This window comes from Pannus brasiliensis CCIBt3594, from assembly GCF_036688125.1.
GTDB classification, from domain to species: domain Bacteria; phylum Cyanobacteriota; class Cyanobacteriia; order Cyanobacteriales; family Microcystaceae; genus Pannus; species Pannus brasiliensis.
Window position 1 is genome coordinate 1 of sequence record NZ_JBAFSM010000035.1, and the last position, 56,023, is coordinate 56,023.

Sequence of the window (56,023 nt, forward strand, 5' to 3'; positions counted from 1 at the left end):
TCGTTCAATTTAGCTATCGATCACAGTATACCTCATCTTTGTGAGAAAGGCTGTATCGTTTCTTTGTAGTCTCTAGTTAGTGCCATAATCTGTCAGGGTTTTTATTTAGATTTTCGCTGGTTTCGAGTTGATTTTTGTCCCCGTCTGCCTTCTGACTTCTGCCTTCTTGGAAGCTATACCTGTGGCGATTCCCAGGGCGAGATCAAGCCGTCTCCCTCGACGCGTAACCAGCGGCCGCGCCAGTATACCCGTTGTCCGAAAGCGCCGGCAAACCAGACGATCGGACTGAGGAGATCCCGGATGGGTAAAGCCCATAGCCATTTCAACAAACCGAAGGCTTTGAGATAATAAATCGAAATTAATACTTGAGCGAATCGGACGACGATCGCAACCCCCACCAGACCGATCGCCCACGACGCGAAACCGGACACCAATAAAAGGGGCAAACCGAAAACGATCCCGTGACAGAAGATGATCGTGTAGTATTGCGCTCCCCGATTAAAGCGGATCGTTCGCGCCCAGCGTAGTTCGCGACGGAATACCTCGCCGATTCCCTCGCTCCCCGTCCGCGCGTCCAGCACGTAGGGAGAGAGTTCCACCCGATAGCCCGCCTCGGCCGCCCGTTTGCCGATATTGTAATCGGAACCGATGCGGTTGAAGTGTAGGCCGCCGTAGTCCGCTAAAGTCGATCGACGGGTGGCGATCGTCGCTCCCACCGCGAAACGTAATTCCCCATCGATCGATCTCGCGATCAATAAACTGGGAATAAAATCGAAACAACGACCGAAAGAAGCGATCGCCGCGCCCGTCGATCGGGGTTCGTAACCGATAAAAGTACACGTCACCATCCCCACCCGACTATCCGCTAAAGGACGCGTCACCGTGTCGATATAACTTGGATGTACCCGAATATCACTATCCGCGAAAATTAACGTATCGTAGCGGGATTCTTCCAGTAAATAACTAAGACTACTATCCTTATAATTCGTGCCGCGGGGAACGAGACCGATGAAAAGGCGGACTCGATCGCTATAGGTTTCGGCCAACTCTCTCACCACGGGAACCGCGGGATCGTCAGGGGAAACGATGCCGAATAGTACCTCGTAAACCGGATAATCTTGATTACACAAAGATGACCAATTCTCGCGCGCTTCCGCGTCCAGACCGCAGACGGGAACGAGAATCGATACGGGGGGTCGATCGAGCGGGCGATCGGGTAACGATGGCGCGGTGGTGAAAAAACGGTAGACAGCCAGCGCGCAGGCTAGATAAAACCCGATCGAGACGAGAATAAAAACGCTCAATAAGATTTCTATCGGTAAAATCATAGAGCCTCCCGTTTATCATCCTCGATTTGACCGTAGTTCAATTTAATCTGACGATCGCAGAAAGAAAAGTATCGATCGTCGTGACTGATGACGAAAATGGTTTTCCCCCGCGCTTTCAATTGCGGCAGGAATTCCAGGTAGAACCAATCTTTAAAACCCGGATCTTGATCGGCCGCCCATTCATCGAACACGTAGATCGGCCGGTCTTCTAAATGCGCGCCCAGTAATGCCAAACGTTTCCGCTGTCCGGTCGAGAGCGCGGTCGTCGAGAGTTTGCCCTCGGAAACCGTTACTTTTTTGTCAAGTTTTAATTGTTTTAAATATTTATCGATCGAACCCCCGTCGGTCACGCCTAAAAGACGCTCGAACAGGTAAAAATCCGCAAAGACCGCCGAGAAATGTTGTCGGTACCATTCCCGATTTCCCGCGTCGATCGGCTGTCCGTCGAAAATAATCTCGCCCTCCTCCGGCGCGTACAATCCGGTTAAAAGTTTGGCCAGCGTTGATTTGCCGCTCCCGTTACCGCCGGTGATAAAAACTAATTCTCCCGGTCGCCAATCGAGATCGATCGGGCCGACAACGAACGGGGTTTCTTCTCCCTCCACCGGATAGGAATAAGTAACCCCTTTAAAATGCCACGTTTGCCAATCTTGGTGGATCGAGTCGGGTGGAGTCCCGTTTTCGGCGCGTTCTTGTAGGGAGAGATTTAACGACTCGATTTTACGGAGCGCCACTTTCACCCGGCCGAACACGGGGAGCGATCGGAAGATATTATCCATCGGTAGCATCAGGTACGTGAACGTGATCACGTATCCCGCCATCGTTTGTAGGTTAAAACTCATCCACTTCGGTAGGGCGAAAAGGACGAAACCGATCGAGAAGAAAAAGATCAGTTTCCCCCAACTAGAGGTAGCCGTGAATAGCATCAACCCGTGACTACTATGGCGACGGAAAGCGTCCGCGCTCGATCGCAGATCTTTTTCTAAAAAATCCTGTCGCCGTCGGTAATTAAGCTTTAATTCCTTCGTTCCCTCGGTCAAAGCGCGGAAATCGCGGAACAGTCGATCGCCGTCCTCGCGCGCCATCGCCAGAAATTTCTGCCCCCGTCGTAAAAGCCACTGACAGCTACCCATCGCCACCACCATCAACAAACTGACGACGACAAATACCTGCCAGGATAACCAGATGATATAGATTAAACAACCGATGACGATCGCCAGATCGATGCACAAAAAAGGCACGAACTTCACCGCGTCCGCGACCGATTGGATATCCTCCGTCAGCGTCGCCAACAGACGGGGCGCGCCCAATTTTTCCAGATGGGTTAAATCCGAGGCGAGAATCTGACGGCCGAGGTTGAGCCGGAGCCGGAAAATCACGTCCTGAGCGAGATGGATTAGGGTGATCTGCGAAACGATACTGGTAACGAGAGCCACGATCGCCAGACCGACAAAACTTCCCGCCAGCGTATCCAGCGAGGTCGTCGTTCCTTTCGCGACCCCCCGACCGATCAGCGAGATCAGTCCCGCGGTCGTTCCCCCGCTAAGAAAGCCCGTCAAGATAGCGATCGCCATCAAGCGCCAGGAAGATCGTATCAGGAAGGCAATGAGACTCATGAATTCTGTCGGGGAATCGGAAATATATCCCGCGAGGGGGTTGACAGGAGAATTCGGGGAATTGTTCGAGGGCTATCGCGAACCGAATCGATCGATTCTTCCCTAGAGATGACCGAAAGAAAGGCAAAGGCGAGAATTCGGGGGAAAAGACCCGTTTCCCTGCCGATCCTAGCAAAGTATACCGGAAATTGGCGAACCCCCCGCGAGAGAGACCTTCGCTCGATCGATCCCGATGGGAGCGATTCCCCCGCCGATCGTCTACACTGAACAACGTGGGAAAAGAGCGATCGTTCCCCGATCCGGGAGAAATCTTCGGAGAATTCCCCGAACCCTCGATCGACAGGAAGTTACATCATGTCTACAGAAAGCCTAGAAGGATTGCCGAGTTTCTCGATCGTCTTGGAAACCGAAAATTTAGCCAACGCGGACATCGAGGGATTATCGCGCTCTTTACACTCTCTTTTAGAGCAGGATCTTTCCCCCAAGTTAGCTAGAGAGGTTTTCTTGATCGAGAGTGGCGATATTCCGGCGCCCGTTCTCGATCGCTTACGCGAGGAATTTCCCTGGATCTCGGTACACCCCGCGCCTCCCGACACCGGCTATTACGGCGCGAAAATGCTCGGCGCGAAGATAGCCACGGGAGAGGTAATCGTCTATTGTGACTCGGATTGCGTGTACGAACCGCGCTGGTTACGCGCTCTGTTAACCCCCTTCGCGAGCGATCCCGAAATTCAGGTAGTCGCCGGAGAAACCAGCACCGGCGGCGCGGGAATTTACGGGACGGCGATGGCGTTAACCTATATTTTCCCGCAGTATTCCAGGGAAAACTCGATCGCTCCCGCGTCCGGTTATTTTCTCAATAACGTGGCGTTCCGTCGCGATTTTCTCCTCCGCTATCCCATTCCCGACGATCTGCCCCTATATCGCGGAAATTGCGTCATTCACGCGAGAGAATTGTGCCGGGCGGGACAAACGATCTGGCGACAACCGATCGCCAGGGCGAAACACGCGCCGCCTAACGGATTCCATCATTTTTTCTGGCGTTTCCTACTAATCGGTAACGATTATTACTGGCAGAAATGTCTATTACAAAAATACGAGAAAGATTCCTCGCCGAAACGGGAATACAAGTCGGACGCGACCCCGACGGCGAATCAAATGACCGGGATCTTTTCGAGCAGAATCGGGGGAATGTTTCGGAACGATCCCCGTCATATTTTCTTTTTTCCTCTCGCGTTACCGATCGTTTTATCGTCGGCTTTTTTGATTTTTATCGGGTATTGGATCACGGCGATCGCTCCCGAATATTTACGGGCGAAGTACGATGAGGTATTGTAATATCCAGCTACGGGTTTGTTAATAAAAATTGATCAATAAAAAGGTGGATTACGCTTCGCTAATCCACCCTACGGGAGCTTGTTTTTAAAATTGTAAAAAGTGCATTAAATGGGAGAGGGTTTGACTATCGAGGGAGAGACGGTTTTTTAAATCGATCAGATCTCGAAAGGGGGCTTGTTCGCGTTCTCGAACGATTCTATCCACGAGATCGGGGGTGAAAAAAGCGATCGAGGCGAACTGTTCGAGCGAGGCGGTATTCGGATTGATTTTCGGCGGCGCGAGGAGACTTTCGGGGTTATAATAGGCGAACTCTAGAATCGGGGCGATCGCTCCCAGACGGGAAACGGGAACGCATAACGCGGCGGCGAGATCCTCGATCGAGAGGATTTCTACGCCCATTCCCACCAATTCCACCAATCTACGCGCCTGATGGATGGATATTCCGGGTAATCTCAGCCAATCATCGATTCCCGCCTGACTAACGTTGATTTTAATCCCCAATCGCGCGGCCGTGGCGATTTCTTCGGCGGACTGAAAACGATAGTAGGGATCGTTGAGTATTTTCTTTTTCAGGGGATTAAAGACGTTTCCTAACCAGTTCGGCGATTTCATCCTAATAATTGTCGGCGTTTCTGTTCAAACTCGTACTCGGAGATCAACCCCTCTCCCCGCAGACGTTCCAACTCCCGGAGCGCGGTGCCGATCGCGTTCACCCGATCGGGATCTAACGTCGGGATTCGGGGCGCCGGAGTGCCGAAACCCGGTAAATAGGCGGCGAGGCGATCGTTATCCTGGACTAAATACCATACCGCGTCGATGGCGCAGGCGATCCGGGCGATCGGCGTTTGCCACAGCAGTAGGTAAATAATTCCCCAGAGCGGTTGTCCGAGATAGAACTTATGAACTCCAGCGATCGGGAAGGGTAGGGCGAGGATACTGCCGATCAAGGCTAGAAAAATAGCGATTTTTCGATTTTTCGGTCGATTGGCGAACTGTTCTAAAACCATCGTCGGGATTTTTTTAATTTTATTGTAATGCAAGCTGTCCGCCGTCCGCGTGACCTCAAGCGTAGGATAATATTTTAGAGACGATTTTTCCACGATCGACGCTTCGGGCGATAACACGGGTGAAGAAACTAGAATCCTATTATCGGCGAGAGGGAGAAACGTATTTAATCGAGATAAAACTCAAGCGTTTGGATCAACTCTTCAATTCCCTCGATCCCTCGCCATTTTTAGCCAGAGATCTCGACGAGAACGCGCGCGGCTATATCGTCGATGCGGTTAGTGAGTTTTCCCTCTCCACCCCCCTGAAACTCGTGTTCTATCTACCCGACACGGAGCGATCGACCGCGGATAGCATCTTCCCTCAAGCCCTACATCACTATTTTAACTATTGCCAACGGGGGGAACAGAGACGTTTGCGGGTCATTCTCAGACAGGGACGGATCGCCCTATTCGTCGGGCTTTTGTTTCTTTTCGTCTGTTTGAGTCTGAGCGAGTTAGTCGTCACGAAACTCGGTAAGGACACTTTCGCCCACTTTGTAGAGGAAGGATTAATTATTATCGGTTGGGTCGCCCTCTGGCAACCGGCGGAGATTTTTCTGTACAGGTGGTGGCCGGTACGTTATCGGCAGAGAGTGTTTGAAAAACTCTCCCGTATCCCGATCGAGATCCGTCCGTTCCGGGAGCATCCCGAGCGGGAAGCGTTCGATTTCTAAAAAAATAGACGGGAATATCCCGTCTATCGGTAAATTTAGCCACAGAATTAGGAAGATTGGCCTTCCCGGCTCATCTGACGCTCGATCGTCTCGATGGCGGCATTCAGTCCCGCTAATCTAGCTTCGAGATCGTCGCGCATCCATTTGAGGAATTTCAATTTACGCTCTTGATAATCGTCGCGGGAGGTGGAGCTACCACAACCGCTTGAAGGACAGAAAAAAGGAAACATAGAAAGATACCTCTGACAGCCTTACTTTTTCTATTCTGCCGAAAATTTCCCCGGATGGCTAACCGTTGACCCGCCAGGCCAACCAACCCCCGACGAGTAACCCGAAGAAATTGGGAATCCACGCGGCGAGAAACGGGGGAAGGACACCGCTCACCCCCAAACTACCGATGAGGAAATTGATCAGATAATAGGTGAAGATGATCGCCACGCTCAGGCCGAAACCGGTTCCCCGATCGATCTGCCGCGGGAGCGATCCCAGCGTCGCCCCGATCAGGCCGAAAACGACGCAAACGAAGGGAAAAGCGATTTTCTGGTGGATACGGACTTTAAACATTCTCACCCTTTTTTCATCGCCCCCGAGTTTGAGCAGTTTCAGATAGTCGATCGCCTGAACGAGATTCATCTCGTACGGATCTCGACTCTGGACGGCGAAATCGAAGGCCGCGCGGGAAAGAGGGATTTTTCGCGTCTGGAAATTGACCGCCTCCCCGTAGGAAGCGTCGGGGGGCGAGAGTTGGTAGATCGTCCCGTTCGTAAAGTCCCAGAGGTTATCGATCGGGTTCCAGGTCGCCGATTCCGCGATGATAATTTGTTGTAATTTCTGTTTCGACCAGCGCAAAACCGTGACGGATTTCATGTTTTTTCCGTCAAAAGTTTCCGCGTACAATAAACTTTTCAGTTTCCGCTCTCTCTTGCCGTTAGATTGAACGATCGTGTCATAGTTGGGATAATAAATATCGCGATCTTGCCAGGAATCTCTTTCCTCTTGAATCGTTCGCACCAAAATTTCCGTCGCTCGAAAATTGGAGGCGGGGACGACATATTCATTGAGAACTAAGGTGATTCCCGTGACGAAAAAACTCAGGCAAAGAGTCGGCACGAGCAGACGGTAAAGACTGCAACCGCAACTCCGAAAAGCGGTCAATTCACTATCGCTTCCCAAGCGTCCGTAGGTGAGGAGAGTGGCTAATAAAAGCGAGACGGGCAGGGAATAGGTGACGAACTCGGGAACTTTGAGCAGGAGGATCTCGATCGCCGCCATCAGGGGAAGATTGGAATCGGCGATCTTGTTGGCGAGATCCGAGAGATTGCCGATCGCCACACCGAGCGAGGCGAACAAACCGACACCGAAGAGAAAAGGAGGCAATAATTGAGCGATTAAATAGCGATCGAGAAGCGAGATCCCCCCGTTCCCCGATCGCGCGAACTTGTATTTCCCCGTGAATTTCCGTCGGTTTTCCCCCATCCGCTCACCGCTCTCGATTTTTCTTTTTGTACTCGATCGACCTCGTTTAGTCTATCAAGTTAGCGTTACACTTTGTCATAGAACCGCTCGAACGGGATTTAACGTTATGACAACAGCCCTAATCACCGGCGCGTCTTCCGGAATCGGCGAGAAATTCGCCAGGGCGCTCGCCGGGCGCTCGATGAATCTGGTACTGGTCGCCCGCGGTACGGAAAAGTTAGAACGGTTGGCGACGGAACTGGAAACCGGGTACAACATCGCGACCGAGATCGTGGTTCAAGATCTTACTGTCCCTCACGCGGGCCGGCTAGTGTTCGATACGGTAGCCTCGAAAGGGATAACCGTCGATTTATTGGTGAATAACGCTGGATTCGGAGATTACGGACTGTTTAGCGATCGGGACGTGAACCGTCAATTGGAAATGATCCAACTGAATATCGCGGTTCTCGTCGAGCTAACCCATCTATTTATCAGACCCATGCTCGAGCGGCGATCGGGAGGAATTATCAATGTCGCCTCGATCGCGGCGTTTCAACCCCTTCCCTATCTTTCCGTCTACGCGGCCACGAAAGCTTTCGTTTTGAGCTTTAGCGAGGCTATCTGGGCGGAAAACAAGGATAAGGGAGTGAAAATTCTCGCCCTCTGTCCGGGGCCGACGGAATCGGAATTTTTTCGGATCGCCCGATTTCCCGCCGCGATGAACGAGAAAAACGGCCGGTTATTCCCCGCGGAAAAAGTGGTCGAGAAAGCGTTAATCGCTCTAGAAAACCATCGATCGAACGTCGTCACCGGAGGGTTCACCAATCAGGCGATCGTCAATCTATCGCGCTTTTTCCCCCGCGAGGCGCTCGTCTCCCTGATCGAGAAACAGTTTAAAGTCTAGGCGGGATTTCTCTTTTTTATCGGGAAAAGATCGCCGGATACGCTTTTCCCTTTTTCCGGTTCCCGATCGTATCTATAACTAACGTCAGTTCGGACTCGGGTAACTTTTCCGCCCTCTCTTTCCCTCCTAAAACCCCTTACTAATCCGACTCGGATCGCCGAGGAAAGCCGTTTCCGGAACCGATCCCCGCGTTTGTTCCGGTAAGAACTCCCAGTGTCGATCGAGCGCCTGTAAAACCTCGTCCTGCCGGTGGCGTAACCCCTCGATATCCGAACTCCCCGAATTCATGATCGCGAACCAAACCGGACCGCGTTCTTTCGTCGGGATCACCCCGGCTAACGCGCTCACTTGTGCCAGCGTTCCCGTTTTAATCATCACCCCTTCGGGAATGGCTCGCCACTTCATCGTTCCTTTCGTATCGCGTCCCCCCACGGGAAAAAGATCCGCCAATTTAACCGGCCCGTCCGCCAATTTTTTATCTAAAACCTTCAACATCTCGATCACCGCGCGCGGGGAAATCCGATTCTCTACCCCCAACCCGGAACCGTTGATCAGTTGAATCTCGTCCTCCCTGACTCCCGTGTACTTCGTGGCGATCGAATCCACCGCGGACGGCCCCCCCGCTAAATCCGCTAACATCTCCGCCATCACGTTATTACTGTAAATATTCATCTGGCGCAGGAGTTCGGTTAACGTCAGCGATCGATGACGGAACAGCGCGGTCGCGCTCGCCGGAACTTCCCCCGAGGCTCGAACCCCTCCCGAAATCTTCACCGAAGGAGCTTTCGTGCCTTTCGGCAGGGTCTCGAACGCTTTTTTGGTTTCCGGAGACCATTGCGAGCGCTCGATCCCCCGCTTGAAGAATTCGCCCGCTTTCAGGGAATCGGTCTGGAAATTCATCGCGAAAGTCCCCGTAACCACCAGATCGCCCTCGATCTCGCGGATTCCCATCTCCTCCAACGCGTTGCCGACGGCGATCGCCTCCTCCCAGACGAACAGGGGATCGCCCCCTCCCTCGATAACGAGATCCCCGGTTAACACCCCGTCGCGGATCTCCCCGACGGTGTAAAACTTCGTCTCGAAGCGGTGATCGAGCGGCCACGTCTCGATCGCGGCCAGGGTCGTGGCGATTTTCGTCAGAGAAGCGGCCGAAGCGGCGGTATCGCTGTTATGCTCCGCGAGATCCGCCCACTCCGTCTCGATCGCCACCCTCTGCCCGTCCGGTTTCAGTCCCCGTTTCGAGAGATTTTGTAGGTACTCCCCGACGATCGAGGTCACTTCCGGATCGGGATCGGTCGGTAGGGCGAAAATCGGCTCGTTTTGCCAGGAAACGATAGGAACGCTCGTTATCGGCTCGGTTCCGCCCCCGAGCAGGTTCAAGAGAAAACCGAAAAATGCCAGATGAAAAACCTTGACCATCTTTCCCCTAATCGCGATGATGCTTTATTGTATATAGATGATCGGTAATTTTTTAACAATCGCTCGATCGCACAACACTAATCCCCGATCGGTAAGTTCCTGTCAAGGGCTTCCGGTACACTTTTTTAAGCTTTTATCCCACTGACTCAATGGCTGAAACGGCATCAAATCGGGCAAGAATCGCGGTGGACGCGATGGGAGGTGACCACGCTCCCAACGAGATCATCGCCGGATCGATACGCGCTTCGGAAGAACTGGACGTGGACGTGTTACTGGTAGGCGACGAACGGCAGATCGAAGCCTATTTCCAACACCATCCCCGCCCGAAAAATGTAGAGATCGTTCACGCGGAAGACGTGATCACGATGGAAGAGGAACCCCTGGTCGGTATCCGGCGCAAACCCAAAGCCTCGATTAACGTGGCGATGGATATGGTGAAACAGAACCGCGCGGACGCGGTCGTGTCGGCGGGACATTCCGGCGCGGCGATGGCCTCGGCCCTCCTGCGTTTGGGCCGTCTCAAGGGGATCGATCGACCGGCGATCGGCGCGGTTCTCCCGACCATGTTAGCCGGTAAATCGGTGATCGTTCTCGATGTCGGGGCGAACGTGGATTGTAAGCCCAAATATTTGGAACAATTCGCCATCATGGGAACGATTTACAGTAAATACGTGATGGGCGTGGAAGATCCGAAAGTCGGCCTGCTCAATATCGGCGAAGAATCGACCAAAGGCGACGATCTCGCCCTGAAAACCCACGAACTGCTGTCGGCGAACGAGCGGATTCCCTTTATCGGCAACGCCGAGGGACGGGACGTGTTATCGGGACAGTTCGACGTGATCGTCTGCGATGGCTTCGTCGGCAACGTCCTGTTGAAATTCGCCGAAGCGGTCGGGGGAATTATCCTGCAAATCCTCAAAGAAGAACTCCCCCGCGGCATTCACGGCCAGATCGGTTCCGCCCTACTCAAGCCGAACCTGAAACGGCTCAAACAACGGATGGATCACGCCGAACACGGCGGCGCGTTACTGTTCGGGGTCGATGGGATCTGTGTTATCAGCCACGGCAGTTCTCAGGCTCCCTCGATTTTTAGCGCCATCCGGCAGGCGAAAAACGCGGTCGATAATCGAGTTTCGGAACGCATTCAAGCCTATAATGACCACCATCACCCATCCCCCAAAGTATCCGCGGTCGCCGAACCGTGATCGCCACTCGCGGGCGGGTGATTTCGGGAAGTTTCAAGAGGAAGGATGACTTTGAACGGATTAGGGGCGGGAGTTGCCATCACCGGTTGTGGATCTGCCACGCCGACACAGTTCCTGAGCAACGAGGATCTTAGCTCGATCGTCGAGACCTCCGATGAATGGATTAAAAGCCGCACCGGGATCGGTCAACGATATCTCGCCGATCCTTCGGTTTCCTTGAGTCAGTTAGCGGCGAACGCGGCGAAAAACGCGCTCTCGATGGCGGCGGTTCGCCCCGAAGACATCGATCTGATCCTTCTGGCCACTTCGACCCCCGACGATCTCTTCGGGAGTGCGGCGCGGGTACAGGCGGAACTAGGGGCGAAAAAGGCGATCGCCTTCGATCTGACCGCCGCCTGTTCCGGTTTCGTGATCGGCCTGGTGACGGCGGCGCAGTTTATCCGAACCGGCGCGTACCGAAACGTTCTCGTCATCGGCGCGGATATGCTGTCGCGCTGGGTGGATTGGGACGATCGGGCCACCTGCGTTCTCTTCGGGGATGGGGCGGGAGCGGTCGTCTGTCAAGCGATCGATACAAAAGATAACCTGCTCGCCTTTGAACTGTGTAGCGATGGCGATCGCAATCATTGCCTGAATCTCGGCTACGAGGGTTCGGAACGTCCCCTCAAAGACGGGGCGAGCGTTCAACAAGGAACCTATCGACCTCTAACCATGAACGGGCGCGAGGTCTACCGTTTCGCCGTGGACAAGGTTCCGGAAGTGATCGAGAAAGCCCTCTACCGGGCCGATCTGAAAGCGGACGAGATCGATTGGCTGGTTCTCCACCAGGCCAACCAACGGATTATCGACGCGGTGGCCGCTCGATTGGGCATCCCGAGCGAGAAAGTGATCGCCAACCTCGATCGCCACGGCAACACCTCCGCGGCCTCGATTCCCCTCGCGCTCGACGAGGCCGTTCGATCGGGCCGGATCAAACCGGGAGACTCGATCGCCACGTCCGGTTTCGGTGCCGGCTTAACCTGGGGCGCCGCGATCTTCCGGTGGGGATCGTAGGGAGACAGGAGGCGGGACTCCGTCTTAAAATCCTCAATGGCTCTATTTCGCGCGGATCTGTAGATCGTGGGGTGGATTACGCTTCGCTAATCCACCGGGAAACAGAAGCTTAACCCGCCGATAAACGGCAAATTTTACGGTATTTTTCCAAAAATTATTAATATTGAACGAGTAACGAGATGACAACAGCGTGGGTATTTCCCGGACAGGGATCGCAATCGGTAGGGATGGAAGGCAATCTATTCGACACGTCGCTCGGCAGAGAGCGATCGAGAGCGGCCGAAAAGATTCTCGGTTGGTCGGTGAGCGAGAAATGCCGTTCCGACGAGGAAACGCTATCCCGGACGCTGTACACCCAGCCCTGTCTGTTCGTGATCGAGAGTATCCTGACCGATTTATGTTTAGAAAAAGGATTATCGCCCGATTTCGTCGCGGGGCATAGTTTAGGCGAGTATTCCGCCCTCTACGCCGCTCGCGTGTTCGATTTCGAGTCCGGCTTACATCTGGTACAGAACCGCGCCCGCTTGATGGACTCCGCGGCCGGGGGAAAAATGGCGGCCCTGATGAAGTTCGATCGCTCTCAACTAGAAAGCGTCGTCCAAGAGACCGGTAACGTGGTGATCGCCAACGATAACAGCCCGGAACAGGTGGTCATCTCCGGGACTCCGGACGCGGTAGACGAGGTATTAGGTCGGGTGAAGGCGAAACGCGCCGTCCCGTTGAAAGTATCGGGCGCTTTTCACTCCCCCCTGATGGAAAACGCCGCGCGGGAATTTCAAAGAATTCTCGACTTGGTGACGTTTGACAACGCGACCGTTCCCGTCCTCTCCAACGTCGATCCCGATCGCCCGACCCAAGACGCGGAGGAGATAAAAGATTATCTCGTTAGACAGATGACAAATTCGGTACGCTGGCGCGAGATCGCGGGAAAACTTTCGGACATCGGCGTGAAGAAAGCGATCGAGATCGGGCCGGGTAAAGTGTTAACCGGTTTGATCAAGAGAACCTGCCCGGATATGGAGTTGGAGAATATCGATCCCGCGACGATCGGGGAATAGAGAGCGGATCGATCGCCGTCCATTGATACCGTTCCTCTTACGCGGTATCATGCACGAGAAGCGATCGACCTCTCGTAAATTATCCCCGATGAGTTTTCAAGAATTGTGTCTCCTACTTGTCGCGGTCGCCACCAGCGTCGCGGGACAGGTATTTTTAAAAATCGGTGCCGGGAAATTAGGGAAAGTAACCTTTGATAATGTTTTTAGCCATATTCTCAACATTATTACCATTCCCGAGTTGATTTTCGGTTTATTCTGCTACGGACTCGGGGCGATCGCCTATATTCTCCTCCTAACCCGCGTGAATCTCAGCGTCGCCGGGCCGTCCGCCTCTCTGATCTATGTTTTCTCCGTTTTATTCGGATATTTTTTCTTTCGGGAATCGATCCCCGTTTACCGGTTCTTCGGTTTGGGCTTTATTATCTGCGGGGTCGTGTTGGTCGCCTGGCAGAAAAAGCCGTAATTTTCGAGAATTGAGAATAACAATAATCACGGCAAACCTAGCGATTGTAAGGTTTTAATGTCCGCTTGAAAATCTTCTACATCGTAATTTATCGTAAGTCCCCGTTTCGCCGGTTCCGTCTCCGGCAACTGTAGAAACTCTTCTAGAGTTAGAGGTTTTGTAGGAGTTCGTACCATTGTCAGACTCCCGAAGCGATCGATCTGTACGGTCATTCTACAACGACAGAACGGGGAAGCGATCGATCGAAATCCTCGCTCCCCCGCTCCCTACTCTACTGAATCACACCGGTACTTTCCCGTTGGTTTCTTGCAGGAGGCTCGTGTATTCCTCCTGGAAGTAATGTAGGGTACTTAAAATCGGGTTCGGCGCGCTCTGTCCGAGACCGCAAAGACTGGTCTCTTTAACCATCTTGCACAGTTGTTCGAGCTTTTCGAGGTCGTGACTCGTGGCTTGTTTATTAATAATTTTCGCCAACAACTCAAACATCTGCACCGTTCCCGCGCGGCAGGGAACACACTTCCCGCAGGACTCCTCGCGACAGAATTCCATGTAGAATTTCGCCACCTCTACCATGCTGGTACTGTCGTCCATGACCACCATACCGCCGGAACCCATCATCGAACCGAGTTTCGCGAGCGATTCGTAATCGACCGGGGTATCGAGGAAGGAGGCTGGAATACAACCGCCGGAGGGGCCGCCGGTCTGTACCGCTTTCACCTCGCCGTCCGGGACACCGCCACCCATTTCCTCGACGATTTCCCGTAAGGAAATCCCCATCGGTACTTCTATCAGCCCGTTATTGCGGATTTTTCCGGTCAGGGCGAAGATTTTCGTGCCTTTACTCGTGGCCGTGCCGATATTCGCGTACCAGGCGGAACCCTCGCGGATAATCGCGGCGATATTGGCGTAGGTTTCCACGTTATTGATTAAGGTCGGGCATTCCCAGAGACCGGACTGGGCGGGATAGGGGGGACGGGTGCGCGGGGTTCCCCGGCCGCCTTCCACGGAATGGATCAGGGCGGTTTCTTCGCCGCAGACGAACGCGCCGGCGCCGATGCGGATATCGACTTTGAAATCGAAGGGGGACTCGAACACGTTGGAACCCATCAAGCCGTATTTTTTCGCCTGGTTGATGGCTTTTTGGAGACGCTCGATCGCCAGGGGATATTCGGCTCTAACGTAAATATAGCCGTGATTCGCGCCGACCGCGTAGGCGGCGATCGCCATGCCCTCGATAACCAAGTGGGGATCGCTTTCTAACACGCTTCGGTCCATGAACGCGCCGGGATCTCCCTCGTCCGCGTTACAGATGACGTATTTCTGTTTTCCCGGTTGTTTGGCGACGGTAGCCCATTTTAAGCCGGTGGGATAACCCGCGCCGCCGCGTCCTCTCAGGCCGCTTTTGGTGATCTCCTCGATCACTTCCGGCGGGGTCATCTCGTAGATGGCTTTGTGCAGGGATTGATAGCCGCCGACGGCGATATATTCCTCGATGCGATCGGGATCGATTTTCCCGCTATTTTCCCGGACGATTTTGAATTGGTGGGAGAAAAACGGGTGTTTCGAGTCGCCTAGCGTGACATCGCTCGTCCCCCCGTTCAACGCCTCGATAATACTCGCCGCGCTCTCGGGCGTGACTTCCTCGTATAACAGGTCTTGCGGGTCGATTTCCACCAACGGGCCGCGACCGCAGAAGCCCATACAACCGACCCCGACCACTTCCACCGTCTCCTCTAGACCGGCTTCCTTCACCTTGGCGGCGAGATTCTTTTTAATGTCGAGGGAGTTGGCCGCCTGGCATCCGGTGGAGGTGCAACAGTGAACGCGGACGCTTTTCTGTCTGGCTTTCTCTTTCTCGGCGACTTCGAGTAATTCTGGTAGATCCATAGCGTTTTTCAGTCTTTATAGCTGTGCAGTTTGGCGAGGACGGCCTCGGTTTCCTGTTTGCCGGCGACGGTTCCATCGAAGACGACCGCGGGGGCGATGCCGCACGCGCCGATACAACGGGCGGCCACGAGGGAGATCTCGCCGTCGGCGGTAGTTTCCCCGACTTTGACCTCGAATTCCTTCTCGATGTCCTCGATTAGTTTGCCGCTACCTTTGACGTAACAGGCGGTTCCGAGGCAGACGATGCAGGTATGTTTTCCGGCGGGTTTGAGGGAAAAGAGGTGGTAGAAGGTGGCCACGCCGTAAACGTGACTCAGGGGGAGTTTCAGGGCGCGGGCGATATAGAGAAGCACGTCTTCTTCGAGGTAGCCGAAGGCTTCTTGAGCTTTGTGCAGGACTTCGATCAGGGCGGATCGATCGTATCCCGCGCGTTTCATGGTGATATCGAGGACTTTAAAGCGTTTATCGCCACTGGGATGCTCGTTTTTGTTGGCTTTCGCTTTCGGGGGGTCGGTGTGAGTTTGCATACGGTATCGCGGTGTAGAATTCGGCTCGCGCGATCGGGAAGGGATGAAGGGTTCGATAAAGGGGCAATTTCCCGAAATCGTGTCTCTACCGCTATTGTGGCACCGCCGGCCGGGGGGCGATCGATAACTTTAGGTTTCCTCAAGAAAGGGGAGGGGAGGCGATCGATCGAGCGGACAAAACTTCACGAATCGTCACGTTCGATCGAGAGGGGTATTTTTGCGGAAGATCTAAAATATTGACGATCGCCTTACGGGGTTAAGAGGGCCGCGCTCGAATCGCTACCCCTCCCCTAAATCGATCGCTCGGGAATCGACGCGCTCGTTATAATAAACATTACTAGAAAAGAATTCTTTGTTCCCCGATCCTGTTCGTTATCACTCTCGCTCGTCCGGGCGAGCTAAAGGAGTTGGAAAAATGATCGCTAAAGCGTGGATACCTCTAGTCACGATCGGGCTATCTTTGTTGGCCTTCCAACCGGCGAGGGGCGAAACCCCCACCGAGCGCCCGTCGAAACCCGATCCTTCCGGTTCCGGCACTCGCTTTCCACCGGACTCGAACACGCCGTCCCCCGATCGAGCGATCGGGGCCGGAACGCGGGGGGGGGCGGCTCCGATCGTTGCCGATAACCCTCGGAAAACCGCTCGTTCTAGTCCCCGTATCCTCTTTCAACCTCCCTCGACCTCGCGGGTTCCGCCTAACACGCGAGGGGCCGGATCGCGGCAGGGAGGACAATGCGCTCTCGATACCGATCACCCCGAACTCTCTTCTTTAGCGGTCTTGGTGCCGCCGGGAGCGAGCGGGCTGACCGTGGCGGAACGTCCCGCCCTCTGGGTTTACGTCCCGCCGGATTCGTCCCGGGAAATCCTCTTGGACGTTTCCGAAACAGACGGCACCAACCACTCGAAAACCTTGATTCCCCTCGCGGGACGGTCGGGAATCATCCGCGTCGAACCTCCCGCCGATTCTCCCGCCCTAGAAGTGGGCAAAACCTACGAATGGGCGGTTGTCCTGATCTGCGGTAAACGTCCGAGTCCGAACGATCCCGTCGTGACCGGCCTCGTGACCCGAACCGCCGAAAATCTCGCGCCCGCTCATTTAACGAACTCGGAAAAGGCCGCTTGGTATAGCGAGCGGGGAATCTGGTACGATGCCCTAGAATCGGTCATTCTCGCCTGGCAGGAAAATCCCGATCGCCAAGATTTTCGCGCCACCTGGACGGAATTCCTGCGATCGGCGGGGCTAGAATCGATGGCCACGCGACCGATCCGGTTTTAGGGGAGATGGGGAAGAAACGCCGGACGCTCGCTCATTACCTCCCGGCCTCTCTATCTTTCGCTCTCGGGATCTTTCTCGGATCGCCCGGCGAGTTGTCGCTCGATCTCGGCCCGGTTTTCCGCGCTCTCCGATCGCTTGAGATACTCGATCGCCAGTCTACCCGCGAACGGTTCCTCGCCGGCGATCGCCAGAAGGTCGTTCAGAACGCGGCGGAAGATCTGTTTTTCCCGGACGCGCCAGGTGATGATCGGCACGAGAGCGGACGTGAAACCGAGCGCGAGCGCGGCGGGAACGAGGGGCAACCACCAACCGTGAAGAAAGGCGAGATAACATCCTCCCACCAATCCCCCGGTCAGCGAGAGAAGCGCCACGGGAAAAAATTTTCGGTAACGACCGATGACGGACCCGGCCCCGGCCCAGAGTAAGATCCAGAGATTCTCGATCGCCTCCGGCAGAGAACGCGGTAACGGTCGTCCGTCGAGGGCGGCGCTCAAGATCTGGCTGACGATATTGGCGTGGAGAAATACGCCGGGCAGGGGCCGCCCGGAATCGAACCGATCGCTATTGTAGGGAGTTTGGAAAAAATCATTACTACTTTCCGCGGTCATACCGATGAGAACGATACGATCTTCGAGCAGATCCGGCGAGACCTGTCCGTCGAGTAGCTGTCGCAGGGAGAAAGTCGGGAACTTTTCCGCCGTTCCCCGATAATCCAGCCAGATCTGGTAGCCCCCCATGTTGTTCGCCCGGATATATCCCCCGTCGTTTTTCTCGAACCGATCGAAGACCGCCTTTCCCAAACGGTAACGGTTCGCGTCGATCGGCTCCAGGGTAAGGTTCGCCGTCTGAAGATAGTGCAGGGCTAGTTCTACCGCCAGACTCGTCCGCACTTCCCCCGCCTCCCCGATCGTCAGGAGGGCGCGACGGACTTTTCCATCCGCGTCCACGATCTGATCGGCGAACCCGACCCGCTGTTTCTCGCGCAGGACGGGAGGGGGCGCGACTTTCGGCTCGACCGCCTTCTCGATCCCGAACAGGCGATCGGAGGCGGAAAATTGCCGGATTAACTCGCGATGGCCCGGTTCGACCGGGAGATCCCGGTAGAGATCCAGCCCGATCGCCCGGGGGTTGGCGGCCTCGATCGTGGCGAGCGCGTCGGCGAGTTGTCGATCGGGAATCGGCCAGCGACCGATCCGTTGAATATCCGTCTCGTCGATGGTCACGACGGCGACGCGGTTTTCCGGGGGTTGCCCCGCGCTCCGCCACCGGGTAAATCGATCGATCGCGTCCCATTCCCACGCCTGTAGGAATCCCGCGAAACGGAGCGAGAGGATCGCGCCGGTCACGCCGAGGGCGATCGCCGCTAACCGTCGCGGCCGTAGCGGCTGTCGGGCGATCTCCCGGCGGGCCCGGTGGACGGTCGAGGCGAGCAGTTGTCCCGCCCGCTCGGTCGCGTCGAGGGAATCCTGTAGTTGTCGTCGGGCGAGGTCTTGACTGGCGACCAGATAGCGATAGTCGGTGTCGCCGAGACTTTTTCCCAGCGACCAGGTGAACGTGTCCAGTAGTTCCTGTCCCCGCAGGAGAAACGATTCATCTTTCGAGTCCAACCAGGCCGCGAGTCGATCGTGGTAGGGGCGTAACCCGGCCAGTTGTCGATCGACCCAGGCGGCGTTAAAAACCGTCTCGTAGACGCGGTTATAGACCCGCAGTCGTCCGGAGCGCTCGACCACCAATCCCGATAGTCGGAGTTCCTTCTGTTCGGGACTATCTTCGGCGGCGATCGAATCGTGTTGGAGAATCCGGCCGTAGATTTCTAGCAACCGTCCCGCGGTGCGGGGATCGCGCAAGATCCGGTCGCGGATCGTCCGCAGGTGTTCCGGTTCGTCGCGCGCCTCCCAGTTGTCGAGGATGTTCTCCCGAACGATCCGCTCGATCGAGAGGGGGTGGGAATCGTTCTCGCTCTCCCGGAGAACTTGTTGGCAGAGCTTCTGGGTCAGAAAAGGCTGTCCTCCCGTCCATTCGAGAATTTCCGCGAGAATTCGGGCCGGATCGCTCACCTTGCCTTGCAATCCCGCGGCCAGGGGCGCGATCTCGTCCGGCCCGAACCCGCGCAGTTCGATCGCCATGCCGATGTTCGCGGGATTCCAGGAACGATCGCGGATTAACTGCCAGGGGGCGGCCACTCCCAGCAGGGCGAAGGTTAACCGTCGGTACACCGGCTCGATCGCCCGACTCTCCTCGAAAAAGCGGAGTAAGGTGAAAAAATCGTCTAGAGAAAAAGTCTGGCTGAGAACCCGATCGATCTCGTCCACGAAAATCACGATATCCCCGCCGATCTCCACCAGGAGAACCTCCTCGATAAAGCGGCGGAGTCGCTGTACCGGGGTGAGAAGATCCCTCTGTTCGCGCCACCACATCTGCCAGGAAAAGGTATCGGCGAGATGGCAACCGCTCACCAAAGAATAGACGAACCCGGCGTACCATTTTTCCGGGGTCATTTCCGAGGCGCCGATTCCCGTTAGATCGACAAAAATACAGGTTTTCCCCGCGGTTTGCAGGCGGCGCATCGTTCGCGCCCGCAAGCTCGATTTCCCCATCTGTCGGGAGTTGAGAACGTAGCAGGATCGACCCGCGTGCAGGGCCTCGTAAAAAATCGAGTCCGCGGGTCGGGTCACGTAACTCGGCGCGTCACCGTCGAGGCTCCCCCCCACCTGATACTCGAACCGCGATCGAAACAATACCATATCCAGCTTGTCTGACGAACTCTAGCTCGATTTTAGCTCTCGATCGACCGATCGGGACTTTCCGAGACCGTTTATCGGTAAGTTCGGACAAGACCATACTTTTCCCTACTTTTCTAGACTTTTTTGGACGGGGCGACCGGCAAACCCGGACAAGACCATACTTTTCCCTACTTTTCCCTACTTTTCCCGGCCCGCGAACCAGACGACGCGCCCGTTCGGGGTCTCGAAACCTGACTTTTTCCGCTCGCGCTCGGGATAAGTTTCCGGGACGATGATCTCTAGAAACATCCGCGACTTTATCCGGCAAGGCATTCGGTCCCCGGCGATCGGCTCCCGCCGGGAACGGATGTCACCACCGGCCCGAATCGCTCCCCCGGGGGCCGAGAACCCGCGAAAAATCCTGGCCATCCCGCGTAAAAGAAAGCGTTTTTTAACCAATCACCCGTTGTTATCTTCCCGAATATCGATTCCCTTCGAGGCCATCATGACGTACACGCTCTCTATTCCCACTATCGAAGGATATTCCTGGCGCGATCCCGCGGATAAATTGACCCGATTGGCCGATTCCGTGGACCGATACCTGAAACATTGCGGCGACGAACTCCCGAGCGCGCAGAAAGATAAATTGCGCTTTCTCATCGAGGGAATCCGCGGCAATGGGCGCGCCCTGGCTACCCTCGCCGAGATCGGATTGATTTCCGGTCTGGAACGGGAGATCCACCGTTTACGGGAATCGATCGAGCGGGTGAAAAATTGTCTCGATGAAGCGAAAGGACCGCGGGAACTGATCTCCCATCTCTCGCTCGTGTTCAATCTCGCCACCACCATCTCCCGCGTGGTTTTACCGTTACTCGGCTAACCCCTCCCGAAAGGACAGCGCTAAAACCCGCTCGAAATATTCGCGGTACAACCGACATCCCGGCCGAACCCGATTATCCTCCTGTTGAATCAGTCCCATGCTGTGTAATTTATACGTCTGCATGGGACTTAACTCGATCGGTTCCGCGGACGCGACCACCCGGTAAAAGGCCCGGGCGAGTTCCGGCGCCTGTTGGAGAATTTCTAACTGCCGGCGGAGATGGTCGCTGTAAATGCTGACTTCCGTGGGCGCTTCCCTGAGTAATCGTTCCAGGGTGATTTTCCCGGTACCGATCGCGTGGAAGGCGAGAGCGAGGAGATAGGGACGCGTTCCCACCATCGCCGTTACCGCGTCGATCGCCTCCTCGTTCCAGGGCAATCGGTAGAAGCTGACGAGGGTTCGCAGGCGGGATCGATCGAATTCTCCCAGGGCGATCGGGATACCCGCGTTAAACGGCGATTGATTCAGGTCTAGAGGAACGTAACACTCGGTCGAGTGTACCAGGACTAACCGGAGTTGTTTCCAGGACGGGCGAATTTTCCCTTTCTCGTGCCAGCTTCTCAGCATCCCGAAAAAATCTTCCACCACCTCGCTATAGGGAAACACCCGATCGACGTTATCGATCCCCAGGACAAGGGGACAATCGAGCGCTTTTAAGAGATATTCCTCGAAATAGAGGGTACAGTTATCGTTACTCCCTAAAATATCCGTATCCCACATCTCGGGACAGCGATTTTTCAGCCCTAACCGGTTCCCGACCGTCACGCAGAACCAACGCAGGAACATATCCAGATTGGCGAGTTTCGATCGCTCGACATCCCGTAAATTGATATAGGCCGTCCGATAGTCTTCCGCCTCGCCGCGCGCGAGAATCCGGAGCAATAACGAGGTTTTTCCCGTGAGATTCGGGGCTTTCACCCGCACGAGCGCGCCCGGTTTGCCGATCGCCTCGTAAGCGATCGTCTCGACCCCCTCCCGCTCGATGTAGTACGGGGATTCTAACGGGATCGGATCTCCCGGATAGGGCGGGTAATCGTCCGGGGGAGCCGGCGGGGGGTCCGGCGGCCCGGGCTGTCCGGAAGACTCCCCGGCCCTGCGGAGCGCCGCTTTAAAATTATTTTTCGTGACCTCTTCCCCGAGGGCTTTCGATAGCTTGCTCCAGAGCTTCGGCCCCACGTCTCCCCGGAGGTAATTGACCGATAGATAGAGGTTTTCGGCCATCTGTTCGTAGGTAGTCCCTTTCCAGGATTCCTCTAAGACCGCGAGTTCGGTATCTTTTAAATATTCTCCATAACGTTGGAAAACCACTCGATCGGCAATAGTCCTGGCGATTTCCCAAGTGAACACGGATTCGGATTGCATGGCGTATATCCAGCTTGAAGCTCGTTCGATCGATTCTTCCGTATTCAATCTACCCCATTTTCTCGACGGGAAGAACACAATTTCCGGCCGATCGACCCGATAAGTAAGAAAAGCAAGTAAGGAAAGCCGGATTTTCTCCCCCGCCGATCGCTTTTTTCCGGGTGTCGGGCGAACGGATCGTCCCCGGTAGCGGGGATATCCGGCGGGATTTTCGCGCGATCGGGAAATCGAAGCGATTTTTCCCACAAGAATCGATCCCGATTTTCCGGGGGGCCGCGAGCGGGTCGGTGGAAGCCGCCCGAACTTTTTTTCCGGCGGGACTTACCGTCCGGAAAATCTCGCCCGCGTCTCCGGGAAACGGGATCTCCCGGAAACCGGGGGGACGATCGGGCGCTCGCTCCGGATTGGATTTTCTCCCGATCGGGCCGCTCGATTCTCGAAGGTTTCGATTCTTTTTTGCCCTCGATTTTTATAAGGTTGAATCGGCTAAATTCCCCTCCTCCCGATTATTCTTGAACCCGAAAAGATCCCTCCCCCGATAACCTCATCTTTACAGGAGAGCCGATCGAATCCTGTCCAAGTTTGTCCAACTAGAGGTGATACTCTATACAGGCTGTTGGACACTCGTTTACAACGCTAGGTATATTTGGGCAAGATCGGGGGCGCTATCCGACAGGGTACTGCTAGAATGATTGCCGTTAGTTAATCTCTAGCAATTTCTGGTTTTATTTATGAGAGATAACGAGCGCCATAACCGTCGATTATCGGGGATTAATTATCTAGATAGCGCGTGAATAGATCGTCGGTTCGGAGGGCGTTTCGATCGCTCGCGAGATCGCTATCTTCAAGAAGAACGGAAAGGGATCGATCGACCCGTTACCCTTTTTCTGAAATTCAGGATCTAGCTTGAATTTCGGAAAATTCGCCCGCGAATAAATCGATTCTTGTTCAATAGCGATGACCGTTCCGATGTCGATCGGGAGGAGGAGCTATCGACCCCGATAGAATCCTCGTGTTTTCCAGTCGAGATCGAGAAACCGAAAATCGAGGCTCGGTGAATACACGGTCACGGGAAACCGACGGGTTACAAGCCTAGCTTTTTACAGAAAAAGTGTTTCGTTGGAGTCCGGACTTCCTCTTCAAAAAACGCCTCTTACCGAACGCTTTTTCTCCCGAATAAATCACTCGACAAAAGGATATTTTCCATGCCGAATAAGCGATCGAGACGGAAAAAATACCATTTTCTCTGCCCGCACTGTCAACGGAGACTGTGGCGGAACGGTTCTCCCAAGTATTATATCTTTCACGCGGGAAAGTCGGAGATCCAACAGGGATTTAATCTAACCGCCAAAAAAGCCGGTTTTCTGGTTAATCAGAACTTCACCCAACTCGATCGGGACATTTGGTTAGAAGAATTTTTCTGCGAGCTAGACGGACGTATCTGGTTATATATCAGTCAGAAAGAAGAGAAGATCGCCACTCGATTAGCGGTGGCCGAAGACTGGACTCGCTCCACGAAAACCATCAATCCAGATGGTTCTAACGGTACGATCAGTGAATTTACCAATAAAATTAGTAAAGGTTGCCACATCGCTTTATTAAATCAATTTAAGTCTTGATATTTCCCGGTATGAGGGGTAAAATTTTCGATAATTTTCGACAATTTTCCCCATCCCGATCGGGAAGAAGAGGCGAACGCGACAGAACGCGACCACGGCGACGACAGAATTTGAATTCATCGATCGAAGGTAAACCACCCCGCGTTTAAATTTCGGAGAAAATTCAAGCTCTAAAAGATTTTCGGGGTCTTTAGCCAGAAATTCAGGGCGCGACAGTTTACCGATTCGAGAAACGCTATCGGATGAATTCTGACCAAAAAAATCTGCCATTATGACCTTGTAATTTTTTTCAAACAAGTACAATAGGAAAAATACGCTAAAACAACTTAGGTGCTTCAAAAAAAGCGATCCAACTTTATTCAATATTCTATGAAAATCCTTCATCCTATTACCTCGCTCGCCCGTGACCCGCGCCCCTACATCGGCCGAAGGATTACCGGTAGGACGCGCGGAACACGCCTTTTCTCCCATCAGATTAGTGCATCACTATAATCGCGAGACATATTTAATCCTCGAAAGGTTCGCATTGACAAAAAACGGGTGAGAGATGGTTGATATTCTCTTGATTGGATTTGGTAGAACGAGTTTCAGCGCGTTAGAATCTTTAGTATCGAAAGGCCGCGTTCGCGGGATCGTTCGGGATCTGGTCTCCGCGACGAACGAGGACGAGGCGATCGTCCGATTGGCGCGACTCGCTAATATTCCGATTTTTTCCTATCTCTCGCTCGCGGAAATCAAATCCCTGATCGAAAAAATGCAACCCGATTGCGTGGTGGTCTCTTCCTACGAGAAAGTTTTGCCTCCCTCGCTCCTGAAGTTGTCGAAATTTATTAACGTTCATTATTCTCCTTTACCCCGCTATCGCGGTCAATCTAGCCTGACCTGGGCGATGATCAACGATGAATCTCACGCCGCGATCACGATCCATCAGATCTCTCCCGAACCCCACGCGGGAAACATTCTCTTTCAACAAGCTATCCCCATCGCTCTCGATGATACGATCGCCGATCTGTACGAGCGATTAAACGAACTTCAACGCCAGCATCTAGGCGAAACGATGATCCAGTTTCTCAAGGGTTACACGGGCAGACGGCAGGAGCGAGAGTGGGCGACTTACGGGTGCGCGCGTCTAGCGGAAGATGACGAGATCCGGTGGTCGGATTCTACCCGCGCGATCGACTGTTTTATCCGCGCGTTAACGTGTCCTTCTACCGGGGCTTATACCTATTATCGATCGAGAAAATTATTTATCCGGGAGGCGATACCGGTCAGCGAGCCTCCCTGTTATGTCGGGAGAATTCCCGGTCGGATCGTGAAACTATCGCGCTCGGATGGTTATATTGACGTGTTAACCGGTGACGGGATCTTGAGAATCCGGAAAGTTCAATTAGAAGGAGGGGAAATTACCGACGCGGCCCGAATTATCCCCTCGGTGAAAGATACCCTCGGATTACAAAAGTCCGAGCTTTTACAGCGTATTCACGAACTAGAACAAGAAATTAGCGAACTCAAAAAAAACGCCGAGTAAGTAGACCTTCCCCGACAATTCAAGGCTCTCCTGTCGATCGCGCGCTCGGTTTTCCCGACCCGATCGGTAGTTATACCATTTTCTAAAAAACAAGACAGACTTCCCGGTTCGGGGCAAAGGTGGACGGATCGGCCTTTCCCCTTTTTTCTCACCCGTATCGGGGCTAGGAATACGGAAATTCGGGATTATCCCCCGTTTAGGGGAGGGACAAAACACCCGCCGGGAGATTGACACTTCGCCGACTCGCTTGGTACAATTGTATTAATACAGTGAGGCGGAGCGGTTATGACCATCCAACACTTACAAACGGGCATCATCATCGCGACGGTTCTCGTCTGGGGACGTTTAGCGATCGGTACTATCGAGCATCTCATCTCGTCCCGATCGCCGGGAACGACCCCTACCATCTTAGTCGAGGCCGACAATCCCGACGGATGTAGGAACGGTCTCGATCGAGCTACCCGCGCCTCGGTTTCCCGTTAATCGTTATTCCCCCGCGCTCGCGGCAACGAACCGAATATGACAGCCACGCTACTCGAACCGGTAGTGACGGGGTTTCCCCTCTCGATCGCTCCCCCTACCGCGCCTTTCGGCCAGATCTGCACCTACACGATCGCTTTACAGTCGCGAGCGTCGATCGATCCCCACCTCGTCGCCGCGGGAATCGCGACCGGGATCGAGACTTTCCCCGTCGCGTTCGATCATCCGATCGACTCGCGGGAGTTGGCGGAATGGTTAGCCCCCTGGACGGCGATCGGGTACGATTTAATCGAGGTCAGCCCTTTAGAATGGCGGGTACGGAACCCGCTAACGGGCGATTACGAAACCGTCTGGGAGAGAGAAACCGAATAAGATCTCTTAAATTCAGAGATAGAACCGAAAATTTCTTGAATAACCGGACTTTTAATAGAAAAATCGATTCGATCGAGAGTCAAACTTTTTTACTCCTTAAGGGGGATGACCTTCCCGCCTAGCTCCTCGACGATCGCGCGGGTATTAGCGGCGAGCATTTTCCTGTAACTGTCGCCCTCGCTACCTTCCGCCCCGATCGAATCGGAATATAATCGCCGTGGCGAGACCTTTACCCCCGCTTCCCCCGCCACGGTGGTGATTAAGGCGGGATTGAGCGTCGTTTCGGCGAAAATAGCGGGAACCCCCGTTTTTTTTATCGCTAACGCCAGATCTTTCACGGTGCGGGCGCTCGGTTGTTCCTCGGTACTGATGCCGATCAGCGTTCCCGTCACCGTTAACCCGTAGGCGCGCGCGTAGTATTGAAACGCGTCGTGGGTGGTGACTAAATGCCGTTTATTCGGGGGAATCCTTTGAATCGAGGCTTTTATCCAACGATCGAGACTTTCTAACTCGGCGATCGTTCGATCGGCGTTCGCGGTAAAGATCGCTTTATCCTCCGGGGACAGTTCGATCAACTCGTCGCGGATTTTTTTCACCATCGCGATGCCGTTGCGCGCGTCCCCCCAGACGTGCGGATCGGGAACGACGCGAGTTTCTTTATACGCGTCTAGGGGTTTCGCCACCTCTCCCACGGGAACTTTTTTCGCGTTCACCCCCGCCGAATCCATCAGCTTGATCAAGCCGGGTTCGAGATTGTAGCCGTTGTAGAACACGAGATCGGCTTTTTCCAGCGCGATACTATCGGCCGGGACGGGTTCGTAAACGTGGGGATCGGTTCCGGGTTGGAGGATTCCCGTATGCTCGATTTCCGCGCCGCCCACGCGTTCGGTCAGGTCGGCGATAATGGTACTGGTGGAGACTACCCGCGGTTTGCCGGTCTCGTCTTGATTCGATCGGGCGTTACAGGCGATCAGTCCCAACAATAAACCCGCGATCATCCATCGTTTCATGCTGACTCTCGATAACCCCTTCGCTATTGTAAGTCCCGGCGAGAGCGGCGATCGATCAGGAAAGACTACACTAGAATCGATCGGGAATAATTGCTGGAGAAACGGGAGAATATGGCGACTGTCGGGGAATTAGGCGAGAATTTAGTCGCTCGCTGGTTAGAGTTACAGGGATGGAAAATCCTACAGCGTCGGTGGCGGAGCGCTTGGGGAGAGATCGATCTGATCGCGCTCTCCGGGATGTCGGATACCCTCGCTTTCGTGGAAGTGAAAACTCGCGGCGCGGGAAATTGGGACGCGGGGGGACGCATGGCGATCGATCGCCGAAAACAGGAAAAAATCTCTCAATCCGCCAGTTTTTTCCTATCCCTGCACCCGCGATGGACGGAACTTTCCTGTCGTTTCGATGTGGCGATCGTGCGGTGTCGTCGCGGGGCGATCTCTACAGACCGGGAATTTTCGGTAACGTATCCCCGTTTGGCGATCGAAAATTACGAACTGGAAATCCAAGAATATATCGAGTCCGCTTTCGAGAATGCTTGGTAAGCGTTCCGTTACCCGAACAACAAGATACCCGCCTACGGAGGCGGGCTTTCAGCTATACAAAACGATTTGGACTCCTAAAAAATGAACGAAAGAACTAGAGGTTTACAATGCAACCACAACAGGCTATCGATTTTACGGTAATCAGATTCTTATTTGACCGACTCAGGTGATGATTATGGCTCGCGAATCCCGCGGTTGTCTCACTTCACCGGGGCGAATCCATACTTTTCTCTTTCGATAAGAACCCGATCTCGATGTCTGTCGCGTCGGTCTAGAGCGGGAGGCACAGGCTCTAGGTCCTTTTCCCTTTAGGAAGTTGTGTCGCTTCCCTCGTGCCTTGATGTATCCAATATAACAACATTCCGGCGGATTCCAAGGGGTTGTTATCAAAGTTTACAATGGTTCAAAATCCGCAAACAATCCATCACAAACCTCAACAATTTTCGAGCGGGAAAACGCGGAATCCGTCCCCGCGGGCGATCGATCGATACGGCCGTACCTCCCGCCGCTCGGTGTACAATAGCACTACACGACAGCCCTAACCCGCATCATGACGAATCTCGATCGAAATCCCCTGTTAATTCTCATTGACGGTCATTCCCTCGCTTTTCGCGCCTATTACGCGTTTAGTACCTCGCGACAGGGGACTCTCCGCACCTCTACCGGGATTCCCACTAGCGTCTGCTTCGGCTTTCTCAACTCCCTTCTCCAGTTATTAGAAACCCGGAATCCCACCCATCTCGCGGTCGCTTTCGATCTGGCCGAACCTTCTTTCCGCCATCAAACCGACGCGAATTATAAAGCCAATCGCAAGGAAACCCCGGAGGATTTTCGCCCGGATCTGAGTAACCTGAAAAGACTGTTAGAGGCGATGAATATCGCGACGATCACCTCGGTGGGGTACGAGGCCGACGACGTGCTAGGAACTCTCGCGAGACAGGCGAGCGAGGCGGGATATACGGTCAAGATTCTCACGGGCGATCGGGATTTATTCCAGTTGGTAGATGAGAAGAAAAAAATCAGCGTTCTCTATCTGGATATTAACGCGGTTCGGAATTCTTCGGGAGGGGGGTACGCGGAATTCGACCCGCGAGCGGTGGAGGGTAAGTTAGGGATTATCCCGACTCAAGTGGTCGATTTTAAGGCGTTATGCGGCGATAAATCGGATAATATTCCGGGGGTGAGAGGCATCGGCGAGAAAACGGCGATCGAACTCTTAAAACAGTACGGAAGTTTAGAGGGGATTTACGAGAATGTAGACAAGATGAAAGGAGCGGTTAAAACCAAGTTAATCGAGGGAAAAGCCGACGCGGAAAGTTGCCGTTTCCTGGCGAGGATCGCCCTAGACGCGCCCGTTAATTTCGATAGAGAGCGTTTCCGTCTCCAGGGGTTCGATCGAAAGCTCGTCCGACCGATACTAGAACAGTTAGAACTGAAAACTTTTCTACAGAAGCTCGATTATATCCAACAGCATTTAGGGGGTAGTATAGAACTGAATTTTACGGTGAGCGAGGATTCCGAACAGTTATCCCTATTCGACGTTCAACCCTCGAAATCGGAAATCGTTATCCAGCCAGAAATCATCGATAGTGTAGAAAAATTAGACGGATTAATCGAGCGATTGAAAACCTTCACCGATCCCGAAAATTCCGTCGCTTGGGACACGGAAACCACCGATCTCGATCCCCGACTGGCGCGATTAGTCGGCATCGGTTGTTGTTGGGGGGAAGGGATCGGGGAGATCGCCTATATTCCCCTGTGTCACACGACCGGACAGAATGTCAATAGTAACGAAGCGTTAGAAAAATTGCGACCGATTTTAGAGAGCGATCGCTATCCGAAAGTTTTACAGAATGCCAAGTTCGATCGGGGTATCTTACAACATCAGGGAATCACGTTACGGGGAGTGGTTTTCGATACCATGCTCGCGAGTTATGTCCTGCACCCGGAGTTAAACCACGGACTCTCGGATCTGTGCGATCGCTATCTCTCCGGCATCACCTCGCGAAGTTATAAAAGTCTCGCCATTCCCAAGGAAAAAACCATCGCCGATCTCGACATAGAAACCATCGCCAACTACTGCGGTTTAGACGCTTACGCCACCTATCTCATCGCCCCGAAACTGAAAGCGGAACTCGCGGAAATTCCCGAACTCGATAAACTGCTTCTCGATGTAGAACTTCCTCTAGAAATCGTTTTATGTGAAATGGAAGAGCGGGGAATTAAAATCGATATTCCCTATCTAAAAAACTTCTCCAAACAGCTAGAAACCGACCTCGCCAGCATCGAAAAAAAAGCCTACGAAGCGGCGGGAGAAACTTTTAATCTCGGTTCTCCGAAACAATTAAGCGAGCTTCTATTCGAGAGATTAGGGTTGAACAAGAAAAAATCCCGTAAAATGAAAACGGGATACTCCACCGATCAGGCGACTCTCGAAAAATTACAGGGCGATCATCCCCTCATCGATTACATTCTCGAACACCGTACCCTATCGAAATTAAAATCGACCTACGTGGACGCGTTACCGAATCTAGCCGATCCGAAAACCGATCGGGTTCACACCGATTTCAATCAAGCGATCACCGCGACCGGACGTTTATCCTCTTCCAATCCGAACCTACAGAATATTCCCATCCGAAGCGAATTCTCCCGTCGTATCCGTCAGGCTTTCCTTCCCGAAGAAGGCTATCTCTTAGTCTCCGCGGACTATTCCCAAATCGAATTACGAATTCTCGCCCATCTCAGTCAGGAACCCGTATTGATAGAAGCCTACCGCGACGCGCGAGACGTGCATACCGTGACGGCACAATTAATCTTTGAAAAAGAAGAGATTACTCCCGAAGAAAGAACGCTCGGGAAAACGATTAACTTCGGGGTGATCTACGGCATGGGAGCGCAGAGATTCGCCCGGGAATCGAAATTAAGCCTCGATCGAAGTAAAAAGTTTATCGAGAAATACCACCGAAACTACTCGAAAATTTTTGAATATCTCGAACGCGTGAAAAAAGAAGCGATCGCTAACGGGTACGTGCGGACGATTCTCGGCAGACGACGCTATTTTAATTTCGAGATACCCGCGTTAAAACGACTGCGGGGACTTTCTCCCGATGAAATCGATCTCGACGCGCTGAAATTGGGCAACGAGGAAGCGCAATTACTCCGCGCGGCCGCGAACGCCCCCATTCAGGGATCGAGCGCCGATATTATTAAAGTGGCGATGGTGAAAATGCGCGAGGTTTTACAGGATTATCGGGCGCGATTACTCCTACAGGTACACGATGAATTGGTGTTTGAAGTGCCTACCGACGAATGGGAAACCCTCCGTCCGAAAATCAAATCGACGATGGAAAACGCCGTCGAGTTAAGCATCCCCCTATTGGTAGAGATTAAAGCAGGGAAAAACTGGATGGAAGCGAAATAAGTTCGATCGAGGTACAATAGCACTATTTCAAAACCGCGATCGCGAGGAATTACCGTATGGTTGAAACATCGATCGACGCTCGATCGCTATACCCCGACTCCGACGGTAAACCCATAGCCGACAACACGGTTCAATATCGGTGGAGCGTCCGCCTAGTCTCCAATCTGAAACATTTATTCGAGGGACAAACCGTGTTTGTCGCGGGCGATTTACTCTGGTACCCGCGACGGGTGGACGCGCCACCGGTTCCGGCCCAAGCGCCCGATGTAATGGTCGTTCTCGGTCGTCCCGACGGCGGGAGCGAAGCGCTGCTGCAAGCAGATCGAGGCAGTTACAAGCAATGGGAAGAGGACGATATCGCCCCGCGGGTGGTCTTTGAAATTCTATCCCCCGGCAATAGCGCGCGGGAAATGCTCAACAAGCAATTGTTCTATCGCGAGTACGGGGTGTTAGAGATGTTTTTTTATGACCCGGACTCTCGCGACTTCTGGGGATGGGCGCGATCGGATCGCGAGGGGGAATTTCTGCCGATCACCCCCCTGAATCTCCCGTGGACATCGCCCCTACTGGGGATTCGCTTCGAGATGAGCGCCGATGGTCTGGAAGTTTATTATCCCGATGGAAAACCCTTTCAAGACCCCTCCGCCGTCTTCACCGAACGCGATCGGGCCGAACAAGAACGCGATCGGGCTTTCGCTAAATTGCGGGAGTTGGGCATCGATCCGACGACGTTATAACGCGAAAAAAAGGAAGGTTTTACCCTTCCTCTCGTTAAAATTGCTGAAATATAGGATTTTATGCCTTACGAACGCGGGCGAACGCGCCGACAACCCCCACCGCTAATAACCCGGCGATCGTTCCGGGTTCCGGGACAATCGGCGGGGGAACAAAATTGTCGAACAATCGGAAATTGTAAGAACGATCGACGGAGGTAGGAAAAGTTGGATTCCTTTCATTAGAATCACTGCGCGCCGGATTACCCACGATCGAGGGAGAAACACCCGTCCAGAACGCGTCGGTACCGTCCCAAAAAGACCCCCAAGCTCCATCCCGGAAAGAAATCCAGTAAGTCCCGGCCGCGAGGGAAATCGTGCCGCCGAAGTCTCCATCCACTCGGATGATAGGATCGCCCAGAGCGGTATTGACTCCCGTGACTGTTTTGGTCACGCTGGTATCCGTACCCGAAGCGATGAGACTACCGACAGCCCCGGCGTTATTGTTGAAAATCGCCCAACCGATGTTATCGCTCAGATTGGAACTGTTTCCGGAGGGATAGGAAGCCCAAAAGGTAAAATCCGTGAGACGAGCGGCTTTAGTGAGCGTGAAATCATCAGCCTGCGCGAAATTACTAATATTATAGGACGACGAGCCGTTGGCGGGCGCGCCGATGTTGTCGTAAACGAGCGCCGCGCGGGCGGGTTCGCTCCCGAAAAGGGCTGTCGCGGATACCCCCGCCACGGTCAGAGAGGTCAAGGCAATTTTTGGGAACAAAGGTTATCCTCCAGTTAAATGATTAACAGGTAAATCGAGGTATTAAATAGCCTGATTTGCTTTTTAATTGACTTGAGGAGCGAGTAAACGCGCTAATCTTACCACAACGCTCATTTCGTTAAGCTCATCTCGATTTTCGTCGGTTTATACCCGCGCGATACTGGAGAGAAATCTCTCCCCCCGATACACGCGTTCGTTCGGCCGGCAAAATCATCGAAACTCGATTGCCTGTGGAGTTCGGTACGGACGCTCACGGAATGACCCTTTTTTGAACCGCGTTGTTCCCGCGCCCCTACCGTACAATGGAAATGATCTAACCGCCCCGAAAACGAACATGATCGAGAACACGCATTTTTTAACCGAGGATGAATCGTTAGACGTGGACGCGGCGCTGTTGACCTCCCCGGAAAAGTTCCTAACTCGATTGACGATTTCCTCCCAGCGATTGTTAACCCTGATCTCGCGGGATACGGGAATTCCCATCGAGGATCTCGGCCACAAGCAGATCATCGAATGGTTCGAGAAAGATAGTAAAATCCGCCGCGAACAGGGCATCGACGCGGCCGTTCTCAAGTGGTAGGAATCTTAAATCATTCGCGACGTTGATATCGATCGCTTTCTCCCCGTGTTAGTTTGAGCCTATAGACGCGCTAATCGACTCCCATGACCATCACCCTGAAAGTCCCCAGTATCGCCTGCGAAGCCTGCGCGAACACCGTCACCAAGGCGATTACCGGCCGGCAACCGAGCGCCAAAGTGTCGGTAGATGTCGCCACGAAAACCGTCACCGTCGAAACCGATTCCTCCCGCGAGGCGATCGAACAAGCGATCGTCTCCGCCGGACATACGGTAGAATCATAAATCGTCGTTTTTGTCAATACCTTTAGCCGAAGATCTTTCATCCCTAAAGGTGAAGTCATTACGGGTTCTCTTAAAAGATACTGAGAGTAAAGCGAATCAATGGAGTGTGACGTTATGGATACTCTCAGCTTGTCCCTCTTCCTACAATCCGGCCTTTCCCTATTGGGATTTTTAGCCTTGATTATTCTCTTTTTCTAAAACCGGTTGTTATCGAAACGAAAAAGCGCGTTAATCATCAAAATTCTCTAGGTTCTTTTCCTCCCGACACCCGACACCCGTTTCCCTAACCCTGCCCGCAACATCGATCGATCCCTAGACTATCGAGGATTAAATCACTCACCGCGTTAGCGATCGCGAACTCGCTGTAAAAACTCTCCCGAAAATCGAACGCCTGCATCTCCGTCACGATAGCGATGACGAGGGAACCGAGATCGTTCTCTCCCTCCATTCGTTGGCGGAGATAGATTTGACTGGCGCGTTCCGCGATCGTTTCGTTAATCGCTTCGGGAATAAATTCTTCGTCTAACCAACGGTGTAAACCGGTCTTCAGCCAATCTTTCTCTTGTGACGGATTCTGGATTGGCGGTAAAGTGATAGGGGGGATGGGCGTGGGTTTTTCGCTCATGGTCGCGATCCGGGAGACAGAGAGGCGGAATTCTAGGGAGAGTCGTGGACATCGCATCTATTATACAGGGATACACGCGCGGCTATTTCCTCATGGCCGATGGGCGCGGGGATTTAGCTTGGTATTCCAGTAGAATTCGCGCCTTGATACCGTTAGACGGGCGTTTTCGCTATCCGAAATCCTTAAATCGAGTTTTGAATCAAAATCGCTTTAGCGTCGCCATCAATCGCGATTTTCGCGGGGTTTGCGCCGGGTGCGCCGATCGAGCGACGACCTGGATTTCCGACGACCTGATCGATATATACGATCGCCTGCACCGCGCGGGATGGGCCTATAGTTTCGAGACGTGGGAGGGGGACGAATTAGCCGGGGGAATTCTCGGCATCGCGATTAAAGGCGTTTTTATCGGCGAATCGATGTTCTATCGGATTCCCGACGGTTCTAAGGTCGCGATGGTAAAATTAGTCGAACACCTGCGATCGCGCGGCTTCCTCCTCTTCGACGCGCAGATGCAGAATCCCCACCTAGAAAGATTCGGCGCTTACGAGATCGCGGATAAAGAATACAGTCGGTTATTAGAGCGCGCCCTATCGCGTCCTTGCCAGTTTTTGTAAGGAGTCAGGAGTCAGGAGTCAGGAGTCAGGAGGCAGGAGGCAGGAGGCAGGAGGCAGGAGGCAGGAGGCAATTGGCAAATAGGGAGTTTCCATCTTAATAGCGGTTAATTATTCGAGTTGAATTAGAATATCGAAAAAAGACAATCTGACCGCTGAAAGCTATAAAATCACAGCAAAAATCCCAATAAAATCGCGATAACCGCGCCGATCGCCGTATTGATCCCGTTCACCACCTCGTTCGTCAACCACTGCCAGCGCGATTGTAACGTCGCGCCGATTAAACTCTCGATATTGGTGGCGATAAACGCGGCGAGGATGCAGTAGAGAACGCCGGGGAGATCGATCGAACCGAACCCCCATCCTAACAGGGCGATCGCCATTGCCGCCACGATCCCGGCGATCGTTCCCTCCAGACTCACCGCGCCTTCCGTCCCCCGCGCCACCGGTTTTAAAGTGGTGATTAGATAGGTCGTTTTCCCGTAAGCCTTGCCCACCTCGCTGGCGGTTGTATCCGCTAACTTGGTACTAAAACTCGCCACGTAGCCCAACACCAGTAACCCCGGCCACGGTTCCGGGGTAATTAACGTCAAAAGAGCGCAGATCGTTCCCCCGAAAGCGGAACCCCAGACATTTTCCGGTCCGCGCACGCCCGATCGCTTTTCGGCGATCCCTTCCGCTTCCTTGCGTTCCAAACCGATCTTGGTGACGGTCGAACCGACGAGAAAATAAAAGAGAACGACCGCGTACCCCCGCCATCCCAGCGTTCCCCAGACAATTACCCCCAAAATCCAAGCGTGGAGATAACCCATCGGGGTAAGTAACTTTTTCGGGACGAGGAAGGCGATACCCAAGAGAACGGTATTGAGAAGGACGGCGACAATCCAGGGATTAGCGAGCATAGGTATACCGGGAAAGTGTACCCCCCATTGTATCGGTCGGGCGCGGGGGTCGGGACAGCCTCCGTCGGGAACGGTTACAATGCGAGAAATATTTCTTAACACGCCCTTCCGGTGATGAAAGAATCTCGTCCCTATCAACCTTTTTTACTGCGGGTACTGCACGGATTGACGGGGATCTGCTCGATCGCCGCCCTTCTCACGGCATACTGGACTTACGATACCTACGATAGTCGCTGGTTTACCCTTTCCCTGCCGAAATTTCCAGAGATCGAGGGAATTCACGGGACTTTCGGCTTATATACCCTGATCGTCTTCCCGTTCTTCGCCATTTACGCGTTCCGTCGCGGTTCCCGACGACTGATCCAGAGCGATTCCCTGCAAAAACTAGCGCGACCCGGAAAACCGATTTTCTGGTACAGTCTACACCGATTTGCGAACACGATCGCCCTCTTCGCGCTTGCTTTCGCCATTTATAGCGGTCGGATGATGGATTCGGAATGGCTACCGAAAGGGGAATTACATCACCCCTGGTATTACGCGCATTTGATTTCCTGGGTGATTTTAACGCTCTGTATCCTCTTCCATCTTCTCCTGAGCGCGAAAGTCGGCGGGAAACCGTTATTACTCTCGATGCTACATCGGTACTCGCGCGATCGAGATCGTCCCCGTCTGTGGCCCGGAAAAATCGCCGAATGGTGGTCGAAATTCCGCGCGGAATCGGCGATCGTTTGGCTTCGATCGCTCGACCTGTATAAAATCCTCGAAATGCTGATTCTAACGGCGATTCTCGCCGCCTGGATCGTGCCTCTATTTAAATAAACCTCCCGCGAACCTCGAAAATCTCCCGTATCTGTCAGGAACCGGCCGGTGATTTTCGCGGGAAGAGCGATCGCCCGAAAATTCAAAACCCTTGCAATGGGAACGGCTGTAGGATAATAATGGACGATCGAGATCGCCCGATCATCTGTTCTAGTAGAACTAGGTACATTCCCCACGGCCCGAAAATGACCGATTCTCCCGACCAAAAGCCAGAAATCGCCACTCGGAAAGCGCCCCACACCGATTATCGCGGACTAGAGCGATCGAAAATCACCCCGATGTTCCAGCATTACATCGAGGTCAAGGAAATGAACCCGAACGCGCTTCTCCTCTATCGCGTGGGGGATTTTTTCGAGTGTTTCTTTCAGGACGCGGCGATTATCTCGCGGGAATTAGAATTAATCCTCACCAGCAAGGACGGCGGTAAGGAAATCGGCCGGGTAGCCATGACGGGAGTTCCCCACCACGCGCTAGAACGCTATAGCCGGCAATTGGTCGAAAAAGGCTACGCGGTGGCGATTTGCGATCAGGTGGAAGATGCCGCCGAGGCCGCCGCTGAGAAACGCATGGTCGAACGCGCCATCACCAAACTCCTCACCCCCGGAACCCTCACCGACGAGGGAATGCTGAACGCGAGAAAAAATAACTTTCTCGCCGCGGTCGTGATCGCGGGGGACAATTGGGGACTCGCTTACGCGGACATCTCCACCGGCGAATTCCATACCACCCAAGACCGCCATCTCAACTCGTTAACCGTCGAATTAACCCGTTTACAGCCCTCCGAAGTCCTCGTACCCACCAACGCGCCCGATATAAACCGCCTCCTCCGTCCGGGGGAAAAATCCGACCATTTACCCGACTGTTTACCGGAAAATTTCTGCTATTCCCTGCGCCAACAAACGCCGTTTAGTCTGACCGAAGCGAAAAACCGTCTTTTATTAACGTACCGGGTGCGGTCTTTAGAGGGGATGGGATGTGAGCATTTACCCCTCGCCATCCGGGCCGCGGGGGGACTGTTGGAATATATCGAGGACACGCAAAAAGCCAATCAAGTACCGTTACGTCCGCTCCGCACCTACGCGGTGTCGGAATTCCTCGTTCTCGACGGCCAGACACGCCGAAATCTGGAAATCACGCAAACGGTGAGGGATGGTAGCTTTTACGGGTCGTTGTTGTGGGCGATCGATCGCACCGTCACGGCGATGGGTAGTCGCGCTTTACGGCGTTGGCTATTGCAACCCCTCCTCGATATTAAAGGTATCCACGCGCGCCAGGAAACGATTCAGGAGTTAAAGGATAATACCTCGCTCCGTCAGGATATCCAGCAGAAATTGCGGGAAATCTACGATATGGAACGTCTGAGCGGTCGGGTCGGTGCGGGAACCGCCAACGCGCGGGATTTACTCGCCCTCGCGGAATCTCTCGTCCGTCTCTCCGACCTCGCGGAATTGGCCCGCACGGGAAAATCGCCCTATTTAAAAACCTTACAGAAAGTCCCCGGAGATCTGGAACAGTTGGGACGCAGAGTGATCGAGCATTTAGTGGAAACGCCGCCCCTACATCTGAAAGAGGGGGGAATTATCCGGGACGGTATCGACGCGGGACTCGACGAACAACGCCAGCGCTATAAAGAAGATATGCAATGGCTGACGAATCTAGAGGTCACGGAACGGGAAAAAACGGGAATTTCCAACCTAAAAGTCAGTTTTAATAAAACTTTCGGCTATTACATCAGTTTACCGAGAAGTAAAGCGGATCAGGCCCCGAAAGATTATATCCGGAAACAAACCCTCGTCAACGAGGAACGCTACATCACTCCCGAACTTAAGGAGAAAGAAAGTCGGATTCTGACCGCGGAAGACGAGTTACATCAGTTAGAATACGAGATTTTTACCGATCTACGCTCGCAGATCGCCGAATTCGCCGACGAGATCCGGGAGGTGGCGACGCGGGTGGCGGCTTTGGACGTGTTGGCGGGATTGGCGGAAGTGGCGGTTTATCAGGGGTACTGTCGCCCGGAAATCGTCCCCGGCCGGTTGGTCGAGATTACCGACGGCAGACATCCGGTAGTGGAGAAATCGATCGGATCGCCGTTTTTCGTGCCGAATTCTAGCGATTTAGGCGACGGGGACGGGGTGGAATATCCGGATCTGATTATCCTGACGGGGCCGAATGCCAGCGGGAAAAGTTGTTATCTGCGTCAGGTGGGATTGATTCAACTGTTAGCGCAGACGGGGAGTTTCGTTCCGGCGAGAAGCGCGAGGATGTCGATCTGCGATCGCATTTTCACCCGTGTCGGCGCGGTGGATGACCTCGCGACCGGACAATCGACCTTCATGGTGGAAATGAACGAAACCGCCAATATTCTCAACCACGCTACCGAAAAATCGCTGGTTTTACTGGACGAAATCGGTCGGGGAACGGCGACGTTCGACGGATTATCGATCGCCTGGGCGGTCGCGGAGTATATCGCCACGGAAATCCGCGCCAGAACGATCTTCGCCACGCATTACCACGAGTTAAACGAATTGGCATCTATCTTAAGTAATGTTGCCAATTATCAGGTAACGGTGAAGGAATTACCCCACGAGATCGTTTTCCTGCATCAGGTGCGGCCCGGCGGCGCGGATAAATCCTACGGCATCGAGGCGGGACGGTTAGCCGGTTTACCCGCGTCGGTGATCGATCGCGCGCTTCAGGTGATGGGTCAGATCGAGAAGCATAGTAAGATCGCGATCGGTCTGCGAAAGGGCATCGAGAAGATTAAACCGGTGAAGGAAACGGATCATCGATCGATCCAGCAGTTAGACATTTTCGGGGAACTGGAGACGGAAGGGGAAGAAGCCTAGACGGGTTATCGCGAGCGCTTAAGAGGATTGAAGCCGATTTTCTAACTTTTTAGCGAAAAAAAATCGAGGGTGACGGACCGAATTTACCCTCGATCGAATCTCGCTATCCAACAAAGCCTAGCGGTTAATCTCGCGCTGGATAACGGAACCCACTCCCAACGCGAGGAGGCCGAGAGCGGCCGCGGGTTCGGGAATCGTGACCGGTTCCGTCGGGAAGCCGGGGTTCGGATCGCTACCGTTCGAGAGTTCGGGATTGTCCGGGGTGATATTGTTCGGGGGCAAGGAAACGCCATTCAGATCGGCGGCGAGATCGGGAGCGATCCCCTCGGGCGAGGCGCTCGATGCTTGAAAAGCGTCTACCCCCGGCTCGACTACCGCGCCGGGAGTATTAAAAAGCCCTCCCGAAGTCACGTCGATCGGGAGATCTCCCAGTAAACCCTCGGGATAGTCGCAACCCGTGATCGAGAACATGAGCAGGGAAGCGATCGAGAGTACGAGTGGGTTCTTGAAGGGATATTGGTTAAAATTCGATGTCATGGTGGATAAAATTGCAATAGATCGAGATTTCCCGTAAAAAGTAGCGTTACGGGATAAGGTTTCGTACTAGGGTCAGTATCGAGCCGGCTATCAAATCTCGCGAGCGCTCATCGACCGCGTAACATTGAAGCGATGGTGTAGCGGGGATGTAACGTCAGAGATGGAGACTCGCTAGTGTTTTTGACATTGACAGCGGCAATAGTATTATAAAAAATCGTGAAAAGCTCGGCAACGAAAGTTCATAAAATTTCTCAATTGTTGTCAATTGTTCCTGATAATTCACGGGGGAGGCTCTCGGATTCCGAGGCGGTGAAAGGAACGCTCGATCGCTTCGGTGATCGGCATCACATCCCGCGCCAAAAAACCGAGCGAGAGGCCGGGCCGAACGCTCGATCGATCCCGTAAAATTTTATTAAAATTTTAAGTACGAGTTAACCGGGAAAAATCCCCCATGACGATCGCCCTACCGAAAGAAACCTTTACTCTCGAAGATTTCATCGCCGATCCCCCGGAAGGGAAGGAATGGGTAAACGGGCTATTAGTCGAGAAAATAGGTATGACAGTAAAACACAGCAAGTTCAAGTCTCGAATCTGCCGTTTATGGGGAAATTACGCTGAAGAATCGGGGCAGGGGGGAGAATTTTACGTCGAACTCGCTTGTGTTACCCTCCGGCAAGGTCGCCGGCCGGACGTGTGCTATCTCACTCCCGAATTGGCGGCGGAATATAGCGATCGGGCCACTATCCCGCAAAGTCCGCCGTCGATCGCGGAAATCGTCTCGCCGACGGATTCCGCCGAGGATTTATTCGCCAAAGCGGACGAGTATCTCGCTTCCGGGGGCGAGGAAGTGTGGTTAATTCTCCCGGAAAGTCAGCGGGTTTTTATCGTCACGCGAGAACGAACCCTAGCTTTTCAAGGTCCCGATGAAGTGAGTGCGCGGGTGATATTGCCGGGTTTTCGAGTGTCTTTACGGGATTTATTCGCCTAGAGAGTTCGAGTATTCTTTCTCGCGCTAATTCGGACAGGGCGATCGAAACTCGTGTAAATTGGTAGGATTCGTTCTTGATCGATCGATGTTACATCCTCTCGATCGAATTACTTTCAATCCTAAAATAATGACGGGTAAAGCCTGTATTCGAGGAATGCGAATTCCCGTTTCCCCGATCCTTAACCTAGTCGCGAACGGGAAACCGATCGAGGAAATTTTAGAAGAATATCCCGATCTAGAATTAGTCGATATCCAACAATGTTTGTTGTATGCCGCTCGGTTAGCCGGGGATCGATCGAGGTAATTTTTCCGCTAGAAAAGCTCCCCGATCGCTCCCTAAACTTTTACAGTGAAATCGGCTGTACGCGCGCGTCACATACCAGGGTCATCGTACCCCGATCGATCCGGATCTCGTCGAGAAACAATTGCATTCCTTCCATTAACTCGAAATTGGAAAGATCGAGGAGATGACGCGCCTGTTGTAGTAGTTCGGCGGTGATTTCGGGAGAGAGTTCCGTTTCTTCGCCGTGTTCAACGTCATCGAGACGGATTTTCTGCCGATCTTCGCCGATACGCGGGATAGCGGTCAGGGCGATCGCCCGTTTCTCTCCCGTTTCCGTCCAGAGAATTTCCGCGGCCAGAAAAATTTTATTGCCGTCGAGAAAACGGAATTCTATCTGTCGGTGTTCGAGACGGATGGGTTTTCCCTCTAGGGAGATTTCGGGTAAATCCAGAAGTTTTTTCTGGATATAATCCGATCGGAAGGCGCGGTTAATATCTTCCTCGGTTAGAACTACCCGCGTGGTCGCGCTCGTGGAATCGGTTAATTCTAATTGGCCGAAGGGAATTTTAAACGGATTGACGGCGATCGCTCCCGTTTGCAATTCCATTTTCTCGACCCGTAATTCCTCTTTCATCACTAATCCGGTTCCCTCGATCGAGAGAGATTCCACCTGTCCCTGTAGGATGTGAAGGGGATCGGTATTCACCTCGACGTTGAGATCTTCCACTTCATCGAGTTGGCCGGCGATGCCGACCTCGGCGATTTTACTCAAAGCTACGGCACTTAGATCGCGATCTTGACTCATCTGATTTCTGGATTATCGGGTTCTCGCGGGATTCCCTTTCACCATCGCCCGAAGAAATCCCGCATCACCTCTCTCTCTTGAAAGAGAAACCGATTTTCCTACCCGAAGACGGAAAGATAGCCCGTAATCTTTCCATCGAACGAGCGAATTTCCAACTCTTATCTTTACAGGTGTCGAATATCGAGAGAGAAGGGAAAAAAATCGGCCGTTTCCAAAAGGTGAGGTTGTCGGTAAAAAACGCGAACGGGCGATCGAAGCCGGTTTCTATTCCTTCTAGAGCGCTCGTGTCTCTTAAGCTACTCCGACCTTGGATAGTAGAAAAAACCGAATCTCGGGACAGAGAAGTATGGTTTCGATCGGAAATTATTTCCTTGGCTTTAATCAATTCTTAACTTATTTTATTGCAATGCGTGCTATAATTATGATGAGATTTTTTGGGGCTTAACGCGTTAAAAATACAGTTTATGACAATCTCGAATCGAAGAATTATTCGCTCTCCCCGTTTAGGGACGATCGCCTCGATCGCCCTGTTAGCAACGTCGCTCAACGCCTGCGGGGGAAACAAAACCGAGACCGGGACGGAAACCACCGGGACGGGAACCACCGGGGGAAATCAACCCGCGATGCAGGTTCCTCTAGAAAGCAATGTCTCTCTGACCGGCGCGGGCGCGTCGTTCCCGGCCCCTCTCTATCAAAACTGGTTCGTGCAGTTAAATCAAGAAGTGCCGAAACTGCAAGTAAACTATCAATCCGTCGGTAGCGGTGCCGGCGTGGAGCAATTCACCCAGGGAACCGTGGATTTCGGGGCTTCCGACGTGGCCATGAAGAACGAGGAGATCAAAAAAGTTAAGGACGGCGTGTTAATGCTCCCGATGACCGCCGGCAGTATCGTCCTCGCTTACAACCTGCCCGGCGTGACCGATCTGAAATTGCCTAGAGACGTGTACGTGGGCATTTTTGACGGGTCGATCGCCAAGTGGAACGATCCGAAAATCGCCGCCGCCAATCCTGGGGTTAAATTACCGGATCAACCGATCACCGTGGTACACAGAGCGGACGGGAGCGGTACGACGGGCGTTTTCACCAAACACCTGAGCGCCGTTAGCCCGGAGTGGAAGAAATCGATCGGCGAAGGGAAAACCGTTCAATGGCCGACCAAAGGAAAATTCCTCGGCGGCAAGGGGAATGAAGGCGTGACCGCCGCTATCGGGCAGAATCCGGGGGCGATCGGTTACGTCGAGTACGGCTACGCGAAAAACAATAACATCGCCATGGCCGCGCTGGAAAATAAAGCCGGTAAGTTCGTCGTCCCCGATGACGCGACCGCCGCCGCCACCCTAGAGTCGGTCGAACTTCCCGCCGATCTCCGGGCGTTTATCACCGATCCCGACGGCGATAACGCGTACCCGATCGTCACCTATACCTGGATGCTCGTTCATCCGAAGTACGCGGACAAGAATAAAGCGATCGGCGTAGAGGCGATGATCGAGTACGGACTCAATCAGGGACAGCAACAGGCCGCCGCCCTCGGTTACGTTCCCCTCCCGCTAACCGTCCGTCAGAAAGTCGCCGATGTCGCCGATGACATCAGCCCCGATTACCAGATCAAGGTACAGTAGGGAAGAAACTTTTGTAGCGAAAGTAACATTCTCGATGGGGAAAAACGGGGTTCCCCATCGGTACACAAAACATTCATTTTGTCAAGCCCTAGAGACTGACATTTCATCATGAGCGCGCCTACCTTTTCCCGCGATAGTGCTTTTAAAGAACGTTCAGAGGGAGAAAAAGCCCTAGATAAAGCGTTTATCGGCCTGACTACCGCCTTCGCGGTCGGTATCGGTGTAATTCTCCTGTCGATCGCCCTCGTTGTCCTCTTTCGCTCGATCCCGGCGATCGGGGCTTACGGGTTAGGATTCCTGACCACTAGCGCCTGGAACCCGGTGCAGGGTAGGGAGGAATTCGGGGCATTACCGGTGATTTACGGTACGTTGGTCAGTTCCTTCATCGCCCTGTCGATCGCCGTTCCCCTCGGATTAGGGGCGGCGATTTTTTTGAGCGAGAATTTTATCCCCCTACAGATTCGCACCGTTCTCGTATTTCTGGTCGAACTCCTCGCCGCGATTCCTAGCGTGGTATACGGATTGTGGGGGATTTTCGTGCTGATTCCCCTGATTAACCCGATCGGCAACTGGCTCCACGATACTCTCGGCTGGATTCCCCTCTTTAGTACCCCTCCCTCGGGGCCGGGGATGCTTCCGGCGGGAATCGTCCTCGCGATCATGATCCTGCCGATTATTATCGCCATCTCCCGCGACTCCCTCGCCTCCCTACCGCCGGATCTCCGGCAAGCGTCCCTCGGATTGGGGGCGACGCGTTGGGAAACGATTTTTCGGGTGTTGATTCCCGCCGCGTTCTCGGGAATTGTCGGGGGCATCATGCTGGCGTTAGGTCGGGCGATGGGGGAAACGATGGCCGTGACGATGATTATCGGCAATTCCAATCGGATCAGCCCCTCCGTGCTAGAACCCGCCAACACGATCGCCTCGTTACTGGCGAACCAATTCGCGGAAGCGTCGGGAATGCAGGTATCGGCGCTGATGTACGCGGGGTTGGTGCTGTTAATCCTGACGCTGGTGGTCAACGTTCTGGCACAGGCGATCGTTAATCGAGTGAGAGCGAAGTATTAGTATGGATAGCGCGACTTTAGCGAGAGATCTCCGGAAAAAGCCCGACGATCCCCGATCGATTTTCGGGACGATTATGACCGTACTCGCCGGGCTGTGTTTGGTTTTCACGATCGTCCCCCTATTCGCCGTGTTGGGTTTCGTCATCGTCCGGGGGGCGAGCCGCCTTAATCTCGATTTATTCACCAAATTACCGCCACCACCGGGATTAACGGGGGGAGGATTGGCGAACGCCATTCTCGGGACGATTATCGTCGTCGCGCTCGCCACGTTAATCGCCGTTCCCATCGGTGTCCTCGCCGCCGTGTATCTCTCCGAGTTCAGCGGCAATAACCGACTCGCCGGGGCGGTACGTTTCGCGACCAACGTTCTCGCCGGGGTTCCCTCGATTATCGCGGGGATGTTCGCCTACGGTTTGTTAGTCGCCCCGTTACTCGGGTCTCAAAAAGGTCTGTTGGGCTTTTCGGCGCTCGCGGGCGCGGTGGCGCTGGCGGTGTTGATGTTACCGACCATTATCCGCACCACCGACGAGGCATTACAGATCGTTCCCCAGGATATCCGCTGGGCGGCCTTCGGGGTCGGGGCGTATAACTATCAAGCGGTGCTGAAAATCGTCCTTCCCGCCGCTTTACCGGCGATTTTAACCGGTGTTACTCTCTCGGTCGCCCGGGCCGCCGGAGAAACCGCCCCGCTGATTTTCACGGCGCTGTTCTCGAATTTCTGGCCGAAGGGAGTTACCGAACCGATCGCCACGCTATCGGTGCTGGTCTATAACTACGCGATCGTTCCTTTCAAGGCGCAACAGGAACTCGCCTGGGCGGGATCGTTAATTCTGGTGTTTTTGGTCCTGTTAACCAGCGTGTTAGCGCGACTGGCGACCCGTCGGAAAATGTATTAGGAGAATTCGATCGCCCGGAAACATCGCGGGCTTTTTTCCCGGTTCGATCGACACACTCCCCCTTCTATCATCTCCATCCTCGCCCGTCCAGGGGATAAGAAACCTCTCCCGAAAGCGATAAAATAAGCTCAAACCCAGGAAACAAAGGATATGGATCGTTACACGACCACGGCGAATCGATCGGAAACCGTGTTAAGAGTCGAGAAAGCGGATATTTATTACGGGAATTATCGGGCCGTTCGCGATGTAACGCTCGACATCCCGAAAAACAAAGTAACGGCGTTTATCGGCCCGTCCGGATGCGGGAAAAGCACGATCCTGCGCTGTTTTAATCGACTCAACGACCTGATTAACGGGTTCCGTCTCGACGGGAAAGTATACTATCACGGTCAAGATATCTACAGGCGCGATATCGACCCCGTTCGAGTGCGAAAATACATCGGTATGGTCTTCCAGCGTCCGAACCCGTTCCCGAAATCGATTTACGATAACGTGGTGTACGGGGCGCGAATTAATCACTATAAAGGCGATCTCGATGAGTTGGTAGAAACCTCCCTGCGGCGCGCGGCACTCTGGGACGAGGTGAAAGATAAACTGAAAGAAAGCGGTTTTTCCCTGTCGGGAGGACAACAACAGCGTCTCTGTATCGCGAGGACGATCGCCGCGCGACCGGAAGTATTATTAATGGATGAACCCTGTTCGGCGCTCGATCCCATCTCCACCCTCAAGGTCGAGGAATTGATGCACGAGTTGAAAGAAAGCTACACGATTATTATCGTCACGCACAATATGCAACAGGCGACCCGCGTGGCGGATCTAACGGCCTTTTACAACGCGGAACCGACGGATAAAGGTGGCAAGGTCGGTTATCTCGTAGAATTTGACGAAACACAAAAGATTTTTGGCGACCCCAAAGAGCAAGCGACCCGAGATTACGTCAGGGGTCGTTTCGGTTGAAGCAGGAGTCAGGAGTCAGGAGTCAGGAGTCAGGAGTGGGGAGTAACTTTCTCGAAACTCTCGATTTTTTCTCGAAATTATCTCCTCTCTATCTTGATTTCCCACTCCGAACTCCGAACTCCGAACTCCCCATCCCCACTTAACTTACCTATCCCGAAACCATTATGTACACCCCCGATGTTGTTACCGACGCGGTTTTACGATCGAAGGATCTGAACGTTTACTACGGCTCCCATCTAGCCGTGAGAAACGTGAATCTCGATATTCCCGAGAAGAAGGCGATCGCTTTTATCGGCCCTTCCGGGTGCGGAAAAAGTACGGTTTTACGCTGTTTTAACCGGATGAACGATCTGATAAGAAGCGCGCGGATCGAGGGAAGAGTCACGTTTCGCGGGAAGGATATCTACGGGGCGAATGTCGATCCGGTCGGTTTGCGGAGTCGTATCGGGATGGTGTTCCAGAAACCGAATCCTTTCCCGAAATCGATCTACGAGAATATCGCGTTCGGGGCGCGCTTGAACGGCTACCGGGGGGATATGGATCAATTAGTGGAGGAATCCCTACGGCGGGCGGTTCTCTGGGATGATGTGAAGGATAAGTTAAAACAAAGCGGACTGGCATTATCGGGAGGACAGCAACAGCGTTTGTGTATCGCCCGGGCGATCGCTATCCAACCGGAAGTGGTATTGATGGATGAACCCTGCGCCGCGCTCGATCCGATTTCCACCTTGAAAATCGAGGAGTTAATCCACGAGTTAAAACGACAGTACACGATCGTCATCGTCACCCACAATATGCAACAAGCCTCGCGGGTTTCCGATCTGACGGCGTTTTTTAACGCGGAACCGACCCCGAAAGGCGGGAAAGTGGGCTATCTGGTGGAGTACGATCGCACCGAGAAGATCTTTCAAGATGCCTCCCAAGAAGCGACGCGGGATTACGTGAGCGGTCGTTTCGGCTAGGATCGGGCGATCGAACCCGATCGACGGTCTTTTTGACTCACGCGTCAACGGATTCCACGGGAGTCCAGCGGATCGTGATAATCGTGCAGGCCGCCTCGACGAACCAGCGATGATAGATATTCTCCCCCCAGATGACGAGATCGCCGTGTTTTTCGAGCGTGTAACACTCGGTTCGTCCCTCGGGAAAATTCGCGTCGGGAGAAAATTCCAATCGGAACCGTCCCGACTCGCTCGCGAGGATCGAGATACTGCGTCCGACACTGATCGGTTTGCGCGTTCCCCGATCGTCTCCGGCCGGGTGTATCATCCATTTGACCTGAAGATTACGGGCTAGGGCGTTTTCCGGCATACAGCGTAGAGCGGTTCCGCCCGTCTCGATCGCTTTCGTCCAATCACCGAAGCCGATCAACCATCCCGTACCGTTCGTGTCGAGCGTCCCCGCGTTCGCGAATTCGATATCCACGCTTTTTCCACCGTGTCGCGCGTTTCCCGATCGATCCTATACGGACGGGTCTCGATCGACATCCCCATCGGGTTCGAGGTTCGGGAAATCGATCGACCTTCAACCCGACGACAACGGAATCCCTCGAACAAACTCTACAAAAGAGAGAGCGAAAGCAATATCAACAGAAGTGTCGTTCTGTCAAGGTTTTTTTATAAAGATTTCGAGAGGATTCGGACAATATCCGAGCGATATTTACAATAAATTTATCGATGATGTTTAAGAGGTTTTTAATAAAAATTTTACCCGTTCTTAACCTTCAAAAAAGCTGAAATTTTTTTGGATCAAAAACCGAAACTTCTGCTATAAATTATATCGTGAGAAAAGATTAACAGCTACATTTGTTTAGCCTCTCCCGAAAAAACTATGGTGTTCTCGACGACTACGTTAACTCGCGTCTGTGCCGTTTCCTTCGCCGCTACCGGTGTTCTGGTGGTGACGGGCGCGAACGCGTTCGCCCAATCCATTAACGGGGCCGGCGCGACTTTCCCCGCTCCTTTGTACCAGCGTTATTTCTCCGATTATCAAAAACAGACCGGCGTGACCGTGAATTACAACGCGGTCGGTAGCGGCGCGGGTATCCGTCAGTTCATCGCCGGAACCGTGGACTTCGGGGCTTCCGACGTGGCCCCTTCCGGTTCGGAGAAAGGCCGGATGAAAAACGGTTTGATCCTCGTTCCTACCGCCGGGGGCGCGGTCGCGGTAGTGTACAATCTCCCCGGCGTGAATAACGTTCAACTCACCCGCGACGAACTCGGGAAAATTTTTAGCGGCCAGATCACCAACTGGAACCAAGTCGATCCGAAACTGCCGAACAAACCGATCAAAGTCGTGGTTAGAGCCGACGGTAGCGGTACCACGGAAATCTTCACCTCGGCCCTGAGCGCTCAGAGTCCCACCTTCAAGAGCAAAGTGGGAGCCAGTAAAGAACCGAACTGGGGTTTCACCGTTCTCAAGGGGCCGAAAAATGATGGCGTGGCCGCGCTCGTAAAACAGAACGAGGGAGCGATCGGTTACGTTCAAGATACCTTCGCCCGTAAAAACGAGGGGCCGGCGCTGAGAACGGCGAAAGTGCAGAATAAAGCCGGTAAATACGTCGAACCCAGCCTCGCGGAAGCCAATAACGCCATGAAAGGGATCACCTTCAACCCCGATTTCACGGCGAACGTGGACGATCCGGCTCAAGGATACCCGATCGTCGGGATCACCTGGTTACTGGTGAAAACCGATTACGGCAACCCGAAAAAAGCAACCGAGATTAAAAGATTGCTCAAATGGGTGCTGACCTCCGGACAGGCGATCAACAACCAGCTAGAGTACACCAAGATTCCCTCGGTCGTGACGCAAAGAGCGTTAGCCGCGGTGGAGAAGATCAAGTAAGATTCTAAAGGGGGTTCATCGTTTTCGGACGGTGAACCTCACCGTATGAAAGTAAAGCGTTATGGCGAATATTTCCGAACCTCTCGACTCGGATGACCTATCCCGTGTCGATATTACCGAAAGTCAAGGCGCGTCCGGCCTTTTGAATCAACTATTCACGGGGCTAGTGTGGCTTTGTGCCGCGTCGGGGATCGTTTTCCTGCTGTGGATCGCGAAAGTGGTGTTTCAAGACGCGCGGCCGGCGATCGAACAGTTCGGTCTCGGTTTCTTGTGGGGAACGAACTGGGACGTGAATAAACTAGAATTCGGCGGTTTGCCGTTTATCTACGGTTCGGTGATCTCCTCGCTCCTCGCGCTAGCGATCGCTATCCCCCTCTCCCTCGCGGTCGCGCTAACCACCAGCGAGAATTTTTTACCCGCGAGTATACGCTACCCGATCGGTTTTCTCGTGGAATTAATCGCCTCGATTCCCAGCGTGATCATCGGGTTATGGGGGATTTTCGTACTGATCCCGATCATTAAACCGATTCAAGAATGGTTATTCCAAAATTTTGCCTGGTTTCCCCTCTTTAGCACCCAACCGCTCGGCCCCAGTATGTTGATCGCGGGGGTAATTCTGGCGGTGATGATCGTGCCGACGATCTCCGCCATCAGTCGCGATGTTTTGTTAACCGTTCCCAAAGAATTGCGGAGCGCGTCGATGGCTTTGGGGGCTACCCGTTGGGAAACGATCTGGCGAGTTCTGCTACCGACCGCGAGTTCCGGCATTGTCGGGGCGATTATCCTCGGTTTAGGTCGCGCGCTGGGGGAAACGATGGCGGTCGCGATGGTGATCGGGAACTCGTCGATTATCAGCCCCTCTCTCCTCGCGCCGGGCTATACCATTCCCGCGGTACTGGCGAATACCTTCCCGGAAGCCTTCGAGCAAGTGCATATCGGCGCGTTGATGTATCTGGCGTTAATTCTCTTTCTGATCACGTTAGCCGTGAATAGTATCGCGGCGCTACTGGTGCAGTTTATCAACCGCGGTCGCTAAAAATTTATGAACGACGGATCCTATCTAGCGGAAGACCTACAGAAACCCCTATCCCCGTTTCGGAGTTTTTTTACCAACGGGTTCACGGTATTGGCGATCGCCCTCAGCGCGGTCGCAATCTTACCTCTTTTCGCCATTCTCTTTAAAATCATCGTCGAAGGCTTTCCGGGGCTAAAACCCGAGGTTTTCACCTCCTTACCCGCGCCGATCGGGGTGGAAGACGGAACTCCCAACGGTTTCGCCAACGCGATTATCGGTACGCTCACGATGGTCGGTCTCGCTACCCTCGGAAGCGTTCCCCTCGGTATCCTAACGGGGGTTTTTCTCTCGGAATTCGCCCGAAACTCGAAACTCGGCGCGATTTTGCGTTTCGCCATCGTCGTTCTTAGCAGTACCCCCTCGGTAATCGTCGGGGTTTTCGCCTACGGGGTTTTAGTGATCACCACGAAACAATTCTCCGCGGTGGCCGGCGCGCTGGCGTTGGGGGTGATCATGTTACCGATTATCTCCCTGACCACGGAGGAGTCGCTGAAGTTAATCCCGATGTCCTACCGGCTGGGATCGTCGGCGCTGGGAGGTTCCCGTTTCGATACGGTGTTTCGGATCATTCTACCGGCGGCGATCGCCCCGATCATGACCGGTGTATTACTGGCAGTGGCGCGCGCGGCCGGGGAAACCGCGCCCTTGATGTTCACCGCGTTATTCAGTCAATTCTGGCAACAGGGATTATGGCAACCTACGGCATCGTTGCCGGTTTTAATCTATAACTACGCGAGTTCCCCTTACCCGGAGCAAAACGCCATCGCGTGGACGGCTTCTCTGGTGTTAATCGTGTTGGTGCTAATTACCAGTCTTTTATCCCGTTTCGTCACCAAGAAACGGAAAAGTTAGTTTTTTTACCCGAATTGTTCTCTAGCGATCGATATGGATTCCTCAACTATGCAGACAGCGACCTCTCTATCTACCCCGGCGATCGACGTGGAAAATCTTAGCTTTTTTTACGGTACGAAAAAAGCGCTGGAGGGGGTAAATCTGGAGATCCCCCGGAAACAGGTAACGGCGATGATCGGCCCGTCCGGGTGCGGCAAATCGACGCTCTTAAAAGCGCTCAATCGCATCGGCGAATTAGAGGGACAGGTGACGGTGAAGGGAAAGGTGCGTTTTTTCGGACAGGATATCTACGCGCCGAAAGTGAATTTAAACACGCTCCGGCGACAGGTGGGGATGGTTTTCCAGCGTCCGAACCCGTTTCCCGCCAGTATTTACGATAATATCGCCTACGGGGTGCGAATTTTCCGATCGGTTTCCCGCGCGGAGTTGGACGCGATCGTCGAATCCGCTTTGCAGGGCGCGGCGTTGTGGAACGAGGTTAAGGATGTTTTGAATAAATCCGCGCTGGGACTATCGGGGGGACAACAACAGAGATTGTGTATCGCGAGAGCTTTGGCGATCAAACCGAAGGTATTGTTAATGGATGAACCCTGCTCGGCGCTCGACCCGATCTCGACGTTGAAGGTAGAGGAATTAATCCACGAGTTGAAGGAAAATTACACGATCGTCATCGTCACCCATAATATGCAACAAGCGTCGCGGGTGTCCGATCGAACGGCCTTTTTCAATGCCGATGAAACCCGTGTCGGCCGCCTGATCGAGTGCGATACCACCGAGAAAATTTTCACCGACGCGAGCCAACAACAGACGCGGGATTATGTCGCGGGACGTTTCGGTTAGGGCGATCGTTTTTTGAATGTTTTCGCTTTTCGCCTTACCGTGTTCCGGTTCATTCCTCCAGACGGGTTGCGATGGCGGTGAGACGTTTATCGATTCCGTCCGCTCTCTCGATTAATCGATCTCCCCGCGCATCACCGTCGCGATCGCGGCGCGCGCGTTTTCCTTGAATTCCTTGATATCCACGCGACCCAACAACCACACCGCGACGAGCATTCCCACGGCTTGTAGAAAGAATACGAGGCCGTAGGAGAGCGCGGGGAGAGAAAACATGGCTTTGCCGATATTTAACACCGTACCGCCTAGAACCGTCGCTAATCCCCGCGCGATCGCCTGGGATAAGCCCCACGCGCCGATAAAGGTTCCCGCGGTTTCCGCGGCGGTCAGATCGAGCATCAGACTGGTCGCGCCGGCGGTGATCGTTCCCGACGCTAACCCGAAAAAGAGTAAGCCGGATTTTAATAAACTTTGGTTGGCGGAAAATCCCGCGAAGATTAGCAGGATTAAACAGATAGCGGCGAAGATTAAGCCGAATTTGGTCGCTTTCTGCTTACCGACACGGGGAACGAGGAAAAATCCGGTGCTGGCGATGCCGAAGAGGGTTCCGCTTCCCCAGAAGGCGTTTAATTTGGTCGTTTCCGCGATACACATCCCGAAAACCTCGCCCCCGTAGGGTTCCATCACCGCGTCCTGCATGAACAGGCTGACGGTCATTACCAACAGGAAGGTGAAGAATAAACCGGTCTGACGGCTGGCGGTCAGGACTCCGAGGGCGTGTTTGATCGTGATCTGGTCTTCACGCTCGATTTGGTTCGATCGAAGGCTGAATCGGGAGTATTTTTTCTCGATACCGAACGTGGAGAGGATACAGAGACCGAAAACGATCGCCGGCATCAGGGTAAAGACCGGGTTAATCGTCGCCTGAAGTTTGGCGATATCGGCGACCGGCGCGCTACGGGTGGGGTCGTAGGTGAGAATTTCCGCGCCGCAGATATTCGGGCTATCCAGTAAACGGGAACTGACGATCGCCCCGACAACGATCCCGACCATGAGCATCGACCAGACGATGCCGACTAATTTCGAGCGATTTTCCTCGTCGGACACGTCCACCAGTAACGCGGCGAAGGGGGTGGAACTCGCGCTCAGGGCTAACCCGTAGAGGGCGAAAACCGCGGCCACCGCGGCCGTCCAGGCGTAGGTGACGGGACTCCAGCCGGAGGTTTGAATACTGATTCCCAACTGCCACACGGTTTGGAGGGCGATGAACGCGAGGCCGGTGAATAGAGCGGCACCGATCCAGACATAACCGCTACGATGCCGACCGAATAGGGGTCGCGCGTCGGACATCTGCCCGAACCACACCCGCGCCGGGCTGACGAACTGGTGCATGGCGATCGCCGCCGCGGCCAGAAAGGGGATCACTTTCAACTCGTCGATCATGATCCGGTTGAGAACGCCCAAGGTCAGCAGGGACATGATTCCCAGTCCCATCTGAAAGAGTCCCAGGCGAAACATGGTGAGGAGTTTCAGTTTCGGCAGGGGTTTCTCGGAGAGGTGCGCGGGATTCGGGATGTCGCTAGTAGCCATCGGAAAATTATCGGGAAAAACGCCAGTAATTATTTACTGTAACGCGGAAGGGGAAAGCGATCGCCCGGCGTTTCGAGATCGGAGTCGGATATCTTCGATCGATTGTGGACTCTCGATCGTTCGATGTTTCTAACGGATAAATGTTTATCTGTCAACCCTCTAGGAATAGATATTCTGCCATTCGCCGAACTTGGGAAACGGTAGTTCGATCGCCGTGAACGCGCTTCGGGCGATCGGGAAAATTCTTAAAGAGGTCGCGTAACTTATTTCGTTTACGGCTCCGGTACTTGCAGATCGCGACAGATTTTACGGGCGAGAAAGTCATCGATCTCGCGATGGCGGGGAATGGTTGAAGATTTTAGAGCGGTACGGTTTATATAGAGGGTATGATTCCCACCTTCTCGTAAAAGCTCACAACCGTTGGCTTCGAGGTGACGGAGCAAATCCCTACGCTTCAAACTACTGAGAAAACCACGGATTCCCGAATCACGTCCTGTCCTCGGATCTGCTCTTCCGCTAATAATCGATTCGCTTCCAATACTAAGGCGATCGCTTCCTCTAAATTTTCTCTAGTCTCTTCTAAAGTATTCCCTTGGGTGTTGGCTCCAGGTAATTCTTCGACAAAGCCGATATAACCTTCGGGGACTTTCTGGAAAACCTTCGTTATTTGAATTTGCATAATTTTCCTCAATGTTTTTAGACGATTATACTGAAAATTCGTTAGAGGGCAACCCGGCGATCGATCGAAAATTCTGACTCCGGAGGCGAGTTATCCCGCGCTTACCTCGCGAATAACCGCACCTGGATTCAGATCGAGGGTATCGGGTTGTAGATATAGCTCGATCACTTCCCGTATATTATCTAGCGCTTCCTCCTCGGTTATCCCCGCGGAAGTACAGCCGGGTAATTCCGGACACCAAACAGCCCGATCTCCCGTTTCGGGATCGGGTTCAAGAACGACTCGCCATTTCATAACTTTTTCGATCGATACAGTATCTAGCAATATAGCAAATTTTTTTCTACCGTCGATCGATCCTCGGAAACGGTACGGCGATCGAGTGCTAAAATTCTCGGGATGGCGTGTTACACTCGCGCTCCCCGCGATCGATCGATTTCCCGATCGATAAGTCTAAATTTATCCCGTTGCGGAATCTCATCAAGTTGAGTATAATCAGGTATGTATTTAAACGAAATTGTCAGTCGAGGTCGTATTTATGGCAATTAAAAAATTAATCGAAACTGAACTTGACAATTTGACAGAAGAACAACTAACCGAAGTTTATAAGGTTATCAAACAGCTACACGACGAGCGAGAAGATTCCCCCCGTCCGAGTTTAATGGCTCAATTACGGCAAATAGAAATTGACGCGTCTCCAGAATTTTCGATCGAGATCGCCAAGGAATTAGGAAGAGACATCGATGAGTGACAAAGTTTTTATCGATACTTTATTTTTGGTAGCTTTGATTAATAAACAAGATCGATATCATCAAAAAGCTTTAGAGTTAGCCGATCGAACCGAGAATTGCACTTATTTTTGCACGAATATTATCTTGTTTGAAGTGGGCAACGCTTTATCCAAAAACTATCGAGAACAAGCGATACAGTTAATTCATTGTCTGCTCGGTTCCGATCGGGTTGAAATGGTTAATCTAACGCCCGAGTTATTCGATCGAGCCGTCAATTTTTACCGACAGCATCAAGATAAAGAATGGGGGCTAGTAGATTGTCTTTCTTTCGTGGTGATGAGGCAATACCAGATCGATCGAGCCTTAACTTTCGATAAACATTTCACCCAAGCCGGCTTTCAAGCTTGGATGAGATAATCGGGTCGATTCGAGCGGAAAAGTTATTTCGATCGATCTCACCACTCATTTTCATCTACCTGCCGACATTCGACGGCGATCGCTCTCCGCATTTCTTCGGCTTCCGTGTCACTTAAAATTCCCGCGAATTTCGCGAGCGGATGGTTTGCGCGGGTCGCTTTCAGCCGATGTAAAAAATCTAGTACGGTTGGTACTAGCTCGTCGGGAGTCTGTTCGAGTTCTCGCATTAATTGCTGGCGATCGGTCATGTTTTTCAGATTTCCTCAGCGAGATTCTATAGTTCTAGTATAACTCGATCTAGTTTTTTCTTTTCGGGTTTAAAGAGCGATCGACTCGATCGATCCTCGGAAACGGTACGGCGATCGATCGATAAAATTCTTGAGGTGGCGCGTTACACTCGCAAACCACGCGGGCGCTAGATTTCTCGATCGATGAGTTTAAATCTATTTGGTTGCGGATCTCACAAATTTGGTATGATAGGGTGTGTATTTAGATCGAATTAATAGT

58 protein-coding genes are annotated in these 56,023 nt (G+C 53.3%); 34 read left to right on the top strand and 24 right to left on the bottom strand.

The genetic code is table 11. The features are described from left to right. Positions 1–173 precede the first annotated feature (173 nt). Positions 174–1,328 carry a glycosyltransferase gene (locus V0288_RS16640; protein WP_332866260.1) on the bottom strand — a complete coding sequence of 385 codons (1,155 nt, stop codon included), beginning with the start codon at positions 1,326–1,328 and terminating at the stop codon, positions 174–176. Further along, entirely contained in the window at positions 1,325–2,944 is a 1,620-nt protein-coding gene (locus tag V0288_RS16645; RefSeq protein WP_332866261.1) for a cyclic peptide export ABC transporter, read from the bottom strand. The genes V0288_RS16640 and V0288_RS16645 overlap by 4 nt, the downstream gene beginning before the upstream one ends. A 354-nt stretch (positions 2,945–3,298) precedes the next feature. On the opposite strand from V0288_RS16645, the gene V0288_RS16650 reads away from it, so the two are divergent. Continuing rightward, a complete protein-coding gene (locus V0288_RS16650) occupies positions 3,299–4,282 on the top strand; it encodes a glycosyltransferase family 2 protein (RefSeq protein ID WP_332866262.1) in 984 nt (327 codons plus the stop codon). A gap of 84 nt (positions 4,283–4,366) precedes the next feature. On the opposite strand, the gene V0288_RS16655 is transcribed toward V0288_RS16650, so the two are convergent. Next, positions 4,367–4,894, bottom strand: a complete 528-nt coding sequence (locus V0288_RS16655; RefSeq protein WP_332866263.1) for a ComEA family DNA-binding protein — start codon at positions 4,892–4,894, stop codon at positions 4,367–4,369. After that, positions 4,891–5,289 (bottom strand): NINE protein, encoded by a 399-nt coding sequence (locus V0288_RS16660; RefSeq protein ID WP_422662001.1) that lies wholly within the window; start codon positions 5,287–5,289, stop codon positions 4,891–4,893. The genes V0288_RS16655 and V0288_RS16660 overlap by 4 nt, the downstream gene beginning before the upstream one ends. A 119-nt stretch (positions 5,290–5,408) precedes the next feature. Here V0288_RS16660 and V0288_RS16665 point away from each other — a divergent pair, with 119 nt between their 5' ends. After that, entirely contained in the window at positions 5,409–6,002 is a 594-nt protein-coding gene (locus tag V0288_RS16665; RefSeq protein ID WP_332866265.1) for a hypothetical protein, read from the top strand. Between the two features lie 47 nt (positions 6,003–6,049). On the opposite strand, the gene V0288_RS16670 is transcribed toward V0288_RS16665, so the two are convergent. Next, the gene (locus V0288_RS16670) at positions 6,050–6,232 is read right to left on the bottom strand and encodes a hypothetical protein (RefSeq protein WP_332866266.1); all 183 of its coding nucleotides are present in this window, start codon (positions 6,230–6,232) and stop codon (positions 6,050–6,052) included. A 58-nt stretch (positions 6,233–6,290) separates the two neighbouring features. Further along, complete coding sequence (locus tag V0288_RS16675; protein WP_332866267.1) at positions 6,291–7,478, bottom strand: LptF/LptG family permease; 1,188 nt, start codon at positions 7,476–7,478, stop codon at positions 6,291–6,293. 106 nt (positions 7,479–7,584) lie between these two features. On the opposite strand from V0288_RS16675, the gene V0288_RS16680 reads away from it, so the two are divergent. Then, positions 7,585–8,361 (top strand): SDR family NAD(P)-dependent oxidoreductase, encoded by a 777-nt coding sequence (locus tag V0288_RS16680; RefSeq protein ID WP_332866268.1) that lies wholly within the window; start codon positions 7,585–7,587, stop codon positions 8,359–8,361. Between the two features lie 126 nt (positions 8,362–8,487). Here V0288_RS16680 and V0288_RS16685 read toward each other — a convergent pair whose 3' ends face one another. Then, positions 8,488–9,780 (bottom strand): D-alanyl-D-alanine carboxypeptidase/D-alanyl-D-alanine-endopeptidase, encoded by a 1,293-nt coding sequence (locus V0288_RS16685; protein ID WP_332866269.1) that lies wholly within the window; start codon positions 9,778–9,780, stop codon positions 8,488–8,490. A gap of 149 nt (positions 9,781–9,929) precedes the next feature. Between V0288_RS16685 and plsX the strand changes: the two genes are divergently transcribed. The 4 genes from plsX (at position 9,930) to V0288_RS16705 (ending at position 13,559) form a co-directional block, all read left to right on the top strand. Beyond that, the gene (gene plsX / locus V0288_RS16690; protein WP_332866270.1) at positions 9,930–10,985 is read left to right on the top strand and encodes a phosphate acyltransferase PlsX; all 1,056 of its coding nucleotides are present in this window, start codon (positions 9,930–9,932) and stop codon (positions 10,983–10,985) included. Between the two features lie 51 nt (positions 10,986–11,036). Next, positions 11,037–12,038 (top strand): beta-ketoacyl-ACP synthase 3, encoded by a 1,002-nt coding sequence (locus V0288_RS16695; RefSeq protein WP_332866319.1) that lies wholly within the window; start codon positions 11,037–11,039, stop codon positions 12,036–12,038. 179 nt (positions 12,039–12,217) lie between these two features. Further along, a complete protein-coding gene (fabD, locus tag V0288_RS16700; RefSeq protein ID WP_332866271.1) occupies positions 12,218–13,096 on the top strand; it encodes an ACP S-malonyltransferase in 879 nt (292 codons plus the stop codon). A gap of 88 nt (positions 13,097–13,184) precedes the next feature. Next, positions 13,185–13,559, top strand: coding sequence for an EamA family transporter (locus tag V0288_RS16705; protein ID WP_422662002.1), 375 nt, complete (start codon positions 13,185–13,187; stop codon positions 13,557–13,559). Between the two features lie 26 nt (positions 13,560–13,585). Here the strand turns inward: V0288_RS16705 and V0288_RS16710 are convergent, their stop codons facing one another. The 3 genes from V0288_RS16710 to hoxE all read right to left on the bottom strand — a co-directional run bounded on the left by V0288_RS16710 (position 13,586) and on the right by hoxE (position 15,973). Further along, positions 13,586–13,735 carry a hypothetical protein gene (locus tag V0288_RS16710; protein WP_332866273.1) on the bottom strand — a complete coding sequence of 50 codons (150 nt, stop codon included), beginning with the start codon at positions 13,733–13,735 and terminating at the stop codon, positions 13,586–13,588. Between the two features lie 103 nt (positions 13,736–13,838). After that, positions 13,839–15,446 (bottom strand): NADH-quinone oxidoreductase subunit NuoF, encoded by a 1,608-nt coding sequence (gene nuoF / locus V0288_RS16715; RefSeq protein ID WP_332866274.1) that lies wholly within the window; start codon positions 15,444–15,446, stop codon positions 13,839–13,841. An 8-nt stretch (positions 15,447–15,454) separates the two neighbouring features. After that, positions 15,455–15,973, bottom strand: a complete 519-nt coding sequence (gene hoxE / locus V0288_RS16720; protein WP_332866275.1) for a bidirectional hydrogenase complex protein HoxE — start codon at positions 15,971–15,973, stop codon at positions 15,455–15,457. A 415-nt stretch (positions 15,974–16,388) separates the two neighbouring features. Here hoxE and V0288_RS16725 point away from each other — a divergent pair, with 415 nt between their 5' ends. Then, on the top strand, positions 16,389–17,249 hold the full coding sequence (locus V0288_RS16725; protein WP_332866276.1) for a DUF928 domain-containing protein: 861 nt from the start codon (positions 16,389–16,391) through the stop codon (positions 17,247–17,249). Positions 17,250–17,299: 50 nt separating this feature from the next. Here the strand turns inward: V0288_RS16725 and V0288_RS16730 are convergent, their stop codons facing one another. Further along, entirely contained in the window at positions 17,300–19,993 is a 2,694-nt protein-coding gene (locus tag V0288_RS16730; protein WP_332866277.1) for a CHASE2 domain-containing protein, read from the bottom strand. Positions 19,994–20,264: 271 nt separating this feature from the next. On the opposite strand from V0288_RS16730, the gene V0288_RS16735 reads away from it, so the two are divergent. After that, positions 20,265–20,852: a hypothetical protein gene (locus V0288_RS16735; protein ID WP_332866278.1), complete on the top strand. Its 588-nt coding sequence runs from the start codon at positions 20,265–20,267 to the stop codon at positions 20,850–20,852. Here the strand turns inward: V0288_RS16735 and V0288_RS16740 are convergent. Further along, positions 20,841–22,262 (bottom strand): AAA-like domain-containing protein, encoded by a 1,422-nt coding sequence (locus V0288_RS16740; RefSeq protein ID WP_332866279.1) that lies wholly within the window; start codon positions 22,260–22,262, stop codon positions 20,841–20,843. The two genes, V0288_RS16735 and V0288_RS16740, sit on opposite strands and share 12 nt — an antisense overlap. Positions 22,263–23,419: 1,157 nt before the next feature. On the opposite strand from V0288_RS16740, the gene V0288_RS16745 reads away from it, so the two are divergent. The 4 genes from V0288_RS16745 (at position 23,420) to V0288_RS16760 (ending at position 26,213) form a co-directional block, all read left to right on the top strand. Further along, entirely contained in the window at positions 23,420–23,833 is a 414-nt protein-coding gene (locus V0288_RS16745) for a hypothetical protein (protein WP_332866280.1), read from the top strand. A gap of 547 nt (positions 23,834–24,380) precedes the next feature. Next, on the top strand, positions 24,381–25,361 hold the full coding sequence (locus V0288_RS16750) for a methionyl-tRNA formyltransferase (protein WP_332866281.1): 981 nt from the start codon (positions 24,381–24,383) through the stop codon (positions 25,359–25,361). Positions 25,362–25,646: 285 nt separating this feature from the next. Then, positions 25,647–25,844, top strand: coding sequence for a hypothetical protein (locus tag V0288_RS16755; RefSeq protein ID WP_332866282.1), 198 nt, complete (start codon positions 25,647–25,649; stop codon positions 25,842–25,844). A gap of 36 nt (positions 25,845–25,880) precedes the next feature. Next, positions 25,881–26,213 carry a hypothetical protein gene (locus tag V0288_RS16760; protein WP_332866283.1) on the top strand — a complete coding sequence of 111 codons (333 nt, stop codon included), beginning with the start codon at positions 25,881–25,883 and terminating at the stop codon, positions 26,211–26,213. A gap of 89 nt (positions 26,214–26,302) precedes the next feature. Here the strand turns inward: V0288_RS16760 and V0288_RS16765 are convergent, their stop codons facing one another. Beyond that, positions 26,303–27,223, bottom strand: coding sequence for a metal ABC transporter solute-binding protein, Zn/Mn family (locus V0288_RS16765; RefSeq protein ID WP_332866284.1), 921 nt, complete (start codon positions 27,221–27,223; stop codon positions 26,303–26,305). Between the two features lie 111 nt (positions 27,224–27,334). Between V0288_RS16765 and V0288_RS16770 the strand changes: the two genes are divergently transcribed. The 3 genes from V0288_RS16770 to V0288_RS16780 all read left to right on the top strand — a co-directional run bounded on the left by V0288_RS16770 (position 27,335) and on the right by V0288_RS16780 (position 31,924). Then, complete coding sequence (locus tag V0288_RS16770) at positions 27,335–27,766, top strand: YraN family protein (RefSeq protein ID WP_332866285.1); 432 nt, start codon at positions 27,335–27,337, stop codon at positions 27,764–27,766. 550 nt (positions 27,767–28,316) lie between these two features. Continuing rightward, complete coding sequence (gene polA, locus V0288_RS16775; RefSeq protein WP_332866286.1) at positions 28,317–31,187, top strand: DNA polymerase I; 2,871 nt, start codon at positions 28,317–28,319, stop codon at positions 31,185–31,187. A gap of 56 nt (positions 31,188–31,243) precedes the next feature. Continuing rightward, positions 31,244–31,924 (top strand): Uma2 family endonuclease, encoded by a 681-nt coding sequence (locus tag V0288_RS16780; protein ID WP_332866287.1) that lies wholly within the window; start codon positions 31,244–31,246, stop codon positions 31,922–31,924. A 58-nt stretch (positions 31,925–31,982) separates the two neighbouring features. On the opposite strand, the gene V0288_RS16785 is transcribed toward V0288_RS16780, so the two are convergent. Next, the gene (locus V0288_RS16785) at positions 31,983–32,660 is read right to left on the bottom strand and encodes a PEP-CTERM sorting domain-containing protein (protein ID WP_332866288.1); all 678 of its coding nucleotides are present in this window, start codon (positions 32,658–32,660) and stop codon (positions 31,983–31,985) included. 352 nt (positions 32,661–33,012) lie between these two features. On the opposite strand from V0288_RS16785, the gene V0288_RS16790 reads away from it, so the two are divergent. Both V0288_RS16790 and V0288_RS16795 read left to right on the top strand, forming a co-directional pair. After that, positions 33,013–33,258 (top strand): hypothetical protein, encoded by a 246-nt coding sequence (locus tag V0288_RS16790; protein ID WP_332866289.1) that lies wholly within the window; start codon positions 33,013–33,015, stop codon positions 33,256–33,258. Between the two features lie 83 nt (positions 33,259–33,341). Further along, positions 33,342–33,539 (top strand): heavy-metal-associated domain-containing protein, encoded by a 198-nt coding sequence (locus V0288_RS16795; RefSeq protein ID WP_332866290.1) that lies wholly within the window; start codon positions 33,342–33,344, stop codon positions 33,537–33,539. Positions 33,540–33,822: 283 nt separating this feature from the next. On the opposite strand, the gene V0288_RS16800 is transcribed toward V0288_RS16795, so the two are convergent. Beyond that, positions 33,823–34,164 (bottom strand): hypothetical protein, encoded by a 342-nt coding sequence (locus tag V0288_RS16800; RefSeq protein WP_332866291.1) that lies wholly within the window; start codon positions 34,162–34,164, stop codon positions 33,823–33,825. 44 nt (positions 34,165–34,208) lie between these two features. Here V0288_RS16800 and aat point away from each other — a divergent pair, with 44 nt between their 5' ends. Next, positions 34,209–34,778, top strand: coding sequence for a leucyl/phenylalanyl-tRNA--protein transferase (gene aat / locus V0288_RS16805; protein WP_332866292.1), 570 nt, complete (start codon positions 34,209–34,211; stop codon positions 34,776–34,778). A 167-nt stretch (positions 34,779–34,945) separates the two neighbouring features. Here aat and V0288_RS16810 read toward each other — a convergent pair whose 3' ends face one another. After that, on the bottom strand, positions 34,946–35,677 hold the full coding sequence (locus tag V0288_RS16810; RefSeq protein ID WP_332866293.1) for a TIGR00297 family protein: 732 nt from the start codon (positions 35,675–35,677) through the stop codon (positions 34,946–34,948). Positions 35,678–35,791: 114 nt separating this feature from the next. Here V0288_RS16810 and V0288_RS16815 point away from each other — a divergent pair, with 114 nt between their 5' ends. Both V0288_RS16815 and mutS read left to right on the top strand, forming a co-directional pair. Continuing rightward, positions 35,792–36,496, top strand: coding sequence for a cytochrome b/b6 domain-containing protein (locus tag V0288_RS16815; protein WP_332866294.1), 705 nt, complete (start codon positions 35,792–35,794; stop codon positions 36,494–36,496). A 185-nt stretch (positions 36,497–36,681) separates the two neighbouring features. Next, positions 36,682–39,345 (top strand): DNA mismatch repair protein MutS, encoded by a 2,664-nt coding sequence (gene mutS, locus V0288_RS16820; protein WP_332866295.1) that lies wholly within the window; start codon positions 36,682–36,684, stop codon positions 39,343–39,345. Positions 39,346–39,462: 117 nt separating this feature from the next. On the opposite strand, the gene V0288_RS16825 is transcribed toward mutS, so the two are convergent. Beyond that, entirely contained in the window at positions 39,463–39,882 is a 420-nt protein-coding gene (locus V0288_RS16825; RefSeq protein WP_332866296.1) for a hypothetical protein, read from the bottom strand. Positions 39,883–40,333: 451 nt separating this feature from the next. Here V0288_RS16825 and V0288_RS16830 point away from each other — a divergent pair, with 451 nt between their 5' ends. Further along, positions 40,334–40,870, top strand: coding sequence for a Uma2 family endonuclease (locus V0288_RS16830; protein ID WP_332866297.1), 537 nt, complete (start codon positions 40,334–40,336; stop codon positions 40,868–40,870). 85 nt (positions 40,871–40,955) lie between these two features. Further along, a complete protein-coding gene (locus V0288_RS16835) occupies positions 40,956–41,174 on the top strand; it encodes a DUF433 domain-containing protein (protein ID WP_332866298.1) in 219 nt (72 codons plus the stop codon). A 40-nt stretch (positions 41,175–41,214) separates the two neighbouring features. Here the strand turns inward: V0288_RS16835 and V0288_RS16840 are convergent, their stop codons facing one another. After that, a complete protein-coding gene (locus tag V0288_RS16840) occupies positions 41,215–41,958 on the bottom strand; it encodes an LmeA family phospholipid-binding protein (protein WP_332866299.1) in 744 nt (247 codons plus the stop codon). 464 nt (positions 41,959–42,422) lie between these two features. On the opposite strand from V0288_RS16840, the gene pstS (V0288_RS16845) reads away from it, so the two are divergent. The 5 genes from pstS (V0288_RS16845) (at position 42,423) to pstB (V0288_RS16865) (ending at position 47,459) form a co-directional block, all read left to right on the top strand. Further along, positions 42,423–43,577, top strand: coding sequence for a phosphate ABC transporter substrate-binding protein PstS (pstS, locus tag V0288_RS16845; RefSeq protein ID WP_332866301.1), 1,155 nt, complete (start codon positions 42,423–42,425; stop codon positions 43,575–43,577). Between the two features lie 108 nt (positions 43,578–43,685). Beyond that, positions 43,686–44,645, top strand: a complete 960-nt coding sequence (pstC, locus tag V0288_RS16850; RefSeq protein WP_332866302.1) for a phosphate ABC transporter permease subunit PstC — start codon at positions 43,686–43,688, stop codon at positions 44,643–44,645. A 1-nt stretch (position 44,646) separates the two neighbouring features. Then, complete coding sequence (gene pstA / locus V0288_RS16855) at positions 44,647–45,540, top strand: phosphate ABC transporter permease PstA (protein WP_332866303.1); 894 nt, start codon at positions 44,647–44,649, stop codon at positions 45,538–45,540. 150 nt (positions 45,541–45,690) lie between these two features. Continuing rightward, the gene (gene pstB, locus V0288_RS16860) at positions 45,691–46,497 is read left to right on the top strand and encodes a phosphate ABC transporter ATP-binding protein PstB (RefSeq protein ID WP_332866304.1); all 807 of its coding nucleotides are present in this window, start codon (positions 45,691–45,693) and stop codon (positions 46,495–46,497) included. Positions 46,498–46,661: 164 nt separating this feature from the next. Further along, on the top strand, positions 46,662–47,459 hold the full coding sequence (pstB, locus tag V0288_RS16865) for a phosphate ABC transporter ATP-binding protein PstB (RefSeq protein WP_332866305.1): 798 nt from the start codon (positions 46,662–46,664) through the stop codon (positions 47,457–47,459). Positions 47,460–47,496: 37 nt separating this feature from the next. Here pstB (V0288_RS16865) and V0288_RS16870 read toward each other — a convergent pair whose 3' ends face one another. Next, a complete protein-coding gene (locus tag V0288_RS16870) occupies positions 47,497–47,922 on the bottom strand; it encodes a hypothetical protein (protein ID WP_332866306.1) in 426 nt (141 codons plus the stop codon). Between the two features lie 405 nt (positions 47,923–48,327). On the opposite strand from V0288_RS16870, the gene pstS (V0288_RS16875) reads away from it, so the two are divergent. From pstS (V0288_RS16875) to pstB (V0288_RS16890), 4 genes are all read left to right on the top strand, one after another. Then, complete coding sequence (gene pstS, locus V0288_RS16875) at positions 48,328–49,341, top strand: phosphate ABC transporter substrate-binding protein PstS (protein WP_332866307.1); 1,014 nt, start codon at positions 48,328–48,330, stop codon at positions 49,339–49,341. Positions 49,342–49,402: 61 nt separating this feature from the next. Then, positions 49,403–50,377 (top strand): phosphate ABC transporter permease subunit PstC, encoded by a 975-nt coding sequence (gene pstC, locus V0288_RS16880; RefSeq protein WP_332866308.1) that lies wholly within the window; start codon positions 49,403–49,405, stop codon positions 50,375–50,377. Between the two features lie 6 nt (positions 50,378–50,383). Beyond that, complete coding sequence (gene pstA / locus V0288_RS16885) at positions 50,384–51,268, top strand: phosphate ABC transporter permease PstA (RefSeq protein ID WP_332866309.1); 885 nt, start codon at positions 50,384–50,386, stop codon at positions 51,266–51,268. Between the two features lie 48 nt (positions 51,269–51,316). Beyond that, a complete protein-coding gene (gene pstB, locus V0288_RS16890; RefSeq protein ID WP_332866310.1) occupies positions 51,317–52,108 on the top strand; it encodes a phosphate ABC transporter ATP-binding protein PstB in 792 nt (263 codons plus the stop codon). Positions 52,109–52,219: 111 nt separating this feature from the next. On the opposite strand, the gene V0288_RS16895 is transcribed toward pstB (V0288_RS16890), so the two are convergent. From V0288_RS16895 to V0288_RS16910, 4 genes are all read right to left on the bottom strand, one after another. After that, complete coding sequence (locus V0288_RS16895) at positions 52,220–53,692, bottom strand: BCD family MFS transporter (protein WP_332866311.1); 1,473 nt, start codon at positions 53,690–53,692, stop codon at positions 52,220–52,222. Between the two features lie 272 nt (positions 53,693–53,964). Further along, a complete protein-coding gene (locus V0288_RS16900; protein ID WP_332866312.1) occupies positions 53,965–54,150 on the bottom strand; it encodes a type II toxin-antitoxin system HicA family toxin in 186 nt (61 codons plus the stop codon). Further along, positions 54,147–54,371: a type II toxin-antitoxin system HicB family antitoxin gene (locus V0288_RS16905; RefSeq protein ID WP_332866313.1), complete on the bottom strand. Its 225-nt coding sequence runs from the start codon at positions 54,369–54,371 to the stop codon at positions 54,147–54,149. The genes V0288_RS16900 and V0288_RS16905 overlap by 4 nt, the downstream gene beginning before the upstream one ends. A 90-nt stretch (positions 54,372–54,461) precedes the next feature. Further along, positions 54,462–54,665, bottom strand: coding sequence for a type II toxin-antitoxin system HicB family antitoxin (locus tag V0288_RS16910; protein WP_332866314.1), 204 nt, complete (start codon positions 54,663–54,665; stop codon positions 54,462–54,464). Between the two features lie 241 nt (positions 54,666–54,906). Here V0288_RS16910 and V0288_RS16915 point away from each other — a divergent pair, with 241 nt between their 5' ends. Together V0288_RS16915 and V0288_RS16920 are read left to right on the top strand one after the other, a co-directional pair. Then, positions 54,907–55,119, top strand: coding sequence for a hypothetical protein (locus V0288_RS16915; RefSeq protein WP_332866315.1), 213 nt, complete (start codon positions 54,907–54,909; stop codon positions 55,117–55,119). Continuing rightward, positions 55,112–55,516 (top strand): type II toxin-antitoxin system VapC family toxin, encoded by a 405-nt coding sequence (locus V0288_RS16920; protein ID WP_332866316.1) that lies wholly within the window; start codon positions 55,112–55,114, stop codon positions 55,514–55,516. The genes V0288_RS16915 and V0288_RS16920 overlap by 8 nt, the downstream gene beginning before the upstream one ends. 38 nt (positions 55,517–55,554) lie before the next feature. On the opposite strand, the gene V0288_RS16925 is transcribed toward V0288_RS16920, so the two are convergent. Then, the gene (locus tag V0288_RS16925; protein WP_332866317.1) at positions 55,555–55,764 is read right to left on the bottom strand and encodes a hypothetical protein; all 210 of its coding nucleotides are present in this window, start codon (positions 55,762–55,764) and stop codon (positions 55,555–55,557) included. Between the last annotated feature and the right edge of the window lie 259 nt (positions 55,765–56,023).

What these genes read in the sequence shown, in the direction of transcription:
- nuoF (WP_332866274.1), bottom strand. Translation starts at nt 15,446, where the DNA reads ATGGATCTACCAGAATTACTCGAAGTCGCCGAGAAAGAGAAAGCCAGA.
- V0288_RS16730 (WP_332866277.1), bottom strand. Translation starts at nt 19,993, where the DNA reads ATGGTATTGTTTCGATCGCGGTTCGAGTATCAGGTGGGGGGGAGCCTC.
- V0288_RS16895 (WP_332866311.1), bottom strand. Translation starts at nt 53,692, where the DNA reads ATGGCTACTAGCGACATCCCGAATCCCGCGCACCTCTCCGAGAAACCC.
- pstA (WP_332866309.1), top strand. Translation starts at nt 50,384, where the DNA reads ATGAACGACGGATCCTATCTAGCGGAAGACCTACAGAAACCCCTATCC.
- V0288_RS16660 (WP_422662001.1), bottom strand. Translation starts at nt 5,289, where the DNA reads ATGGTTTTAGAACAGTTCGCCAATCGACCGAAAAATCGAAAAATCGCT.
- V0288_RS16920 (WP_332866316.1), top strand. Translation starts at nt 55,112, where the DNA reads ATGAGTGACAAAGTTTTTATCGATACTTTATTTTTGGTAGCTTTGATT.
- V0288_RS16655 (WP_332866263.1), bottom strand. Translation starts at nt 4,894, where the DNA reads ATGAAATCGCCGAACTGGTTAGGAAACGTCTTTAATCCCCTGAAAAAG.
- V0288_RS16710 (WP_332866273.1), bottom strand. Translation starts at nt 13,735, where the DNA reads ATGGTACGAACTCCTACAAAACCTCTAACTCTAGAAGAGTTTCTACAG.
- fabD (WP_332866271.1), top strand. Translation starts at nt 12,218, where the DNA reads ATGACAACAGCGTGGGTATTTCCCGGACAGGGATCGCAATCGGTAGGG.
- V0288_RS16680 (WP_332866268.1), top strand. Translation starts at nt 7,585, where the DNA reads ATGACAACAGCCCTAATCACCGGCGCGTCTTCCGGAATCGGCGAGAAA.
- V0288_RS16685 (WP_332866269.1), bottom strand. Translation starts at nt 9,780, where the DNA reads ATGGTCAAGGTTTTTCATCTGGCATTTTTCGGTTTTCTCTTGAACCTG.
- pstA (WP_332866303.1), top strand. Translation starts at nt 44,647, where the DNA reads ATGGATAGCGCGACTTTAGCGAGAGATCTCCGGAAAAAGCCCGACGAT.
- V0288_RS16765 (WP_332866284.1), bottom strand. Translation starts at nt 27,223, where the DNA reads ATGAAACGATGGATGATCGCGGGTTTATTGTTGGGACTGATCGCCTGT.
- V0288_RS16755 (WP_332866282.1), top strand. Translation starts at nt 25,647, where the DNA reads ATGACCATCCAACACTTACAAACGGGCATCATCATCGCGACGGTTCTC.
- V0288_RS16725 (WP_332866276.1), top strand. Translation starts at nt 16,389, where the DNA reads ATGATCGCTAAAGCGTGGATACCTCTAGTCACGATCGGGCTATCTTTG.
- V0288_RS16830 (WP_332866297.1), top strand. Translation starts at nt 40,334, where the DNA reads ATGACGATCGCCCTACCGAAAGAAACCTTTACTCTCGAAGATTTCATC.
- plsX (WP_332866270.1), top strand. Translation starts at nt 9,930, where the DNA reads ATGGCTGAAACGGCATCAAATCGGGCAAGAATCGCGGTGGACGCGATG.
- V0288_RS16815 (WP_332866294.1), top strand. Translation starts at nt 35,792, where the DNA reads ATGAAAGAATCTCGTCCCTATCAACCTTTTTTACTGCGGGTACTGCAC.
- pstC (WP_332866308.1), top strand. Translation starts at nt 49,403, where the DNA reads ATGGCGAATATTTCCGAACCTCTCGACTCGGATGACCTATCCCGTGTC.
- mutS (WP_332866295.1), top strand. Translation starts at nt 36,682, where the DNA reads ATGACCGATTCTCCCGACCAAAAGCCAGAAATCGCCACTCGGAAAGCG.
- V0288_RS16825 (WP_332866296.1), bottom strand. Translation starts at nt 39,882, where the DNA reads ATGACATCGAATTTTAACCAATATCCCTTCAAGAACCCACTCGTACTC.
- V0288_RS16745 (WP_332866280.1), top strand. Translation starts at nt 23,420, where the DNA reads ATGCCGAATAAGCGATCGAGACGGAAAAAATACCATTTTCTCTGCCCG.
- pstB (WP_332866304.1), top strand. Translation starts at nt 45,691, where the DNA reads ATGGATCGTTACACGACCACGGCGAATCGATCGGAAACCGTGTTAAGA.
- V0288_RS16750 (WP_332866281.1), top strand. Translation starts at nt 24,381, where the DNA reads ATGGTTGATATTCTCTTGATTGGATTTGGTAGAACGAGTTTCAGCGCG.
- V0288_RS16780 (WP_332866287.1), top strand. Translation starts at nt 31,244, where the DNA reads ATGGTTGAAACATCGATCGACGCTCGATCGCTATACCCCGACTCCGAC.
- V0288_RS16670 (WP_332866266.1), bottom strand. Translation starts at nt 6,232, where the DNA reads ATGTTTCCTTTTTTCTGTCCTTCAAGCGGTTGTGGTAGCTCCACCTCC.
- V0288_RS16840 (WP_332866299.1), bottom strand. Translation starts at nt 41,958, where the DNA reads ATGAGTCAAGATCGCGATCTAAGTGCCGTAGCTTTGAGTAAAATCGCC.
- V0288_RS16790 (WP_332866289.1), top strand. Translation starts at nt 33,013, where the DNA reads ATGATCGAGAACACGCATTTTTTAACCGAGGATGAATCGTTAGACGTG.
- V0288_RS16735 (WP_332866278.1), top strand. Translation starts at nt 20,265, where the DNA reads ATGATCTCTAGAAACATCCGCGACTTTATCCGGCAAGGCATTCGGTCC.
- V0288_RS16645 (WP_332866261.1), bottom strand. Translation starts at nt 2,944, where the DNA reads ATGAGTCTCATTGCCTTCCTGATACGATCTTCCTGGCGCTTGATGGCG.
- V0288_RS16910 (WP_332866314.1), bottom strand. Translation starts at nt 54,665, where the DNA reads ATGAAATGGCGAGTCGTTCTTGAACCCGATCCCGAAACGGGAGATCGG.
- V0288_RS16640 (WP_332866260.1), bottom strand. Translation starts at nt 1,328, where the DNA reads ATGATTTTACCGATAGAAATCTTATTGAGCGTTTTTATTCTCGTCTCG.
- pstS (WP_332866301.1), top strand. Translation starts at nt 42,423, where the DNA reads ATGACAATCTCGAATCGAAGAATTATTCGCTCTCCCCGTTTAGGGACG.
- V0288_RS16835 (WP_332866298.1), top strand. Translation starts at nt 40,956, where the DNA reads ATGTTACATCCTCTCGATCGAATTACTTTCAATCCTAAAATAATGACG.
- V0288_RS16810 (WP_332866293.1), bottom strand. Translation starts at nt 35,677, where the DNA reads ATGCTCGCTAATCCCTGGATTGTCGCCGTCCTTCTCAATACCGTTCTC.
- pstC (WP_332866302.1), top strand. Translation starts at nt 43,686, where the DNA reads ATGAGCGCGCCTACCTTTTCCCGCGATAGTGCTTTTAAAGAACGTTCA.
- polA (WP_332866286.1), top strand. Translation starts at nt 28,317, where the DNA reads ATGACGAATCTCGATCGAAATCCCCTGTTAATTCTCATTGACGGTCAT.
- V0288_RS16800 (WP_332866291.1), bottom strand. Translation starts at nt 34,164, where the DNA reads ATGAGCGAAAAACCCACGCCCATCCCCCCTATCACTTTACCGCCAATC.
- V0288_RS16705 (WP_422662002.1), top strand. Translation starts at nt 13,185, where the DNA reads ATGAGTTTTCAAGAATTGTGTCTCCTACTTGTCGCGGTCGCCACCAGC.
- V0288_RS16770 (WP_332866285.1), top strand. Translation starts at nt 27,335, where the DNA reads ATGGCGACTGTCGGGGAATTAGGCGAGAATTTAGTCGCTCGCTGGTTA.
- V0288_RS16915 (WP_332866315.1), top strand. Translation starts at nt 54,907, where the DNA reads ATGGCAATTAAAAAATTAATCGAAACTGAACTTGACAATTTGACAGAA.
- V0288_RS16795 (WP_332866290.1), top strand. Translation starts at nt 33,342, where the DNA reads ATGACCATCACCCTGAAAGTCCCCAGTATCGCCTGCGAAGCCTGCGCG.
- pstB (WP_332866305.1), top strand. Translation starts at nt 46,662, where the DNA reads ATGTACACCCCCGATGTTGTTACCGACGCGGTTTTACGATCGAAGGAT.
- pstB (WP_332866310.1), top strand. Translation starts at nt 51,317, where the DNA reads ATGCAGACAGCGACCTCTCTATCTACCCCGGCGATCGACGTGGAAAAT.
- V0288_RS16760 (WP_332866283.1), top strand. Translation starts at nt 25,881, where the DNA reads ATGACAGCCACGCTACTCGAACCGGTAGTGACGGGGTTTCCCCTCTCG.
- V0288_RS16925 (WP_332866317.1), bottom strand. Translation starts at nt 55,764, where the DNA reads ATGACCGATCGCCAGCAATTAATGCGAGAACTCGAACAGACTCCCGAC.
- V0288_RS16675 (WP_332866267.1), bottom strand. Translation starts at nt 7,478, where the DNA reads ATGGGGGAAAACCGACGGAAATTCACGGGGAAATACAAGTTCGCGCGA.
- pstS (WP_332866307.1), top strand. Translation starts at nt 48,328, where the DNA reads ATGGTGTTCTCGACGACTACGTTAACTCGCGTCTGTGCCGTTTCCTTC.
- V0288_RS16905 (WP_332866313.1), bottom strand. Translation starts at nt 54,371, where the DNA reads ATGCAAATTCAAATAACGAAGGTTTTCCAGAAAGTCCCCGAAGGTTAT.
- V0288_RS16650 (WP_332866262.1), top strand. Translation starts at nt 3,299, where the DNA reads ATGTCTACAGAAAGCCTAGAAGGATTGCCGAGTTTCTCGATCGTCTTG.
- hoxE (WP_332866275.1), bottom strand. Translation starts at nt 15,973, where the DNA reads ATGCAAACTCACACCGACCCCCCGAAAGCGAAAGCCAACAAAAACGAG.